Source organism: Pediococcus argentinicus (assembly GCF_001437605.1).
Taxonomy (GTDB): Bacteria; Bacillota; Bacilli; order Lactobacillales; family Lactobacillaceae; genus Pediococcus; species Pediococcus argentinicus.
Genome location: NZ_JQCQ01000005.1, coordinates 1 through 57,671 on the forward strand (window position 1 = coordinate 1; position 57,671 = coordinate 57,671).

General features: G+C 37.1%; 59 protein-coding genes (1 of these 59 running past the window's edge). 21 read left to right on the forward strand and 38 right to left on the reverse strand.

Going from position 1 to position 57,671, the window contains the following annotated elements:
• Positions 1 to 37 precede the first annotated feature (37 nt).
• From IV88_RS01920 to IV88_RS01955, 8 genes are all read right to left on the reverse strand, one after another.
• Entirely contained in the window at positions 38 to 418 is a 381-nt protein-coding gene (locus IV88_RS01920) for a hypothetical protein (RefSeq protein WP_057798161.1), read from the reverse strand.
• An 82-nt stretch (positions 419 to 500) separates the two neighbouring features.
• Entirely contained in the window at positions 501 to 815 is a 315-nt protein-coding gene (locus IV88_RS01925) for a hypothetical protein (protein WP_057798163.1), read from the reverse strand.
• A 198-nt stretch (positions 816 to 1,013) separates the two neighbouring features.
• Positions 1,014 to 2,828: a glutamine--fructose-6-phosphate transaminase (isomerizing) gene (glmS, locus tag IV88_RS01930; RefSeq protein WP_057798165.1), complete on the reverse strand. Its 1,815-nt coding sequence runs from the start codon at positions 2,826 to 2,828 to the stop codon at positions 1,014 to 1,016.
• Between the two features lie 190 nt (positions 2,829 to 3,018).
• Positions 3,019 to 4,380, reverse strand: coding sequence for a phosphoglucosamine mutase (gene glmM / locus IV88_RS01935; RefSeq protein WP_057798167.1), 1,362 nt, complete (start codon positions 4,378 to 4,380; stop codon positions 3,019 to 3,021).
• Positions 4,381 to 4,382: 2 nt separating this feature from the next.
• Positions 4,383 to 5,192: a CdaR family protein gene (locus tag IV88_RS01940; RefSeq protein ID WP_057798170.1), complete on the reverse strand. Its 810-nt coding sequence runs from the start codon at positions 5,190 to 5,192 to the stop codon at positions 4,383 to 4,385.
• Positions 5,189 to 6,037 (reverse strand): diadenylate cyclase CdaA, encoded by an 849-nt coding sequence (gene cdaA, locus IV88_RS01945; RefSeq protein WP_057798172.1) that lies wholly within the window; start codon positions 6,035 to 6,037, stop codon positions 5,189 to 5,191. Before cdaA ends, IV88_RS01940 begins: the two co-directional genes overlap by 4 nt.
• 237 nt (positions 6,038 to 6,274) lie before the next feature.
• A complete protein-coding gene (murB, locus tag IV88_RS01950; RefSeq protein WP_057798174.1) occupies positions 6,275 to 7,177 on the reverse strand; it encodes a UDP-N-acetylmuramate dehydrogenase in 903 nt (300 codons plus the stop codon).
• Between the two features lie 35 nt (positions 7,178 to 7,212).
• Positions 7,213 to 8,136 carry a Gfo/Idh/MocA family protein gene (locus IV88_RS01955; protein ID WP_057798175.1) on the reverse strand — a complete coding sequence of 308 codons (924 nt, stop codon included), beginning with the start codon at positions 8,134 to 8,136 and terminating at the stop codon, positions 7,213 to 7,215.
• 76 nt (positions 8,137 to 8,212) lie between these two features.
• On the opposite strand from IV88_RS01955, the gene IV88_RS01960 reads away from it, so the two are divergent.
• A complete protein-coding gene (locus IV88_RS01960) occupies positions 8,213 to 8,749 on the forward strand; it encodes a 3'-5' exonuclease (protein WP_057798177.1) in 537 nt (178 codons plus the stop codon).
• On the opposite strand, the gene IV88_RS01965 is transcribed toward IV88_RS01960, so the two are convergent.
• The 3 genes from IV88_RS01965 to IV88_RS01975 are packed head-to-tail and all read right to left on the reverse strand — an operon-like array spanning position 8,746 to position 10,383.
• A complete protein-coding gene (locus IV88_RS01965) occupies positions 8,746 to 9,234 on the reverse strand; it encodes a GNAT family N-acetyltransferase (protein WP_057798179.1) in 489 nt (162 codons plus the stop codon). The genes IV88_RS01960 and IV88_RS01965 overlap by 4 nt on opposite strands.
• Positions 9,212 to 9,697, reverse strand: coding sequence for a tRNA (adenosine(37)-N6)-threonylcarbamoyltransferase complex ATPase subunit type 1 TsaE (gene tsaE / locus IV88_RS01970; RefSeq protein WP_057798181.1), 486 nt, complete (start codon positions 9,695 to 9,697; stop codon positions 9,212 to 9,214). Before tsaE ends, IV88_RS01965 begins: the two co-directional genes overlap by 23 nt.
• A gap of 2 nt (positions 9,698 to 9,699) precedes the next feature.
• Positions 9,700 to 10,383: a uracil-DNA glycosylase gene (locus IV88_RS01975; RefSeq protein ID WP_057798183.1), complete on the reverse strand. Its 684-nt coding sequence runs from the start codon at positions 10,381 to 10,383 to the stop codon at positions 9,700 to 9,702.
• A 117-nt stretch (positions 10,384 to 10,500) separates the two neighbouring features.
• On the opposite strand from IV88_RS01975, the gene IV88_RS01980 reads away from it, so the two are divergent.
• The 4 genes from IV88_RS01980 (at position 10,501) to IV88_RS01995 (ending at position 14,189) form a co-directional block, all read left to right on the forward strand.
• Positions 10,501 to 11,373, forward strand: a complete 873-nt coding sequence (locus tag IV88_RS01980; RefSeq protein ID WP_057798185.1) for a Cof-type HAD-IIB family hydrolase — start codon at positions 10,501 to 10,503, stop codon at positions 11,371 to 11,373.
• Between the two features lie 17 nt (positions 11,374 to 11,390).
• Positions 11,391 to 11,963, forward strand: coding sequence for an LURP-one-related/scramblase family protein (locus tag IV88_RS01985; protein ID WP_057798187.1), 573 nt, complete (start codon positions 11,391 to 11,393; stop codon positions 11,961 to 11,963).
• Positions 11,948 to 12,505 (forward strand): GNAT family N-acetyltransferase, encoded by a 558-nt coding sequence (locus tag IV88_RS01990; protein ID WP_057798190.1) that lies wholly within the window; start codon positions 11,948 to 11,950, stop codon positions 12,503 to 12,505. Before IV88_RS01985 ends, IV88_RS01990 begins: the two co-directional genes overlap by 16 nt.
• Before the next feature lie 244 nt (positions 12,506 to 12,749).
• On the forward strand, positions 12,750 to 14,189 hold the full coding sequence (locus tag IV88_RS01995) for an APC family permease (protein ID WP_057798192.1): 1,440 nt from the start codon (positions 12,750 to 12,752) through the stop codon (positions 14,187 to 14,189).
• Between the two features lie 82 nt (positions 14,190 to 14,271).
• On the opposite strand, the gene coaA is transcribed toward IV88_RS01995, so the two are convergent.
• The 4 genes from coaA to helD all read right to left on the reverse strand — a co-directional run bounded on the left by coaA (position 14,272) and on the right by helD (position 20,054).
• Entirely contained in the window at positions 14,272 to 15,195 is a 924-nt protein-coding gene (gene coaA, locus IV88_RS02000; RefSeq protein WP_057798194.1) for a type I pantothenate kinase, read from the reverse strand.
• Between the two features lie 42 nt (positions 15,196 to 15,237).
• Positions 15,238 to 15,945, reverse strand: a complete 708-nt coding sequence (budA, locus tag IV88_RS02005) for an acetolactate decarboxylase (protein WP_057798196.1) — start codon at positions 15,943 to 15,945, stop codon at positions 15,238 to 15,240.
• Positions 15,946 to 15,956: 11 nt separating this feature from the next.
• On the reverse strand, positions 15,957 to 17,633 hold the full coding sequence (alsS, locus tag IV88_RS02010) for an acetolactate synthase AlsS (protein ID WP_057798198.1): 1,677 nt from the start codon (positions 17,631 to 17,633) through the stop codon (positions 15,957 to 15,959).
• 123 nt (positions 17,634 to 17,756) lie between these two features.
• Positions 17,757 to 20,054 carry an RNA polymerase recycling motor HelD gene (gene helD, locus IV88_RS02015; RefSeq protein ID WP_057798200.1) on the reverse strand — a complete coding sequence of 766 codons (2,298 nt, stop codon included), beginning with the start codon at positions 20,052 to 20,054 and terminating at the stop codon, positions 17,757 to 17,759.
• 144 nt (positions 20,055 to 20,198) lie between these two features.
• Between helD and IV88_RS02020 the strand changes: the two genes are divergently transcribed.
• From IV88_RS02020 to IV88_RS02030, 3 genes are read left to right on the forward strand one after another with little or no spacing between them, the layout of a single operon-like run.
• On the forward strand, positions 20,199 to 20,864 hold the full coding sequence (locus IV88_RS02020) for a histidine phosphatase family protein (RefSeq protein ID WP_057798202.1): 666 nt from the start codon (positions 20,199 to 20,201) through the stop codon (positions 20,862 to 20,864).
• An 18-nt stretch (positions 20,865 to 20,882) separates the two neighbouring features.
• Entirely contained in the window at positions 20,883 to 22,523 is a 1,641-nt protein-coding gene (locus tag IV88_RS02025; RefSeq protein WP_057798204.1) for an APC family permease, read from the forward strand.
• Positions 22,524 to 22,539: 16 nt separating this feature from the next.
• Positions 22,540 to 23,202, forward strand: coding sequence for a histidine phosphatase family protein (locus IV88_RS02030; RefSeq protein WP_057798206.1), 663 nt, complete (start codon positions 22,540 to 22,542; stop codon positions 23,200 to 23,202).
• Positions 23,203 to 23,261: 59 nt separating this feature from the next.
• Here the strand turns inward: IV88_RS02030 and IV88_RS02035 are convergent, their stop codons facing one another.
• The 5 genes from IV88_RS02035 to IV88_RS02055 form a co-directional block, all read right to left on the reverse strand.
• Positions 23,262 to 24,215: an ABC transporter ATP-binding protein gene (locus IV88_RS02035; RefSeq protein ID WP_057798208.1), complete on the reverse strand. Its 954-nt coding sequence runs from the start codon at positions 24,213 to 24,215 to the stop codon at positions 23,262 to 23,264.
• A 13-nt stretch (positions 24,216 to 24,228) separates the two neighbouring features.
• Positions 24,229 to 25,356 (reverse strand): ABC transporter ATP-binding protein, encoded by a 1,128-nt coding sequence (locus IV88_RS02040; protein ID WP_057798210.1) that lies wholly within the window; start codon positions 25,354 to 25,356, stop codon positions 24,229 to 24,231.
• A 14-nt stretch (positions 25,357 to 25,370) separates the two neighbouring features.
• On the reverse strand, positions 25,371 to 26,393 hold the full coding sequence (locus IV88_RS02045) for an ABC transporter permease (RefSeq protein ID WP_057798212.1): 1,023 nt from the start codon (positions 26,391 to 26,393) through the stop codon (positions 25,371 to 25,373).
• A 6-nt stretch (positions 26,394 to 26,399) separates the two neighbouring features.
• Entirely contained in the window at positions 26,400 to 27,329 is a 930-nt protein-coding gene (gene opp3b, locus IV88_RS02050; RefSeq protein WP_057798214.1) for an oligopeptide ABC transporter permease, read from the reverse strand.
• Between the two features lie 91 nt (positions 27,330 to 27,420).
• A complete protein-coding gene (locus tag IV88_RS02055; RefSeq protein ID WP_057798217.1) occupies positions 27,421 to 29,043 on the reverse strand; it encodes a peptide ABC transporter substrate-binding protein in 1,623 nt (540 codons plus the stop codon).
• A 248-nt stretch (positions 29,044 to 29,291) separates the two neighbouring features.
• Between IV88_RS02055 and hflX the strand changes: the two genes are divergently transcribed.
• Positions 29,292 to 30,560 (forward strand): GTPase HflX, encoded by a 1,269-nt coding sequence (gene hflX, locus IV88_RS02060; protein ID WP_057798218.1) that lies wholly within the window; start codon positions 29,292 to 29,294, stop codon positions 30,558 to 30,560.
• Positions 30,561 to 30,610: 50 nt separating this feature from the next.
• Here the strand turns inward: hflX and IV88_RS02065 are convergent, their stop codons facing one another.
• From IV88_RS02065 to IV88_RS02100, 8 genes are all read right to left on the reverse strand, one after another.
• A complete protein-coding gene (locus IV88_RS02065; RefSeq protein ID WP_057798220.1) occupies positions 30,611 to 31,264 on the reverse strand; it encodes an amino acid ABC transporter permease in 654 nt (217 codons plus the stop codon).
• On the reverse strand, positions 31,264 to 31,914 hold the full coding sequence (locus IV88_RS02070) for an amino acid ABC transporter permease (RefSeq protein ID WP_057798222.1): 651 nt from the start codon (positions 31,912 to 31,914) through the stop codon (positions 31,264 to 31,266). The genes IV88_RS02065 and IV88_RS02070 overlap by 1 nt, the downstream gene beginning before the upstream one ends.
• A complete protein-coding gene (locus IV88_RS02075; RefSeq protein ID WP_057798224.1) occupies positions 31,911 to 32,744 on the reverse strand; it encodes a glutamate ABC transporter substrate-binding protein in 834 nt (277 codons plus the stop codon). Before IV88_RS02075 ends, IV88_RS02070 begins: the two co-directional genes overlap by 4 nt.
• 20 nt (positions 32,745 to 32,764) lie before the next feature.
• The gene (locus tag IV88_RS02080) at positions 32,765 to 33,505 is read right to left on the reverse strand and encodes an amino acid ABC transporter ATP-binding protein (RefSeq protein ID WP_057798226.1); all 741 of its coding nucleotides are present in this window, start codon (positions 33,503 to 33,505) and stop codon (positions 32,765 to 32,767) included.
• A 276-nt stretch (positions 33,506 to 33,781) separates the two neighbouring features.
• Positions 33,782 to 34,633: a DUF6681 family protein gene (locus IV88_RS02085; RefSeq protein WP_057798228.1), complete on the reverse strand. Its 852-nt coding sequence runs from the start codon at positions 34,631 to 34,633 to the stop codon at positions 33,782 to 33,784.
• An 18-nt stretch (positions 34,634 to 34,651) separates the two neighbouring features.
• Complete coding sequence (locus tag IV88_RS02090; RefSeq protein ID WP_057798230.1) at positions 34,652 to 35,089, reverse strand: hypothetical protein; 438 nt, start codon at positions 35,087 to 35,089, stop codon at positions 34,652 to 34,654.
• Between the two features lie 104 nt (positions 35,090 to 35,193).
• Entirely contained in the window at positions 35,194 to 35,634 is a 441-nt protein-coding gene (locus IV88_RS02095; RefSeq protein WP_057798232.1) for a Fur family transcriptional regulator, read from the reverse strand.
• 65 nt (positions 35,635 to 35,699) lie between these two features.
• On the reverse strand, positions 35,700 to 36,266 hold the full coding sequence (locus tag IV88_RS02100) for an AAA family ATPase (RefSeq protein ID WP_057798234.1): 567 nt from the start codon (positions 36,264 to 36,266) through the stop codon (positions 35,700 to 35,702).
• 138 nt (positions 36,267 to 36,404) lie between these two features.
• Between IV88_RS02100 and IV88_RS09330 the strand changes: the two genes are divergently transcribed.
• Positions 36,405 to 36,581 (forward strand): hypothetical protein, encoded by a 177-nt coding sequence (locus IV88_RS09330; protein ID WP_168388177.1) that lies wholly within the window; start codon positions 36,405 to 36,407, stop codon positions 36,579 to 36,581.
• Between the two features lie 57 nt (positions 36,582 to 36,638).
• On the opposite strand, the gene IV88_RS02105 is transcribed toward IV88_RS09330, so the two are convergent.
• On the reverse strand, positions 36,639 to 37,052 hold the full coding sequence (locus tag IV88_RS02105) for an NUDIX hydrolase (RefSeq protein ID WP_057798236.1): 414 nt from the start codon (positions 37,050 to 37,052) through the stop codon (positions 36,639 to 36,641).
• A 140-nt stretch (positions 37,053 to 37,192) separates the two neighbouring features.
• On the opposite strand from IV88_RS02105, the gene IV88_RS02110 reads away from it, so the two are divergent.
• The gene (locus IV88_RS02110; protein ID WP_057798239.1) at positions 37,193 to 38,584 is read left to right on the forward strand and encodes an APC family permease; all 1,392 of its coding nucleotides are present in this window, start codon (positions 37,193 to 37,195) and stop codon (positions 38,582 to 38,584) included.
• Between the two features lie 97 nt (positions 38,585 to 38,681).
• On the forward strand, positions 38,682 to 41,132 hold the full coding sequence (locus tag IV88_RS02115) for a Xaa-Pro dipeptidyl-peptidase (protein WP_057798241.1): 2,451 nt from the start codon (positions 38,682 to 38,684) through the stop codon (positions 41,130 to 41,132).
• A gap of 59 nt (positions 41,133 to 41,191) precedes the next feature.
• Here IV88_RS02115 and IV88_RS02120 read toward each other — a convergent pair whose 3' ends face one another.
• Positions 41,192 to 41,926, reverse strand: a complete 735-nt coding sequence (locus IV88_RS02120; protein WP_057798242.1) for an SDR family NAD(P)-dependent oxidoreductase — start codon at positions 41,924 to 41,926, stop codon at positions 41,192 to 41,194.
• Positions 41,927 to 42,061: 135 nt separating this feature from the next.
• On the opposite strand from IV88_RS02120, the gene IV88_RS02125 reads away from it, so the two are divergent.
• The 3 genes from IV88_RS02125 (at position 42,062) to IV88_RS02135 (ending at position 44,321) form a co-directional block, all read left to right on the forward strand.
• Positions 42,062 to 42,622: a TetR/AcrR family transcriptional regulator gene (locus IV88_RS02125; protein ID WP_083486820.1), complete on the forward strand. Its 561-nt coding sequence runs from the start codon at positions 42,062 to 42,064 to the stop codon at positions 42,620 to 42,622.
• A gap of 65 nt (positions 42,623 to 42,687) precedes the next feature.
• A complete protein-coding gene (locus IV88_RS02130; protein ID WP_057798246.1) occupies positions 42,688 to 43,404 on the forward strand; it encodes a response regulator transcription factor in 717 nt (238 codons plus the stop codon).
• Positions 43,404 to 44,321 (forward strand): sensor histidine kinase, encoded by a 918-nt coding sequence (locus IV88_RS02135; RefSeq protein ID WP_057798248.1) that lies wholly within the window; start codon positions 43,404 to 43,406, stop codon positions 44,319 to 44,321. The genes IV88_RS02130 and IV88_RS02135 overlap by 1 nt, the downstream gene beginning before the upstream one ends.
• On the opposite strand, the gene IV88_RS02140 is transcribed toward IV88_RS02135, so the two are convergent.
• The 3 genes from IV88_RS02140 to IV88_RS02150 form a co-directional block, all read right to left on the reverse strand.
• Positions 44,290 to 45,051, reverse strand: a complete 762-nt coding sequence (locus tag IV88_RS02140) for an ABC transporter permease (RefSeq protein ID WP_057798250.1) — start codon at positions 45,049 to 45,051, stop codon at positions 44,290 to 44,292. The genes IV88_RS02135 and IV88_RS02140 overlap by 32 nt on opposite strands.
• A 4-nt stretch (positions 45,052 to 45,055) precedes the next feature.
• Positions 45,056 to 45,994 carry an ATP-binding cassette domain-containing protein gene (locus IV88_RS02145; RefSeq protein WP_057798260.1) on the reverse strand — a complete coding sequence of 313 codons (939 nt, stop codon included), beginning with the start codon at positions 45,992 to 45,994 and terminating at the stop codon, positions 45,056 to 45,058.
• A 244-nt stretch (positions 45,995 to 46,238) separates the two neighbouring features.
• Positions 46,239 to 47,003, reverse strand: a complete 765-nt coding sequence (locus IV88_RS02150) for a biotin--[acetyl-CoA-carboxylase] ligase (RefSeq protein WP_057798262.1) — start codon at positions 47,001 to 47,003, stop codon at positions 46,239 to 46,241.
• Between the two features lie 74 nt (positions 47,004 to 47,077).
• Between IV88_RS02150 and IV88_RS02155 the strand changes: the two genes are divergently transcribed.
• The 5 genes from IV88_RS02155 to IV88_RS02175 all read left to right on the forward strand — a co-directional run bounded on the left by IV88_RS02155 (position 47,078) and on the right by IV88_RS02175 (position 50,867).
• Complete coding sequence (locus IV88_RS02155) at positions 47,078 to 47,992, forward strand: proline-specific peptidase family protein (protein ID WP_057798264.1); 915 nt, start codon at positions 47,078 to 47,080, stop codon at positions 47,990 to 47,992.
• Positions 47,993 to 48,120: 128 nt separating this feature from the next.
• Positions 48,121 to 48,972 (forward strand): aldo/keto reductase, encoded by an 852-nt coding sequence (locus IV88_RS02160; RefSeq protein WP_057798266.1) that lies wholly within the window; start codon positions 48,121 to 48,123, stop codon positions 48,970 to 48,972.
• 111 nt (positions 48,973 to 49,083) lie between these two features.
• Positions 49,084 to 49,464 carry a PadR family transcriptional regulator gene (locus tag IV88_RS02165; protein ID WP_083486822.1) on the forward strand — a complete coding sequence of 127 codons (381 nt, stop codon included), beginning with the start codon at positions 49,084 to 49,086 and terminating at the stop codon, positions 49,462 to 49,464.
• Complete coding sequence (locus IV88_RS02170) at positions 49,409 to 50,068, forward strand: DUF1700 domain-containing protein (RefSeq protein ID WP_057798268.1); 660 nt, start codon at positions 49,409 to 49,411, stop codon at positions 50,066 to 50,068. Before IV88_RS02165 ends, IV88_RS02170 begins: the two co-directional genes overlap by 56 nt.
• A complete protein-coding gene (locus IV88_RS02175; protein WP_057798270.1) occupies positions 50,049 to 50,867 on the forward strand; it encodes a DUF4097 family beta strand repeat-containing protein in 819 nt (272 codons plus the stop codon). The genes IV88_RS02170 and IV88_RS02175 overlap by 20 nt, the downstream gene beginning before the upstream one ends.
• Positions 50,868 to 50,912: 45 nt before the next feature.
• On the opposite strand, the gene IV88_RS02180 is transcribed toward IV88_RS02175, so the two are convergent.
• A complete protein-coding gene (locus IV88_RS02180) occupies positions 50,913 to 52,085 on the reverse strand; it encodes an NADH-dependent flavin oxidoreductase (RefSeq protein WP_057798273.1) in 1,173 nt (390 codons plus the stop codon).
• Between the two features lie 111 nt (positions 52,086 to 52,196).
• Positions 52,197 to 53,750, reverse strand: coding sequence for a ribosomal protection-like ABC-F family protein (gene abc-f, locus IV88_RS02185; RefSeq protein WP_057798275.1), 1,554 nt, complete (start codon positions 53,748 to 53,750; stop codon positions 52,197 to 52,199).
• Positions 53,751 to 53,866: 116 nt separating this feature from the next.
• Between abc-f and IV88_RS02190 the strand changes: the two genes are divergently transcribed.
• Positions 53,867 to 54,241, forward strand: coding sequence for a VOC family protein (locus tag IV88_RS02190; RefSeq protein ID WP_057798277.1), 375 nt, complete (start codon positions 53,867 to 53,869; stop codon positions 54,239 to 54,241).
• Between the two features lie 979 nt (positions 54,242 to 55,220).
• Here the strand turns inward: IV88_RS02190 and IV88_RS02195 are convergent.
• The 3 genes from IV88_RS02195 to IV88_RS02205 form a co-directional block, all read right to left on the reverse strand.
• Positions 55,221 to 56,465 (reverse strand): glutamate-5-semialdehyde dehydrogenase, encoded by a 1,245-nt coding sequence (locus tag IV88_RS02195; RefSeq protein ID WP_057798279.1) that lies wholly within the window; start codon positions 56,463 to 56,465, stop codon positions 55,221 to 55,223.
• Between the two features lie 4 nt (positions 56,466 to 56,469).
• On the reverse strand, positions 56,470 to 57,288 hold the full coding sequence (gene proB / locus IV88_RS02200) for a glutamate 5-kinase (RefSeq protein WP_147165222.1): 819 nt from the start codon (positions 57,286 to 57,288) through the stop codon (positions 56,470 to 56,472).
• A gap of 128 nt (positions 57,289 to 57,416) precedes the next feature.
• Positions 57,417 to 57,671: the 3' end of a DegV family protein gene (locus IV88_RS02205; protein ID WP_057798283.1), read on the reverse strand. 618 nt of this gene lie beyond the right edge of the window; only the last 255 of its 873 coding nucleotides appear in the window; its start codon lies off the right edge, out of view; the stop codon is at positions 57,417 to 57,419.

Genomic DNA, 57,671 nt, shown 5'->3' on the forward strand with positions numbered 1-57,671 from the left:
ATTTTAGACTAGTTATTTCCCAGGCTCATTTTACTTTTTAAAAGTCCACCACTCCCCAAGAAACAACGCCTTTTTGAACTTCATCTTCAAAGAGATCGATTGTATGTTGAGCAAACTGAGGATCAACTTCTTTAATATCTTGAATAGCTTTGCACAGTGGGATCGGTCCCGTTAAAACAACGGATTTAGTTGAATGGCTAATGTATCCCTTACTAGCAGCAATAATTGCATGTCCAGCCAGATTAACAAAACAAACTAAGTATAAATCCATTGGTTCAAAAAAAGGCACCGCCCATGTTCTTTCATCAACTTGTTGAACAAGTTCAGGATGCTTAACAAACCTACCTACTTCTTCAATTGTGGGTTTTCTTAACATCATTGCTGAAATTTTCTCAAACTTAACTGGTGTATTTTGCATAATGGGCCTTCTTTCTATATCATTTAATTTATAATTACTATAACGAAAAAGTTAATTACAATCAAACAATATACTCAAGCCACTATTTTTCAGAAATATGATTTTCGTTCAATACCGCATTAAAATCCTTTGTAATCCGGTCATCACGTTCCCATTCTTCCCAATGATCCAACTTATCAGTTGGCATTTCATAGCGTTCGCCAATATATTTTTCATAATTCATTACATGTTGTGAATGTGAAATGTTCAACTGCATAATCCGAACTGATTTAATATAACCTCGCTCGGCTGCTAACTCTGCGCGCCCATTTAACATCATATTACCTAGTTCTAAATATTTTGTTCCATCTAACCTAGTTATTTCTTGAATCAATGTAAATGTTTCTTCACTCTTCATCTGTTGTCGCCTCCGCTCATTAAGTATAGCGATAGTTGATTAACACTGTCAAAACAAAAAAGAACTCAAAATGGAATTACCATCTTCGAGCTCTTTATATAAGAGAGAAAGAGAATTGATTGTAGGTAGGAGATGCGCTGCTACCTTACAAATTAAATGATAGCGCTTTCATAGCTATCTGTCAATCCAATTTTAAAATTATTCTACTGTAACACTCTTAGCTAAATTACGCGGTTGATCCACATTATATCCTCTAAGCAATGTTGCATAGTAAGCCATTAACTGGCCGACAACAACACTAACTAATGGCATCATGATCTCATCAACACTTGGTATGATAATCTGATCGCCGTCTTTAGCTAAGCCTTCACGAACAATATTAATCACATTGGCTCCACGTGATAATACTTCTTGTAAATTACTGCGTGTGTTATCAGCTGTTGCAGCTTGTGTAATAATTCCAATGACTGGTGTACCCTTTTCAATTAAAGCAATTGTTCCATGCTTTAATTCACCAGCTGCAAATCCTTCAGCTTGAATGTATGAGATTTCTTTGAGCTTCAATGAAGCCTCTAGTGCAACATTGTAATCAAGTCCCCGTCCAATATAAAAGGCATTACGGGTTTTAGCTAAATTGTCTTCAGCAATCTTTTGAATTTGATCTTTTTCATCCACAACTACTTGCATTGCATTAGCTGTTTGACTAAATTGTTCATTTAAATCAATCTCTTTAGCAGCTGTAATATCCTTAATTCGACCCACTGCTGTGGCTAAAAGTACTTCCACTGCAATTTGAGCTGTATATGCTTTGGTGGAAGCAACTGCAATTTCAGGACCGGCTTCCAAAGTGACTGCATTATCAGCTTCACGAGCTAATGTTGAATTATCAACATTTGTAATCGTTAGTGTTGGGACTTTCCATTCATTAGTTGCTCGAACCAGAACCTGACGACTGTCAGCCGTCTCACCACTTTGACTCAAGAAAATGAACATTGCACCATCTTCAATAATTGGGTCATCATAAGCGAATTCCGAAGCTACCACCACTTCAGTTGGCGTTTTAGCTAACTTTTCAAATAACTTCTTACCAACTAGTCCAGCATGATAACTTGTGCCAGCTCCCACAATATAAAGCTTTGTGGCGTCTGTTAGTTGTTTGATTAATTTAGCATCAAATTTGGGCTCGTTATTATCAAGATATTTACCCTGGATTCGACGCATTACAGCAGGTTGTTCATCAATTTCTTTCAACATGTAATATGGGTAAGCACCTTTATCAGCAGCTGCTGGATCAATATTAACTTTGAAAGGTTCGCGTGTAATCTGTTCGCCATTTTCATTTTCAATTTTGACATCATTCTTAGTTACAGTGACTACTTCTTTATCATGTAATTCTAGAAATAAATCTGTAACATCTAACATTGCTAGTGCATCACTACATACAACGTTGAAATCTGATCCAAGACCGATCAATAATGGGCTCTTATTCTTAGCCACATATAGAATATCAGGTTGTTCACGATCCATTAAGATAAATGCGTAAGAAGAGTTCTTTAACAAACTAATAGTTTTATGAAAAGCATCTGGTGTGCTTAATCCATCGTTAGAAAACTTATCAATCAATTGAACAACAACTTCTGTATCAGTTTCACTTTCAAAATGAACACCTTTTAAGTATGTTTCTTTTAATTCAAGATAGTTTTCAATTACGCCGTTATGAACTAAATAAAAACGATCATCTTGTGAAAAATGTGGATGGGCATTTTCAACACTTGGTATACCATGCGTAGCCCATCTGGTATGTCCAATTCCTACACTACCTTGAACATTATCTGTAATCTTATTTTCGAGATTAATAATCTTTCCTTGTGCTTTAACAAGATGGTCTTTTCCATTTTGTTCATTCACGTAAATACCGGCAGAATCATATCCACGGTACTCTAATTTTTTCAAACCATTGACCAAGACACTTGTTGCATTATTCAATCCATTTACTCCAACAATTCCACACATATAGAAATTCTCCTTTTTTGGTATATACAATTTTAGTTAATTGGTATTAACTGACAAGTAAGAATATAATGCATTAAAATGGGATTGTCAAGAAAATACTTAAATTTGGTATCGTTAAAATTCAATATAGGTATATGCTACGATCTGTGTACAAAAAAAGAACTCATCTCTGAGTTCTTTTTAATTTTAATTATTCAGCACCAACTTCACTGCGCACAACAGCTGAAATACGGTCAACATATTGATCAACAGTTTCTTGTGTTGGAGCTTCGGCCATAACTCGCAATAAATCTTCTGTTCCTGAAGGACGCACGAGAACTCGACCGTCCCCGTCCATTTCTTCTTCGACCTGTTTAATAATATCTTTAATCGCTTGGTTTTCTAAAGCTAACTTCTTATCTTGAACTCGAATATTTTCAAGCTTTTGTGGATAAGTCGTAACCTCACTAGCTAATTCTGATAATTTCTTACCTGATTGCTTGACGATATACATCAACTGAATGGCTGTTAGCATACCATCGCCAGTTGTATTGTAATCTAAAAATACAACGTGTCCTGATTGTTCTCCACCCAGGTTATAACCATTTTTGAGCATTTCCTCAACAACATAACGGTCTCCAACTTTAGTTTTAACTGATGTTAATTCGTTAGCTTCAAGGGCCTTGTATAGACCTAGGTTACTCATAACTGTTGTAACAACAGTATCTTTCTTCAAACGGCCACGTTCACTGAGATACTTTCCACAGATGAACATAATCTTATCACCGTCAACAATGTCTCCATTTTCATCAACAGCAATACAACGATCTCCGTCACCATCAAAAGCAACACCCATATCAGCATCTTCGTCTAAAACAAATTTAGAAAGGTTCTCTGGATGCGTTGAGCCAACACCATTATTAATATTCAATCCATCTGGTTTAGTTGCTGTAGTACTAAAATCAGCTTTCAAATCAGCAAAAATTTGAGAAACAAAGCCACTGGTTGCACCATTTGCAGCATCAACAGCAATCTTTAAGCCTTCTAAATCATCTGGGATTGTTTGTTCCAAAAATGAAGTGTAGTTTAATGCACCTTCTGGGTAGTCCGTTAAAACACCCAATCCTTCTGCTGAAGGACGTGGTAATTCATCTTTAGGAGCATCGAGTAATACTTCAATTTCTCCTTCTAATTCATCAGATAATTTATAACCATCTGAACCAAAGAATTTAATTCCGTTATCTTGAGCAGGATTGTGTGATGCTGTAATCATTACACCAGCGTCAGCTTCTTGACGACGAACTAAGTAGGCAACACCAGGAGTTGTAACAACACCCATGTCCATTACTTCAATACCGACTGAGAGCAATCCAGAAACTAATGCTTCTTTTAACATTTGACCAGAAATACGTGTATCACGTGATACCAATACCTTAGGTCTCTTTTCACCATCTTTAGCATGTTTTGTTAGGACATAACCACCAGTACGGCCTAATTGAAAAGCCAATTCAGGGGTTAAGGTTTGATTTGCAATTCCACGAACACCATCAGTCCCAAAATATTTCAACTTCATAATTATTCTCCATTCACTTTGCTTTGATTATCTGTACTATTTTGTTTATCAGAAGATGCATTACTTATATCAGCTTTATCATCGTTCTTTTGATCAGTTTTCTTCTCTTTACTAATTGGTAGTGTAACATTTACTGTCTGTGGACTCAAAATGACGTTTACAATATTGCCGTTTGCATCAAGTGCCTGTAGAAGTACCTGGCTGTTTAAATCAGCTTTTGTACCTTTTGGAACACTAATGTCCGCAACAACTTGTGAAATCTTGCTGACGTCCGCAACTGAACCTGTTACTTTGACCGTTGTACTACCTAACTTAGGAGTGCCAATTACATATCCCTTAGCAACCATCGATTTATCAAAACGAGGCTGAATCGCAAATGTTTCGGTCTTTCGATGTGCAATTGTAACATCGGTTTTATCCGGCGTAATTTGATATGAAATATCTTTATTCAATCCTTGTGCTTTAAAGGCGACCCGATGATCACCGGTACTTAAGCTTTGGAGCGGTAGGTAAACCTTAAAGTTCTGGGTATTAACTGTGGTAGTCACCAATGCGCTAGGACCCGTTAATTTAACTTTCACCTTAGCAGGATAACCACTCACGATGTAGTCTGAGTTATTAATATCTAAATCAACTGGCATAGTCATCGTTGCTGTCCGTTCAGACATCAATATAGATGTATCTTGATGTGATGCAATCCCCGACACTCGTGTTGATGCGCCCTTGTCGGTCTTAACATATGCAAATAATAAGACTGCAAAAATTAGTGCTAAGAGGCGATACATCCAGTTTCTAGTGAAGAACTTTCTCATTTGTGGTCACCTCCCCTAAAGAAGGATGCAATGCTGTCTGCCACAAATCCTAATCCTGACTTTTGAACCTCTTCATCGTTAATCAATTGAGCTCTGAAGTAACGAAGGTATGATTCTTGGTCCATACTACGAAGTAATTCGCTATCCTTCATAATCGAAACTTCACCAGTTTCTTCAGAGACAACGATTGTTAAAGCATCAGTTACTTCACTCATCCCAACCGCGGCACGATGTCTAGTACCAAGTTCTTTGGGAATCATATTACTTTGAGATAGAGGTAAATATGCTGCCGCAACGGCGATCTTATTATCCTTAATAATGACCGCCCCATCATGCAGTGGCGTATTTGGAATAAAGATATTAATCAGCAACTCACCCGTTATATCAGCATCTAATGCGATACCAGTTTCAATATATTCTTCCAAACCAGTATCCATTTGAATGGAAATCAACGCCCCAATTCGACGTTTAGACATATATTGAATAGCTTTATCCAACGCTTCAATCATCTTATTGGCGGCGTCATTTTGCGAATGGGTTCTAGCAAATAACGAACCACGTCCTAAATGTTCCAATCCACGTCTGATCTCTGGCTGGAAGATAATAACCATCGCAATTACAATCCAGTTAATAACTTGATCCATCAACCACGAAACGGTTGATAGTCCGAAATACCAACTTACAACACGGATCAAAGCAATCACAACAATTCCTCTGAAAAGTTGAACTGCTTTTGTCCCTCTCAATAACATGATTAATTCATAAAAGACAAACCAAACAACTAGAATATCAATTAAGTTAATCAAGTTACCCCATGTTAAAAATTGGGACCAATCAATTTTCATATGTATGTCCCCCTACTTAAAATTATTATACCATTTACTCTAAAACACGCTGATAATCCTTTAAACCAAAAAAAGGTTGGAAATATACCAAGTATAGCCTCACTTGTTTAAATCGGAAAAATAAGATTAATTCCTCCGCTTAGCTATAAAAGCCAAATAATTCAAACTACGAATCATTCGGCTTTCTTTGCTATGCTCAGAATCAAAACATCTTATTTTTTGCTCTAATTTCAACCCTTATTTCTCATCACCGATAATTCTAACTTCGGTCTCTAGTGCAACGCCAAACTGCTTTTTGACAGTTGCTTGAACATGATGAATTACGTTCATATAATCAGTTGCTGTAGCACCACCGACATTAATAATAAAACCAGCATGCTTCATTGAAACTTGAGCACCACCAGAAGTATATCCTTGAAGTCCGGCTTCGTGAATTAACTTACCAGTAAAATATCCTGTTGGTCGTTTAAATACACTTCCACATGATGGGTATTCCAACGGTTGTTTGGAGGCTCTCAATAAGTTAAGCTCATCCATTCGTGCTCTAATACGTGTGCTATTGCCAGGCTTTAATTTGAAAGTGGCTGATAACACAACATCATCGTAATCTTGGACACTGCTATGACGATAGCCAAAATCTAAATCATGATTATTTAAAATCTTAATTTCGCCATCACGAGTTAATACTTCAACTTCTGATACGACACCACTGATTTCGCCATCGTAAGCACCGGCATTCATGAAAATCGCACCACCAATGGAACCTGGGATTCCAGCAGCAAATTCCAGTCCTGTCAAACCACCCTGATATGCCATCTCAGTCGTTTGAATTAAAGCTGCACCAGCGTCAGCAATAACTTCGTCGCCTTGAACTTGAATCCGGTTCATTTTAGTTAGAATAAGAGTTAGTCCTCTTATTCCGCCATCTCTAACAATTAAATTACTAGCATTACCAATAATAGTTAATGCGGTATCAGTTTCATTTGCCCACATCAAAAGTTGCTTTGTCTGTGCAACTGATTCAGGAAAGACCAACAGGTCGGCTGGTCCACCGGTTTTTGTGTTTGTATATTTTGATAAAGGTTCATTTTTAAAAATCTGCATATCTGGAAATGCATCGTTAATATCTGGAGCCATCATCAAATTCTCCTCTGCTTAAATAAATTGTCTGGTATTTATTTTATCACTTTCGATTCTTCTAATAAACGACTACACAACCAATGACTGGATAAAACTGACTTTTCTGAAACTGGATTATCAGTTTTATTCACAACTGCGTCTAAAAATTCATTTACTAAAGGTTCAAACCCCCGTGTAATTAACAATCTTTGCCAGTCCCCACCACGAGTAATTGTTTCATTTTCAGCATTGGTATGTGTTAATTCTTGGCAATCTTTAGCCTGCAGCACACCTTGATTACTGATTTTTAAAATTGATTCACTATTCACACCAGTTTGCATTCCAATTAGCGCTGTTCCAACACCTTGGGAACCTTGCATGGTTATTTCAGCACTTTTTAGATACTGCTCGTCATCCGTTAATGTAATTAGGCCGCCAACGTATTTTGCTTTATCACTATTTAATTCAAATTGAACTAAATCAACTACGTGGATTAATAAATCATAAACCGCAAACTTTGGTTCCTGTAATTCATTTTGTCTCACTTTAGACGCAAACACTCTGTGTGGCAGTCCAATAGCTTTCATTTCTTTGTGAACTGGAACAAATCTGCGGTTAAAGCCACACGTTAACAACACTTTGTGGTCTCTCGCAATTTGAAAAAGCTCTTCAACTTCTTGATAGTTTTCCGAAATGGGCTTATCTACATAAACATTAATATCAGACTGCAAAAGTTCTTTTACAATTTGATAATGTGACGATGTCGGTGTATGTACAAAAACCGCTAAGGGCCGTTCTTCAATCAATTCCTCAACTGAAGTATGACCATATTTAAATCCGTATCTTTGCTTTAAATGATTGAGCTGTTCTTCATGACGACTGACAATGTGCCATTCGTATTGATCTCGTAATTGTTCATAAACTGGCAAATATGCTTTTTGTGCAATATTACCGATTCCAATAATACCGAGTTTCTTCATAAATCGTTCTTCCTTTACTGTCTGCTTCAGGTTAGTTAAAATACACAGTAGAACTTTTGAAAGCTAGGTGAAATCTTTGAACTTTGTAGCAATTGATTTTGAAACTGCGGCACCCGTTCGTGCAAGCGCCTGTTCATTAGCATTAACTATCGTTAAAAATGATCAAATCACTGATGAACTATATTCCCTGATCAATCCCGAAATGGAATTTAATTGGCGCAATATCCAAGTCCATGGAATTCATGAACAAGATGTTGCTGATGCTCCAACATTCCCAGAACTATGGCCAGCAATTGAACAGTTTTTCACACCTGACCAGTTAGTAATCGCTCATAACAATACATTTGATAACAGTGTCCTCAAGAAAACTTTAGAACGCTACGACTTAAACCGACTTCCATATCAAACATTAGATACTGTGAAGACGTCCAAGAGTTTCTTTCCTAATTATGTTAATCATAAATTAGATACGATGTGCAATAATCTCGGAATTGAACTTCAACATCATCACAATGCTCTTGATGATAGTCGTGCTTGTGCCAACATCTTATTATATGAAGAACAAAACTTTGGTACAGATGCTATTCAGCCATTTATCAAACAATTTAGTTAAAAATCACGATTCATACGAATCAAAGATCTTCCTTGTTCATCTTGGAAGGTCTTTTCTTTTTGGAATCCATTCTGTTGATAAATTTTAACAGCGTACTCATTTGTATTGATAACATCTAACCAAACACGTTTTAAAGCACTGAATTGTTCAGCCCAGTACATTCCTTCATCGACAAGTGCACTCCCGATACCCGCATGCCAGAATTCTTTCTTAACAGCAACCCCAAGCTCTGCACCTTCGTTATGTTCAGAATCAATAATTGTGACAATTCCAATCAGTTCGGGTCCTAAACAAGCTAACAGAATAAAGTTCTGCGGGCTTCGCTGAATTAAATCTAATTGTTGCCCAATTTGATCATCACTCATCCCTTCAAAACTATTATCCACAGTGAAGGTATCACTCTCGTTAGATAGCGTTGCAAAAAGATTAACAATTTCACGAGCATCGGCTGCTTCGGCTTCTCTAAAAGTTACTTCTTCGGTCACTTAATTTATGCTCCAATTCTGAACTAATTTGATTGTAGTGTTCTCCATGCGGTTCAACTGTTGCAAAACGCTTAGTATTATCATGATTGCGTTCTAAGTGAACAGTCAAAAATTCATCTGGTAAAAAGTCCTGAATATATTCCGACCATTCAACCACGGTAATGCCATCACCATTGAAATAGTCCTCAAAGCCTAAATCTTCGGCTCCGCCATCTTCCAAACGATAAGCATCCATGTGAAAGAGTGGCATTTTTCCATCATGATATTCATGAATAATTGTATACGTGGGACTCTTTATATATCTCTTAATTCCTAATGCTTGTGCAATTCCTTTTGTAAGGGTTGTTTTGCCAGCTCCTAAGTCACCGTCCAATAGTACAACGTCATTGGGCTTTAACAGTTGTCCCAACGCATTACCAAATTCGATGGTTTGTGCTTCATCTTCAAGTTGAAATGTATCCATTATTAGTCCACACTTTCCGGCAATTGCCAATCAATTGGTTGTTCACCCATCGCAATCAAGGCTTCATTGGTTTTTGAAAACGGCTTAGAACCAAAGAAACCACGATATGCTGATAAGGGGCTTGGATGAGCCGACTGAATAATTACGTTTCGACTCTGATCAATTAGTGCGATTTTATCACGGGCCGCCTTACCCCACAAAATAAAGACCACTGGCTGTTCTCGATCTGAAAGAGCCTTAATGGCAGAATCAGTTAATCTTTCCCAACCCATTCCTTGATGAGAAAAAGCCACACCGCCTCGAACTGTTAAAACCGAGTTCAACAATAGCACTCCTTGATCAGCCCATTTTTTCAAATAGCCATGTTGCACAGGTTTAACACCTAAATCACTCTCTAATTCTTTATAAATATTAACCAGTGATGGTGGAGTTTTAACCCCTGGCTGAACTGAAAAACTTAAGCCATGCGCTTGGTGTGGTCCATGATATGGATCTTGTCCTAAAATAACGACTTTCACTTTACTAAATGGTGTCCATTTAAACGCCTGAAAAATATGGTACATATCAGGATATATTGTCTGAGTGGCGTATTCTTTTTTTAGATACTGACGAAGTTTTTGGTAGTAATCCTTTTCAAATTCTGGTTCTAGTACTTGCTGCCAATCATTATCAATAATTACTTTCACTTCAAAGACTCCTTTTTAATCCGTTTACTTACTATCTACTATAATAACCGATTTACTAAAAAATTGGTCATGTTCATGTTAGAATTAAAGAAATACGATTGAATGGATGTGGATAGAATGATCTCAATTATTGCTTCAGATATGGACGGTACTCTATTAAACGAACAAATGCAGATTCCACCTAAGAATGCCGAGGCTATTAAACAAGCTCAAGCTGAAGGTGTCCACTTTGTTGTTGCAACTGGACGTCAATATAAAGAGGCTAAGCCTTTAGTCGAAGCCTTTGGTATTTCAGTACCGTTAATCACACTGAATGGGGCTGCAATTTACGATGTTGACGGCAAAATTTTAGACATGGTTCCAATCACACGTACAATGACCCGTTTAATCATGCGTCAGCTTGATTTAGCTGGTTTATATTATGAAATTACTACTTCCGAGGGTGTTGTTTCTAACAGTCGGACTCATCGAATTCAAAACCTTTCTCTCTTACTGGAAGGCTTGAACCCTGACACACCATTTAAACTAGCCGTTGCAATGTCATCGGCTCGAGTCGAATTGATGGATATTCGCTATGTTGACAGCTATCAAGAAATTCTAGATGACACAAAAATTAAGATTCTTAAAATCGTTGCATTTGGTACTGGTGGTCAAAAACAATTACGTCCTATCCAAGAAAAAATTGAAGATCAAGTCGATGTTGCTATCACTTCTTCATTTGAAAACAATATTGAAATTAATAACCCCCGTGCTCAAAAAGGAATCGCTCTACAACATTACGCTGACGGGCTGAACATACCAATGTCACAGGTTATGGCAATTGGCGATAACATCAACGATGCATCTATGTTGAAAGTTGCAGATACGAGTTATGCCATGGGTAATGCCGTTCCTGCTATCAAACAAATCGCAAATCATTTAACCGTTTCAAACAATGAAAATGGTGTTGGAAAAGCCATTTTAGAGCAACTTAAAAATAATCATCAATAAAAAATGGAGATTTCGTTATGGAAAGGTTCTATCTTAAAAGCCAAGGCTTAGAAAACAAGGGAGCCACTGTAATTAGAGATCAAAATCATAACTCAAAGTACCTACTAGTTGGTAAGTGGGGCATTGAGCATGACGCCCTATCCGTTTATGGTGTAAGCGGCCAACTTGAAGCTGAGATAAAACAGCTTTCAGTTGGTAAAACTCCTAAGTTTCAAATACTAATGGATAATCAAGAAGTTGGGACAGTTTCAACTCCAATTGGTTTCATTCGTGGATTTTTATTTGTGAATAAACTGAACTGGTTGATTTCCGGAAATACAACTACCTGTCACTTCAAAGTTCGGAGCGGTATGAAAGTTATTCTAGAAATCAATCGCGTATTAATTAACGGAAGTGCCTATATCGAATTGAACTGTTTTGAAAATGAACACACAGCTGTATTCATTGGACTAGCAGCAATTTTAGATCGTTGGGTACAAAAGCGTCCCCCACTTACGGAGCCGAAATTAAGACGGTCGTGGAACTTTAATTCTGGCAGTGCTTCTTATAACAACTTTACTAAGGAGGAATCACATTGGAACTCAGACTAGCAACAAAAGACGATATGCCTCAAGTCGTTAATTTAATCAAAATCATTTTAGATGATATGGAATTACCAATTTTACTCAATAATCCTGAATCAGAAGTAATGGATTTATTTGTTAAAACCTTTCAGAGCGACACCTACGCTAAATTGGCTGATACAATCGTGGCTGTTCAAGACGGTGAAGTTGCCGGAGTTGCATTTGGATACGATGGCTCCAATGAGGAACCCCTTCTAGCTGAATTCGGTAATCACTTTGATGCAAAACTACCAAAGCAACCAGTCTTCACTGAACCAGAAGCGGTTGAAAAAGAGTGGTATTTGAACTCTATTGCTGTAAATCCTAAATTTCAACGACAAGGGATTGGCTCTAAGTTACTAAATGAAATCCCCCATTACGCTAGTCAAAGAGGACTAACTAAAATCGGGTTACTGGTTGATCTAGCTAATCCAGATGCAGAACGTTTATATCGTCGATCAGGATTTAAAGATTTTAAAACTCAAATGGTCAGTGGTCACGAGTACAAGCATCTTCAAAAAGAAATCTAAACACTGAGACTGAGAAAAAATACTTTCTCAGTCTTTTTTCGTTTTTAATCTTAATAGTCTAAATCGGAGAAAAAAGACTGATTCCTGTGCTTAGCTACGAAAACCAAACGATTCCAAATACGAATCATTCGATTTCCTATGCTATGCTCAGAATCAAACCGCCTTTTTTCTCACTCTTCTTTTATGCCGAGCCTAAATCCAGTATAATGTGAAAGGTTATACTACTTAGACAGGAAGAATGCTTATGAAAAAGACCGGCTTAAAATATATTACCTGGCCTGTTCTCGCGCTAATGGCATTTGTTAATGTAATTGGCTTCGATGACATTATCTATAATTTTAAAAACCAAGGTCTTGGGGTAATTACCTCGTGGATCGTGTTATTTGCCTTATACATTATTCCTTATGGTTTAATGGTCGGTCAGTTGGGATCTACTTTTGATGATGAAGGTGGTGGCTTAACTACCTGGGTTCGCGAAACTAGTGGCGAAACACTCGGTTACTTTACCGCATGGACCTACTGGGTTGCATCAATCCCTTACGTTGTCGATACTGCCAATTCAGTTGTTGTAGCAATTGGCTGGCTGATCCACGGGAATAATTCAATGGAAAAGCATATGAGTAACGTTTTATTTTCCCTGCTGACCTTTATCATTTTTGTAATATTCATTTTAATTCAATCGCACATTCAACATTCGATTCAGGTTTTGAGTATTATCGGCGGTGGTGCAATGTTCTTAATGACAATTCTATTCGTTGTCTTGACTGGCGTTGACTTACTTCAAGGTGGAGCCATTTCCTCAGCGCCAATTACGCCAAGTGTGTTTGTACCGAAATTTAATCTACATTTCCTTTCAACGATTGGACTTCTGATTTACGCAACCAGTGGTTCCGAACTAGTTGCGCCATACGTCACGCGGATGAAAAATCCTAAAAAAGACTTTCCGAAAGCTATTATGTTAATGACTGTAATGGCCGGATTCTTAACCATTTTCGGATCATTATCACTAGGTGTGTTCTTCAATCATTATCACCTACCAGTTGATTTAAAAATGAACGGATCATTCTATGCTTTCCAAATCGTGGGTGAACATTTGGGACTTGGTAAAACAATGCTCTATGCCTTCATCGTCGCTCAACTGCTATATATGTTTGCACTATTGGCCTTACTTTTAGATGCCATGACACGAATCTTAGTATCCGACACTGGTCCAAAGTACATGCCAAGCAAACTATTAAAAGTTAACCGACGTGGAATTCCAATCAACGGTTATATCATGACTTCTTCGTTATGTGCTGGCATTTTATTATTAGGCGTTTTTCTTCCTAATATGAATGAAATCTTCAACTGGTTACTGAACTTAAATGGAATCGTCTCACCATTCGTAACTTGCTGGATCTTCTTTGCTTTCATCCGAGTTCGACAAAAGAAGAATCAATTTCCAGCCTCATACGTATTCATTAAAAATGACCGTTTAGCTATTCTAGTTGGCGGCTGGTGCTTCGCAGTCACATTTATTGCGGCAACGATGGGTGTTTTCCCACAAGATGTGCCATTCGGTTCCGGTCCATACTGGCACGAATTAACTTTAAACATTATTACCCCAATTATCATGGTAGCAATCGGCTGTATCTTACCGTTGATTGCTCGATATGAACAAAATAAGACCCTGGGTAAAAACTAACGTTTTTACTTCAGGGTCTTTTCATTTCCTAACTTTAATAGTCTATGTTCAGAATCAAACCGCCTTATTTCTACTCCGACTTTTAGTATTTCCGAATCATAACCTGATCCATTATATGATGACTAGTTTTGTGTAGGATCACGTCGGCTCGCCATCTGGTTGGTAGGATATATTCTTTTAAGTTTTTAAAATTAATCGTCTGCCAGATTTGCTTAGCAAAGTTAATTGCGTCTACTTCAGTCATTTGTGCGTATTTGAAGTAATAGTTATCTGGATCATTATTAGCTAGGTTTCTCAGTGCCAGGAAGCGATCCAAGAACCATTTTTTAATCAGGTCGGGTGTTGCGTCAACATAAATTGACCAATCAAAGAAATCACTCACGTAAATAGATTGATTAGATGGCAATTGTAATACATTAATACCTTCCACAATCAGAATATCAGGTTGGTCAACAACTTCGTATTCGTCTGGAACAATATCATAAACTTGATGTGAATACATTGGAGCTTTGACATTGCGCTGTCCATCTTTAATCGCGACTAGAAAGTCGATTAAGGCCTGCATGTTGTAACTTTCAGGAAAACCTTTTCGATCAAGAATCCCACGCTTCTGCAGTTCCTTAGTTGGATACAAGAAACCATCCGTCGTAATTAATTGAGTTTTCACCCCAACTAATAAATGACTCAACAACAACTGTAATAGTCGTGCCGTGGTACTCTTCCCTACTGCAACACTACCTGAAATTCCGATGATAAATGGTGACTTAGTTTTATTGATATTCAAAAAATCATTCTTATCACGTTGCCAACGATCATAGTCGATAAACTTCTTCTTCAAAAGCTGAATCAACGGAATATAAACATCCTGAACGTCTTGCAAAGAAATTTGATCATTAAAAGCTTTAACTTCCTTCAACTGTTCTTGTGTTAAAGGCAATTCAATATCTCGAACCAAAGTACTCCAGGTATCCCGGTCAATTTTAAAATAACTATCCGCTTCTGCCAAATTTAATATCCTCGTTTGCTAAATTAGCTACATTTTACCATATTATTCAGCTTGCTTGATATCGGCCTTAACATCATCTAGCGCTGTTGGTTCATATGTCATAAAGTCTTTGTTATCAACTGGTAAATGAAGTTGGAAATCAGAGAAAGCCTGGTAAGCTAATTCACCTGAGACAACTTCAAAATCTAAAACATGTCCACCAAATTGATGATCCTCACTAATAAAGTGTAGATGCAATCCTTTCACACCCATACCTTCGTATAGGCCGGGAGTATAGTATCCTACTAACATCCCTGAAATAGAATTTTTCTGAAAAACGGCCTGTTCAGAAGCAGTTTTAGCCAAAGTTGGATATGGCTTATTCTGCTTTTTGACCGCACGAGTCTTAACCATATCAAACTCACCAGCAACCGTTAATCCAACCATTGTATTGGTTAGATGCTCAGCCTCAATCACACCCATAATATCGGAGGTTGAACACTGATTAAGATCAACTTCAGAAGCTGGGTCCCATTGATGAACATTAGCAAACGGAATTAACGTGTCTTCATCCGGCTGAACCACGGTACCATCAGCTTTGGCTTGATATGCAATTCCATTTAAAATAATCAGTTCACCGTCTAGTCCTTCAGCCGTTCCAATTCCTGTATCACCTTTTTTAAGCAATTCTTTCAGCGTGATGGTTCCATCAAATAAACCATCCGCTAACATTGCTAGTGTTCCATGTTGAAATAAAATTGATTGTGTCATCGTAACTCCTTTTAAAGTTGATCAGGTAAAATTGTAGCTCCAAGTTTAACGTTGTCAGAGTAGTCAACTGGAATATCAACCACCACTGGTCCTTCAGTTGCAAAAGCTTGATCTAAGACTTTGCCTAGATCAGCGGGCTTTTCAACTCGCAATCCAGTTGCGCCAAAACTTTCGGCATATTTAACAAAGTCAACTGGACCAAAGTTAACCCCTGCCGCCTTGCCATACTTCATTTCTTCTTGGAACTTAACCATATCATAGTAACCATCATTCCAAATAATATGGATAATGTTTAATTTTTCACGAACAGCAGTCTCCAACTCTTGTGCAGAGAATAGGAAGCCTCCATCACCAGAAACAGAGATTGATTTACTATTTGGACGAACAAGCGCTGCTGAAATTGCCCATGGAAGAGCCACTCCAAGTGTTTGCATCCCGTTACTGAATAGTAAGTGACGTGGTTCGTAACTTCTGAAATGACGAGCCATCCAAATGTAGTGACTACCTACATCCACTGAAACCGTCATATCATCAGACACCCGATATTGGAGTGCTGAGATGATTGAAAGTGGATGATTCAACTGGCTTTTATCGTCAATCACTGGTGGCAAATCTTGTTTGTTTTGTTTGGTACGCAGTGTTTCTAAATAGTCTTGGCCCTCATTAGTTGGTTGATAACCCAGCAAATAAGGTGTTAAGAAGTTTAATGTTTGTGCAATATCACCAACTAATTCACGTTCGGGTTCAAAGTTATGATCAATTTCTGCTGGAGAATCATCAATTGTAATGATGCGACCTTCAGCTTCAGCATTCCAGTTTCGTGGTTCGTATTCAATCGCATCGTAACCAATTGGAATTACTAAATCACTATGCTTAATCAATTGATCTCCCGGTTGGTTACGGAATAGTCCTACACGACCATAGAAATGTTGTTCCAGGTCATGTGAAATAATTCCAGCACCTTGGAAAGTTTCAACAACTGGAATATTAGCTGTCCGAACTAATTCTCGAACTGCTTTGGTAACCTCTGGAGAAGATGCACGCATTCCTAGTAATAAGACTGGTAATTGAGCATTTTTAATTTCATTGGCTAGTTTTTCAACTTCGACTGGACTAGCAGGGCCCAAGATTGGATCTGGAATCGGCTTGATTGGTCTTGAAGTAACACCGGCATTAACCACATCTTGAGGAATACTGATAAAACTAGCACCTTGTTTAGATGAAACCGCCGCACGATATGCATTAGCTACAACTTCTGAAATATTTTCTGGCTCCTGAACTTCCACACTGTACTTCGTGATGGGTTCAAACAATGCAGCGTTTCGCATACTTTGATGAGTCAGGCGCAATAAGTCATTTCGGGGAACCTGTCCACCAATGGCTAATACTGGATCACCTTCTGCGGTAGCTGTCACAAGTCCAGTTGCCAAGTTACCAACTCCGGGACCAGATGTCACTAATGCTACTCCAGGTTTACCAGTTAAGCGGCCAATTGCTGCGGCCATAAATGCAGCATTTTGTTCATGTCTTGTAATAATTAAACGTGGCTTTTTAGCCCGATTTGAATGTTCTAATTGTTCAAATAGTAGGTCGATTTTAGCACCTGGAATTCCAAAAACGTATGGAATATCATGGTTAATCAAACTATCTAAAATCGAATCCGCTCCTGTATAACTTTTATCAATCACGGTTGTGTCCTCTTTTCATTTCCTCTTAGTATTGCCCCACCATCATACCAGACCACAAAATAAAAAAGCTAAGATTTTTACTTAGCTTTAATAATATATTACGTATTTATCAATAACGTGTAATTACTGAATTGATTGGTATAAATCAGGGTTAATTTTAGCAATCAATGGACTAATTTGTTGCTGTGCAATCACAGTTAAGCGATGCATTGCACGGGAACAAATTGTATAGAGTAATTGTTGATCGTAATCAGCTTCATACTTTTTATCCGATGCATCCCATACAATAACTGAATCAAATTCCAAACCTTTCGCCAAGAATGATGGCACGATGATTGTTCCATCAACTAAGCGCTGATTTTCAGATCTGATAAGTGTTGCTGACTCGCCAGCTTCTTTTAAGAGATCTGCAATTCGTTCACAATCAACACTATCACGACCAATAATAGCTGTCGTTTCATGATCCTGTCGATCTCGAGCCAATTGCCTTTGAGCAGCCTTCAGAAGTGACTTCTCGTCGGCTGTTACTTGAACTGTTGGCAATTCACCAGTTCGGTTAAAGGACTCGATTGATTCACCTTCAGATAAGATTTCCTTAGTGAAATCAGTAATTTGTTGCGTTGAACGATAAGACTTCGATAGTTGAACTACTTCCGTCTTTTCAGGTTTAAACATTTGTGACAACTCTGTCAACAGACTGTGAGTTGTTTCGCCAGCAAAAATAGCCTGATTTAAATCACCCAGCAATGTAAATTTAGCCCGCGGATAATTGAAGCGAATGTATGCTAACTGAAAGGCATTATAATCTTGAATTTCATCAATAAAGACATAACGCATTGAGCGTTCACCTTTTTTTCCAGTCATTAAGTCAAACAGGTATAAGTAGGCAGATGAACCTTGGGCTGAAATATGATGATCTTTCATGTCAGCCATCACTTGTTCAACATGGGCATCCCAGCCAGCTTCAGAAATATTCAACTTATCAAAATCAACAATCTTTGGCATCGAACGCAACATATGAATAAATTGCGCATTGATATTGAAGAAGCGATTTCTAGTAATAGCATTCTTTACTGGCTGTAGTTCTTTAATCACTAATTGACGAGCTAAGAACTTAAACTCTTCATCATTATCCTTGAATTCACGCGGATTATTTTTAAAGAGGTCATGTAATTCCTCTTGGCTTAGATTTTGAACCGCTTCTTCAACCCATTTCGAACGAATCTCAGAGCCGACCTTACGATTCAGCATTCGAATCAACTCGTCCTTGGTTCCTTCTAATCGGTTTCCTAAATTGTAGGTTGAGTTGAATGAATAATAAATTTCTTTCAAACGATCACGGTCTGCAAAATGGTTACCATGGAAAGTAATATTTCTAAATCGCATTCCACTGGTACCCAGATGTTCAGCATATTTAGTAACCGCATTGAAAAATTGCAAACTTCCTTCAAATGATTGAATTCGACGTTCTTCTTCAGTTCGTTGCTTTTCAAATCGTTCTTGTAGATTTTCAATCTCTAAATTGGGAATTCGACGACGTGTAAATTGGTAATAAGTCATTTGAATCATGTTTTGTTCGCCTAATTCAGGCAAAACTTGATCCACATAATCATTAAATAACTGATTAGGAGAAAACATGATAACTTGTCCCGCATTCAACTTACCGCGATAACGATAAAGAAGGAATGCCACTCGTTGCAAAATAGCAGCTGTCTTACCTGATCCAGCTGCTCCTTGTACAAATAACAAGTCTGCATCCGTATTTCGAATAATCTTATTTTGTTCCCGCTGAATAGTTGAAACAATACTCTTCATTTTGACATCGGATTGATTACCCAATGCATTCAATAGCATTTGATCCCCAATCGTTTCATCGGTATCAAAGACGGTCTTTAGTTCAGAATCTTCAATCGTGAATTGGCGTTTAAGTTTTAAATTAACGTGTTGCGTGCCATCAGGTGTTTGATAAGAAACATCCCCCATTTGGCCATCATAGTACACACTGGAGATGGGTGCACGCCAGTCATAAATCAAGAAATGCTCTGGCGAATCAGAGAAGGAGCTCAGCCCAATGTAAATAGCCTCATCAGATTTTTCACCATCTTCATGAAAATCAATTCGAGCGAAATATGGACGTTTCTCTAGCTTCTGTAATGTGTCTAAGCGATCAGTGGCGTGGCGCCAGCTGTTTTCTCGCTCTGATAATAACTGTTGCTGCTGACGCACTGAAATAGCGGTATCCATCATTCCAGAATAGGTACCAGTATTAACGCGGACATCTTTGAAAAAGTTCTTTTCAATTTCAGTCTGATTATTTTTTGCAGTTGTTGCATCAGCCTCTGCCTTTTTGATTGCAGTACCGATTTTATCAACTACTGTACCCAAGTGATGCTTTTCTTGTTCAAATATTTGATCTGCCAAATGCTTCACTCCCACTATTTATTTAGGTAAATATTCTACTCTATTTTGAGGATTTAAACAATTATTCTTCTTATATATGTTGATATTTAGATATGGTAAAATTGAAGCTGTTTGTAAACTTACATTTAGGAAGGATGATAACCCTTGAAAACGATTGAAATTTACTTTGTTCGTCACGGACAAACCATTTTTAATAAGTACAACCGCATGCAAGGTTGGTCTGACTCACCACTTACTGATAAAGGTCTAGCCGATGCCCACAATGCTGGTCAACGTTTAGCTGATTTGTCATTTAATCAGGTCTATGCTTCAGATACGACTCGTGCTATCAATACTGCTCGTGCCATTATTTCTGAAAATAAACAGGAACCTGAATTAGAAGTAAAACCCGAATTTCGTGAAGAATTTTACGGTTACTATGAAGGGGCAGATTCTGCTCAAACCTGGTTCGAAGTTTTAATGCCAATTTCTGGCGAAAAGACATTCCATAACTTTTTGGAAGAACACAAGATTGAAGATTCAAAAGATGCTATGAAGGCCGCTGATCCATTTCACGATGCCGAAAACAACGTTGAATTCTGGGAACGTTTAAACCGTGGATTCTCAGATGTGTTTGAAAAAGCTAACGATGGTGATCGCATTTTAGTTGTTAGCCATGGTACAACCATTCGATCAATTGCCAAGCAATTTCAACCTGACCTTGACGTTACTTGGGGTCCTGCCAACGGAAGCATTAGTAAAGTAACAATGAACGATGATGGTATTCAACTTGATTTCTACAACAATCATGCTGACACACCATTAAACTAAAGACGAGGAGTATGCATAATGGAAAAATCACCACTGGATTCAGATTCAAAAAAGCGATTCATTAGCTGGCCAGTTGTGGCCCTAATGGACTTCGTTACCGTAATTGGTTTCGATGATTTAATTTATAACTTTCATAATCAAGGTTTAGCGATTGTTACAACCTGGATTATTATGATTTTAATGTTTGTTTGGCCATATGAAATGATGGTTGGACAATTAGGTGGCACTTTCAATGAAGATGGTGGTGGATTAGCCTCATGGGTTCGTTCTACTAACGGTGACCTGGCTGGCTATATCGTTGCTTTCTTCTATTGGATTGCCGGATTACCATACGTTGTCGATGTTGCTAACTCAGTAGTTGTTTCAATTAGCTGGTTAGTCAAAGGTAACGGTGATCTTCACAAATACATGTCGACGTTCGTCTTTGCCCTCTTCACAGCGGTTGTTTTCTTACTATTTATTTGGTTCCAGCACTTTTTCAAAAACCGCTCGCTTGAAATTCTTAGTACCATCGGTGGTGGTGCAATGTTCATCATGACGATTTTATTCGTTGTTATGACAGTTGCCGCCCTAATTCATGGTCATCACATTGAAACACAACCATTTAATCTAGGAGCTTTCATTCCTAAAATTGATGGTCATTTTCTTTCAACCTTCGGACTTCTAATCTTCGCCATTAATGGTGCTGAATTAGCTGGCCCTTACGTAAAGGAAATGAAACACGGAAATCGTGATTTTCCAAAGGCTATGATGATGCTTTTAATCATGACGGCATTCCTAACCGTCTTTGGTTCATTTGCCCTTGCTGTATTCTTTGATGCCCATCACTTACCATATGATCTTAAGATGAATGGTTCATACTACGCCTTCCAAGCTTTAGGAAATGAATTTGGAATTGGTAATGTGCTGATGTACATCTTTGCGGCTACTCAAGCTGTTTACATGTTTGCTCAATTGGCCGTTATCTTAGATGCATCAACTCGGATTTTCTTATCCGATGTTGCACTTAAGTACCTACCAAAATCACTTGGTAAATTAACTGATGAAGGTCTTCCAATTAATGGTTACTGGTTAACAACAGCGATTGTTTCACTTGTGTTATTCCTAAGTAATTGGTTACCAAGTATCAATGATATGTTTAACTGGCTCTTAAATATCAACGGAATTGTGTCGCCATTTGTTACTAGTTTTGTGTTCTTTGCCTTTATGCGAATTAGACAAAACAGCAAAAAGTACCCTTCTACTTACGTCTTCATTAAACAAGACTGGTTAGCTTGGTTAGTTGGAACATGGTGTTTTGTAGTCACGATTGCCTTCTCACTTTTGGGTATTCGTCCAACCGATGCTACTCCGGGAACGGTGCTCTACAATAAGGAATTGCTCTTAAATATTGTTGTGCCAATTATCTTTATTGCTCTTTCAGCTGTATTGCCTTACCAAGCATGGGTAGAACGTAAGAAGCTTCAAAAATGGTCTCTATGGTCTCTTCCTGCAGGTATCATCATCTTTATCGGTGGTGCTTTCACAATCGTTTCTAACCACTTAAACAATCAAATTTGGATTGCATTAGCAGCATGGTTAATCAATACCGCCCTAGCTATTGCGGTTTACTGGTTATTCTTCTGGAATCTATCTAAAAAAGATCGACAAACTGCTTAAATAGATTGGAAATAATATGAAATCAATTAATCTTTACTTTGTTCGACATGGTCAAACCCTCTTTAATCGCTATCGTCACCTTCAAGGTTGGTCCGACTCTCCATTAACTGAGAAAGGCTTCAAAGATGCTAAGGAGGCTGGAAAACGGCTCTCAAACGTTCGATTTAATAATGTTTACTGCTCAGATACTATTCGAGCAATCAAAACTGCCAATATTATTAATAAGGAAAATCAGCATCCCGTCACTAACATTGAAGACATTGCTGCTTTCCGAGAACAATACTTCGGCTACTTTGAAGGAGCTAATTCAGTTGAAACTGAATTTAAGCTTTATCAACGACATTCAACGACCGAACCAACCTTAAATGCTATTACCGCAAAACATGGTATTAAAGAAGCTATTAACGTTTGGAAAGAAGTCGATCCATTTCATGATGCTGAAAGCTTCGAAGAAATCCATACCCGTTTGCAACAAGGATTGGATTACGTATTTGAACAAGCCCATGATGGTGATAACGTCTTAGTAGTCAGTCATGGTACTTTAATTAGAGTCTTAACTTCCCTATTCAATCCTGAAATTGATATTTCCCACAGTCCCAAGAATGGTAGCGTAACGAAGCTTCATTTAACGGCAGACGGTGGCAAGATTGAATACTTTGGAAATCTTGAAACAATTTAATATTTGATCCGCAAAAAAAGAGTTCCCATCAATCATGGGAACTCTTTTAATTTACATACTTAAACGAGATCTAAACCTTCATCTTTTGCACGGTTACGATATTCAGCAATTTCACTTTCTGTCGCACGAACAAAATGTCCTGGTGCAATTTCTACCATCGTTCTTGGTTTACCATCGAACTCAGCTGTTGCATCGTAAGGTACTTGAACACGATTACGTTCGAACTCTGGATCTGGTTCTGGAACAGCTGAAACCAAACTTGCAGTATATTTGTGCAAAGGATGGTTATAAACTTCTTCAGCTGGTCCGATTTCTAATAACTTACCATAATGCATAACACCGATTCGATCGCTGATATATTTGACCATTGATAAATCATGGGCAATAAAAAGATAAGTTAATCCACGTTCATGTTGCAGCTCTTTCATCAAGTTAACAACTTGAGCTTGAATGGAAACATCCAAAGCTGAGATAGGTTCGTCAGCAATGATGAATTTAGGTTGAACTGCTAACGCACGGGCAATACCGATACGTTGACGTTGTCCACCTGAAAATTCGTTTGGATAACGACTAGAATGGTCCTTATTCAAACCAACAGTTTCAAGTAAATCTTCAACTTGTTTAGTACGATCAGCATCGTTCTTTGCTAAATGATGAATATCAATTCCTTCAGCAACAATATCTTTAACCTTCATACGAGGGTTTAATGAAGCATAAGGATCTTGGAAGATCATTTGCATTTCACGACGGAAACTCATCAAATCTTTTTTACTTTTAATTGAAGCAACATCGCGTCCTTCAAACATTACTTGTCCATCAGTAGGATCTAGTAAGCGAATAATTCCACGTCCAGTAGTTGTCTTACCAGAACCAGATTCACCAACTAATCCAAATGTTTCGCCTTCATAAATATCGAAGGAAACATCATCAACCGCATGAACTTCATCCTTTTTACCAACATTAAAGTATTGTTTTAAATGTTTTACTTCAAGGATTTTTTTACTTTCATCCATCTATCGTTTCCTCCTATTCGCCAATCGCGTCGTCATCGTCAGCACCAGCGAAAGCCGTATTACCTTTAGAGTGAATATGACCTTGGTTGATTGTACCAGCTGATAAGCGTTCTTGGTAGATTTTTTGACGACGAACCACTTCTGCTGGTGGTTCAACTGCAGGTGCATCTGGATGAAGCAACCATGTTGCAGCGTAATGTGTATCAGAGACCTTAAAGAATGGTGGTTCTTGTTCTTCATCAATCTTCATCGCATAAGGATTACGTGCTGCAAAGGCATCACCAACTGGTGGTTCCAATAAATCAGGTGGAGTACCTGGAATTGGTTCCAATTGACCTTTGGCAGTATCAAGCGTAGGCATTGAATTTAATAATCCCCATGTATATGGATGTTGTGGATTATAGAAAATTTCATCAACTGTTCCGTATTCCACAATTTTACCAGCATACATAACCGCAACACGGTCAGCCATACTTGCAACAACCCCTAAATCATGGGTAATAAAGATGATTGAAGTTGAGATTTTTTCTTGTAATTCTTTCATTAAATCGAGGATTTGAGCTTGGATAGTAACATCCAAAGCTGTAGTTGGTTCATCAGCAATCAAAATTTCTGGGTAACAAACCAAAGCAATCGCAATAACGATACGCTGACGCATACCACCAGAGAATTGATGAGGATAATCATTTACACGTTCCTCAGCATTCGTAATACCAACTAATTTAAGCATTTCAAGAGCTTGCTTTTCAGCTTTTGATTTACTAAAGCCCTTATGAACCATTAAAGGTTCAGCAATTTGGCGACCGATACGCATCGTTGGATCCAATGAAGTCATTGGATCTTGGAAAATTTCAGCAATATCGCGTCCACGAATGGCTTGTAATTCTTTTTCAGACATCTCCAAGATGTCTTTACCATGAAACTTAACAGTTCCCTTAGCTACTTCAGCATTGTTTGCTAAAAGTCCCATGATAGTTTTTGTTGTAACTGTTTTTCCTGAACCTGATTCACCAACAATAGCTAATGTTTCACCTTTTTTAAGATGAAAATTAACATTACGAATAGCTTGAACCGTACCAGCATAGGTATGGAAATTGATGGTTAAATCTTGGACTTCAAGAATATTTTTTTCTGCATCCATTACCAATTTCCTCCCTAATGCCGTGACGTACGAGGATCAAATGCATCTCGTAGTCCATCAGCTAAAATATTAAATGCAATCATGATGATAGCAAGAACAATCGCTGGATACCACATTTGGAATGGTAAGAATTGGAAGTTTCTTTGTCCATCATTGATTAAAGTACCAAGTGAAGCAATCGGAGCTTGAATACCAATTCCGATATAACTTAAGAATGCTTCGAAGAAGATCGCAGCAGGAATTGTAAACATAGTCTGAATAATAATGACACTCGATAAGTTTGGTAGCAAATGTTTCATCGCAATCTTGCCAGATGACTCACCCAAGGTTTGCGCTGCCAACACATATTCTTGGCTCTTCAATTGAAGTGTTTGCGCACGAGTTAGTCGTGCCATCGTAGTCCATTCGTTAATCGCAATAGCTAAGATAATTGGCAAAATTCCACCCTTAATAACAAGTAGTAAAAGCACCATGATAACGATGTTAGGAATTGACTGCATAATTTCGATGATACGTTGCATGACTAGATCGACCACGCCACCCTTCCAGGCGGAGATAATACCATAACCGACCCCAATTAAAAGGTCAATTAAAGTAGCAAATAAACCAATTAATAATGAAATCATTGTTCCATGTAAGATACGTTGACCTAAGCTTCGGCCTAAGTAATCAGTACCTAAAATGAAGTGTTTACTTTCAGGAACATTGTTTGCTTTATATTGATCAACTCGTTGACCACCTTGAATACTAGTACCATTGAATCCGTTAATGTTAACACCGGGAATCTTAGGTGGTAAATTAGCGTAATCTGGATTAGCACTGTTTGGGTTAGGAGCTGTAATTGGAGATGTAAATGCGAATAAAGCAATGATAATTAAAATCCACATACTGATGAATGCGGCCTTATTTTCTTTCAAACGATGCCAGGCATCTTGCAAGAATGTACGAGAAGGGGCAGCAATCTTTTCATCATCTAACTTGTCATCTTTACCAACTGGTTGGAAAGCATCTTCAGGTAATTTAATTTTTTCATCCATTATCTGTTATTCCCCTTTCCCTGAAAGTCGGATTCGTGGATCGATAATTCCGTACACAATATCCGTAATTAGAAGTACTAAACATAGAAGTCCTGAGTAAAGTAATGTGACACCCATGATTGTTGGGTAATCATTAACCAAAATTGATTTAACGAATTGTTCACCAATGCCAGGAATTGAGAAAATATTTTCAACAACCATCGAACCAGTCATAATACCAACTGCTAAAGGTCCAATAACTGTTACAAGTGGAATTAAACTATTTCTAAGTGCGTGATGGAATACAATTCCAAAACGGCTTAGACCTTTTGCACGAGCAAGTTCAATATAATCACTACCCATAACATCAACCATTTCAGTTCGTACAAACCGTGAAGTCGTTGCAAATGGTGATGCTGCTAAAGCAATCGTTGGAAGGATTGTACTTGCAAATCCGCCCCATCCAGCAACTGGGAATAATTGAAGCTTTAAACCAAAGTAGTATTGAAGCAAGATAGCAAACACAAAACTAGGAATTGATAATCCTAAAATTGAAATAATGTTAGCTGTTCCATCAACCCAAGTATTTTTACGAATTGCACTAAGTGAACCGGTACAGATTCCTAGAATAACTCCTAAAATCATTCCTTGAGCACCAATAATAGCTGATGGTCCAATTCGTGAACCGATTAAGTATGAAACTGCTTGGTTACTAAATTGGAATGATGTTCCAAAGTTTCCTTGAACTGCATTAACAATATAAGTGACATATTGTTGCCACAATGGCTTATCTAAACCATATTGTTGATAAATTGTATGAATTTGTGACGCAGTTAGTTTTGCTTGATTATTTAACGGTGTTCCGGGCATTAACTTCATTAAGAAGAAGGTAACGCTGGCAATTAGGAACATGGTTAATATCAAGTAAAAGATTCGTCTCGCTAAATATTTGACCATTTGAATTCCTCACATTCTCTTATCAATAAGCAACAAATGGGCAAGGGCCAAAAGCACCCTTACCCGATTTGTTTGATTAAATTTCCGAAATTTACTTGACTGTCATGTGTGAGTAATCAAAGTTCAAGCCAGCAGAGTTGTAGACAATGCCCTTGATGTTTTGGTTACGCAACATTGATTGAGCTTGTTGATAAAGTGGTGAAATTGCTTGTTCCTTTAGAAGGATTCTTTCAGCCTTCAACATATCGTTCCAACGTTTTTCAGGATTATTAGCGTCTTTATCGCCAGCGTCTTTGATCAATTGATCGAATTCAGCACTCTTCCACTTACCATTATTTAATGAGTTTCCTGTAGTGAATAATTGTAAGAATGAGATTGGATCAGAGAAGTCAGCACCCCAAGCAGTGATAACAGCATCGAACTTACCGTTTTGTGAGTTTGCTAAACGATTCTTAAATGGAATGTTGCTTAGTGAAACCTTCACATTTGGAATCTTTTCCCAAGCTGATTGGATATATTCGGTACTTTGTTTTGCACCAGTTGTATCATCACTCATAAGTTGGAAATTAAGACTCTTCATGCCTTCTTCTTTAAGACCTTCAGCCATTAACTTCTTAGCTTGAGCTAAATCATACTTAGATGCTTCAGGAACATTAACTTCCTTAGCAAAATCTGTACCAGTCTTTGGATCTTTAGCTAATCCTGCTGAAGTTAAACCAGTTGCTGGTTCTGAGCCATCAGCCAAGACCTTCTTTGTAAATTGATCACGATTGATTGCTAATGATAGAGCTTGACGAATCTTTTGGTTCTTGAAGTATTTGTCTTTCTTTTCGTTGAATTCAAGATAGAATGTTGATGAATTCAAGTACTTAACAAAGTTCTTGTCATTCTTGTATTGTTTAACTTGATCACCAGTTAGAGTGTTTTGGTCAAGCTTCTTACTATTGTACATGTTCAAAGCTGTACCAGCATCTTTAACAACTTGATAGTTGATGGTGTCAGTCTTTACTGAACTCTTATTCCAGAAATCTGGATTTTTAACTAACTTCCAGCTAAGGTTTGAGCCCTTCCAACCTTCTTGCTTGAATGGTCCGTTGTAAACTGTCTTAGCAGAAGTTGTTCCGTATGAGCTACCATACTTGTCGACCGCTTTTTCATTTTGAGGGAAGAAGATTGGGAATCCCATCAAAAGTTTAAAGTAAGGTACTGGACGATCTAATGTGACAACTAACTTGTTATCACCATCGGCCTTAACACCCAAAGTTTTGTAGTTAGCTTTGTTTGCAGCAATCTTGTCAGCATTCTTAATACCTGAGAATAAGTAAGCATATTGTGAAGCAGTCTTAGGATTTACTGTACGTTGCCAGCCAAATACAAAGTCTTTAGCTGTAACAGTTTCACCATTACTCCACTTAGCACCCTTACGGATGTTGAATGTATATTCTTTACCACCATCTGATACTTTTGTATCAGTAGCAAGAGCATTTTCAATCTTATTATCTTTACCGATACGGTAGAGACCTTCTTCAGTATTACCAAGTTGTGTTAGTCCAACAACATCAGTAACCTTTGATTGGTCCATGGTTGCAATTTCAGCACTTTCTCTGAAATTAACTGAATTCTTTTTTGCAGAATTGTTTGAACCACAAGCTGCCAAGATGAATGTTGAAGCTAATGCAACAGCACCAAGTTTTCCAACTGTCTTAAATTTCATATTTCCAGCTCCTTTGGATAGTTTCTTTTAATTTATTTGTAAAGCATGTACTGATTATATATTAGAAAAGTATTAAATTCAATTAAAAATCTCATGTTTTGCTCATATTGTGCTTATTTTTCAGACTCATAAACATCTCGAACCGCGTAAGCACCGCGATAGTGCAATTCTAATTTTTCTCATTTTCTATCACATAATAGATACATGATATAATACTAGTAACGCTTTCATGATACAGGAGGAACAATATGGAAACTGAACAGATACTAATCGCTGGGCTAGAACTACCTGGTGTGGATTTAGAATATAACATGGATGAACTTGCTTCTCTTGTTGCTGCTAATAACATGGAAGTGGTTGATACTTTAACTCAAAAATTAGAAAAACCCAATGCTGGAACTTACTTCGGTAAAGGAAAAGTGCAAGAACTTGCTGAAATGGCAACTGCTCATGACGTTTCGACTGTTGTATTAAGTGCAGAGGTAACTCCCAGTCAACTTACTAATCTAGAAAAGGAAACTGGACTACATTTAATCGATCGAACCGGATTAATCTTAGAGATTTTTGCTAATCGTGCTCGCTCTAAAGAAGCTAAACTTCAAGTTGAGCTAGCTAAATCACAATATCAACTTGCTCGTTTAAGAACCAGTTCTAGTCAACGTCTTGATCAGCAATCCGCAGGTGGTGGTTACACTAACCGTGGTACTGGTGAAACTAAGTTGGAATTAAATCGTCGTACAGTTCGTGACAAGATCACTCGCATTAATCGTGAATTAAAGGAAATGTCCACAGCTGCCGATGTCCAACGTAAACAACGTGACGCACGTGATATTCCAAGTGTTGCCCTTGTTGGTTACACTAATACCGGAAAATCAACCACCATGAATGGCCTCGTTCGAATGTTCGGTAGAAGCGATGAAAAACAAGTCTTTGAAAAAGATATGCTGTTTGCCACACTTGATACTAGCGTTCGTAAATTAACTTTTGCGGATCAAAAAGAACTAATCTTAAGTGATACAGTTGGTTTCGTAAGTGACTTGCCTCATCAACTTGTTAAAGCCTTTCGTTCAACTTTAGCAGAAGCTGCCAAAGCAGACTTGCTAGTTCAAGTAATTGATATTTCAGATCCCCACTATCGTGAAATGATGGAGACAACTGAAAAGACTTTATCTGAAATTGGTGTTACTGACATTCCAATGATCTATGCCTTTAATAAAGCTGATCGTGCTGAAATCGCCTATCCAACATTAGACGGTAAAGAAATCACTTATTCAGCCAAACAACTTCAATCACTAGAGTTGCTAACATCACTAATTAAAAAACAAGTCTTCAATAACTACGTTGAAGCAACTTTCTTGATTCCATTCGCTGAAGGACAGGTTGTTGATTTCCTAAATGGTAATGCCAATGTGAAAGAAACTACCTATACGGAAAATGGAACTGTAATTACTGCTGAGTTAAAAGATAAAGACTACAATCGTTTAGAACGTTATGTTCAAACTCCAAAAGCTAAATAAATTAAAAAAGATTGTTACGGATGAATGAAAATCATCGTAACAATCTTTTTTTAGTTGACTCGTTTTTCAATATAACGTGATAGTAATGACAAAGCATAACAAACAACAAAGTACATTGCAGCTAATGCTAAGAACATTGGAATAATATAATTACTATTTTGTCCATAAATGATTTGAGCGTGGTACATCAATTCTGGCAACATGATGATAGTTGCTAATGACGTATCCTTAATTAGTGAGATGAACTGACTAACTAAAGCTGGAATCATCTTAACTTGAGCTTGAGGCAAAATAATATAACGAAGTGTCTGCCAGTACGTCATACCATTTGCTCGAGCACCTTCCATTTGTCCCTTATCAACAGAAACAATTCCGGCACGAATAATTTCAGCTAACATAGCTGATTCAAAAATTGTAAGAGCAAGAATAGCTGATGCTGGAATACTTAGACGAACTCCCATATTTGGTAGTCCAAAGTACGTAAAGAAGAAAATCAACAGTAATGGCAAATTACGAATCAAATCGATGATAAATCCAACAATTGCTGACAAGTACTTAACTTCAATATAACGAACTAATCCAAGAATCGCTCCAATGATGTAACTCAAAATAATTGAAGCTACTGAGACCTCGATTGTTAACCAAAGTCCCTTTAACAGGAATGCAATGTTAACCCATGAATATGCATCAATAAATGTTTGCATTAGTTAACACCTCGATTCGATTTCTTTTCAAGATAACGCATGTAATAACTAAGTGGCATAGTGATAATCAAGTACAATACTCCGACTACCAGATACGAGTTAATCGTATCAAAAGTTGTTGAAGCAATTGTGTTACCTTCGTACATTAAATCAAAACCAGCAACGAAAGCTAAAACTGAAGAATTCTTAACCAAGTTAATAAATTGATTTCCTAATGGTGGAATCACAATCTTAAAGGCCTGTGGCAAAACAATATAACGCATTGCTTGCCAGTAAGTCATCCCGTTGGCACGAGATCCTTCCATCTGCCCTGTATCAACAGATTGAATACCTGCACGAACTGTTTCAGCGATAAATGCTGAGGTATAAATTGTTAAACCAATTGTTCCGGCAGCAAAACCGCTAATTTGGAAGAAGAACTTTGGAATAACAATGTAGAAAAACATCGTAACAACAAGTAGTGGAATATTTCTGAATAATTCCACGTATGCCCGACCAATTGTGTGGGCAATTTTATTTGGTAGAACTTCCATAATGGCAAAAAGTGATCCAATCACCAAACTGAAGAACAAAGCTAAAATACTACATAATAAGGTTTGTCCCAATCCGTAAAGGAGTGTTTGCCAATGATTGCTTATAATATTAATCATCTTTCGACCTCCTTATAATTGAATCCAGAAACATTTCCGAACCATTTTTTAATAATTTGGTTATATTCCCCACTCTTAACAATTTCTTTCAAAGCTTTATTAACATGAGACTTCATATCTGTTTGACCCTTGTTAATCGCAATTCCGTAAGGTTCCTTGGTGAAGGTTCCTCCGACAACTTGATAACCTGGGTTTTCAACAGCCATACCGAATAAAATACCATTATCAGTTGTTAAGGCTGCTCCCTGATTTGATTTCAAAGCCGTTAATGCTTGAGCATAATCTTGAAGTTCCAAAACTTTAGCCTTCGGAGCAAACTTCTTAATGTTTTCCACAGAGTTAGCACCGACAACCCCAATCACTTTTGTACCTGGTTTGTTTAAATCACGCACATTTTTGATTGGACTACCTTTTTTAACCAACAATGACTGACCAGCATCGAAATATGAATCAGAGAAATCAACAATCTTAGCTCGATCAGGAGTAATGGTCATTGTTGCAATAATCGCATCAATATTTCCGTTCTTTAATAATGGGATACGTGTTTGGCTAGATACTTGAACGAAGTTAGCTTTAGCATCTTTGCCTAACATCTGTCTGGTTAATGCACGGGCAATATCAGCATCAAAACCTTTGATCTTAGAATCTTTAACATCCATCAAACCAAATAGTTTTGTATCAGCTTTAACACCCCATGTGATTGACTTAGTCTTTTCAGCATTCTGCCAAACACTAGCATTAGACGTATCACGAGTTCCACAACTAGTTAGAATCAAGCCCAACCCTAACATTGTAAAAAGGACGGTTAAGTTTCTGAATAATTTTTTCATACTAACCTACCTCCTATTTTCTAATGTTTAATAATCTTGCTTAAGAATTGGCGAGCACGTTCGTTAGTTGGTTCACCATCAAAGAATTTTTCTTTTGTATCATCTTCTAGAATCTGTCCATCGGCCATGAAAATTACTCGATCACCCACTTCACGAGCAAAGCCCATTTCATGAGTAACCACAAGCATTGTCATACTTGAGTCACGAGCAATATCCTTCATAACGTTCAAAACATCATCAATCATTTCAGGATCCAAAGCTGATGTTGGTTCATCAAATAAAATACACTTAGGCTGCATTGCAAGGCTTCGAGCGATGGCAATACGTTGTGCCTGACCACCGGATAACATTGCTGGCATACTTTCAGCCTTATCTGCTAAACCGACTTTTTCAAGCAATTCCATTGCAAGTTTCTTATTTTCGGCTTCATCGCGTCCCAAAACTAGACGAGGTGCTAACATGATATTTTCCAAAACCGTCTTGTTATTGTACAAATTGAAATGTTGGAAAACCATCCCAACGTTCTTACGAGTCTTGTTCATATCGGTCTTCTTATCAGCGATATCACGACCGTTAACGATTAACTTTCCACTATTAATTCGTTCCAAACCATTTACAGTACGAATCAATGTACTTTTACCTGAACCAGATGGGCCGATTAAAACAACCGTTTCACCAGCTTCGATTTTTAAATTAATATCTTTTAGAGCATGAAAGTCACCGTAATACTTTTCAACATCTTGAAATTCAATCATTGACATTTCTATTCCTCCACTCTTATTCAAGTTTATATGTAACTCACTTAACTACTATTCTACAACACGATGTAAAGCAACTAGAGGATTCAATCCGTCAAAATAAACTATTTCAACTTGAAACTATAAGCAAATAATAATTTCCAGAACAGGACTAAAGTGTCCCTAAACCACGTCATACCATAGTTGATTGCATGTTTACATAATTAATCTTATTAAATAATAATAGTGGACAAAAAAAAATCTGTCAAAGCACACACTCTAACAGATTCCTCATTTTAATTATTTCAAATCCTCAGGAAGTGAGGTTTGACGACGTTTGTACGCCATTTGAATTTTTCCTTTATAAGCTGAATTTTCTGTAAAAAGACCTGAGCGACCTTTTACTTTTCGTTCGCCACCGATTAAGGCTGCATCAGCTAAGTACAGATGATACTCGCGCTTGGCACTCTTATAGTCTGAAAGGCCAACCCGAGTGACTTCACCAATTGGTAAGCTATCCATCTGGTTCATTCCAGCATAGATAAGTGGGTGACCACTTTCCATTTTCAAAATAAAGTATGGAAAGTTAACTCCCTCACCAATGGCATAGAACTCAGTCGATTCATCATCCATCTGAGCCATTAATTGATCATCAGTCTGCCCACCATAATCTGAAAGTAACAATCCTTCTTGCTGCATTTTATCAGCGATTTGATTGATGTTACGTAACTGAGCTGGTGTGGAACTAATTCTGGCCGGTAATAGAACTTCATCATTGAAAACACCATTAGAACCGGTATTTGTCTGGCTTTGGCGTTCTACTCGAGATAAACGACGCTTTAGTTCTTCTTGTTCAGCCACTTCTTCTGGTTTACCAATCAACTTTTCAATCTTAGGTGAAACATCAAATGGAGCTTGTTTTGATGTGAAGAAGTAGTAAATATTCATAACGGTGAAATATAGGAAAACAATAAAAATAGCCAATAGACCTAATCCACGTAGGTAGCGACCATTTTGTAGAAAACGAAACGCAATATACAACAGATACCAGTTACCAACAAAGGCCACTGCAGTATAGATTTGATTTTTCAATCGACTTTTAACGTTAATCATACCCATGTAATGACTAACCATGGTTAAAAATGCAAACATTACTGAAGCTCCCTCCTATTAGTTACTCTTTTCAGTTGTATCTGGTTGCGTTGCTTGTTTTGGTTGTGATGCTTTTGAAGCCTTACCCTCATTGTTTTGGACATTATTTCCGTCATTAGACTTGTCTTGATTATTGGTACCGTTTTGCTCTTTATTTGTTGCGTTAGAACTTGAACTAGCTTGTTCATTCTTGCTTTCAGCGTTGGTATTCTGATCATTCTTCTCAGAAGATGAGCTTTCACTAGCCGAACTTGAACTTTCCTTACTACTATCTGAACTGGCTGAAGAAGAGTTCGATTCAGAACTCGACTGTGAACTGCTAACAGCACTCTTTTGAACTGGTGCACCTTCTTGAGAATTGGTGGCTGTATTAACAATAACGTTTGTTGCACCAAGAGCAATGATCATTGTCAAAATTGCAATCGGTGTTAAAAATGGTGGCGTACGATAAGCCATCACGATTCCCCCTTAAAATGATTGATACTTATAGCATACCAAAGCCGAGTTAAAAATAAACCATATATAGACAACCTTTACTAAAAAGTTACTGATTTATTGCTTTAAGCTGTCACACCTTTTGCTACACAATCTGCACAAATTCCATATAGCTCAAATCGGTGTCCGGTAATTTGATTACCGGGTAATTGATCTGAGAAAAAGTCGAGCGGACACATTTCAAATTCTTGAACTTTGCCGCAATTGTTACAAACAAAGTGATGATGATGTTGATGCTTGTTATCACATTGGAATTTGATTTCTGTTTTATCAGCAATCTTCTGTTCTTCTACTAAACCAATATCTTGGAATTCTTTCACATTTCGATAAATCGTATTGTGACTCATCTTGGGATACTGTTTGCGCATTAGCTGATCGAGCTTAGTAATTTCAATATACTTATCTTCGTGTTCAGCCAAAATTTGTAATAGACTGTGGCGTTGTTTGGTTAACTTATAGTTGTTGCTTTGTAAGACCTCTAAGGCGTTTTTTAAATTAGTTGTCATTATTATCCACCTATCCTAAATCGTAATTATTACTCTTTAGCAGAATAGCACATTTAAGTAACCATTTAAACTAATTGTTCTTGTAGCTTTCCAACTAATAAATCCACCTGCTTTTTAGTTTGAGACCAACTCTCACTGGGAATTACTTGAGCTGTTTGTTGCAATTGTTCTGGTAGAACAAGATCACGACGATATTCAGAACTTTGCATCCGGCGGTCAATCGATTCAATCTTGTCACCACGATGAATTAATCGTTCACGAAGTACTCGTTCGTCGCTTACCTTTAAAAACCAGATTTCAACCTCATTAGTCAATTTTTCAGCATATGTAATAGCACCTTGAGTATCTAAAACAATGCTCGCAATTGGATTAACTTTCCAGGCTTTGCGTAATCCTTCATATGAAGAACCGTATTGATAGTTAGAATACTTCACACGTTCTAAATAATGGTTATCCTCAAAAGATTGATCATTTTCAAAATAGTAGTCCACACCATTTTCTTCGTTAAAGCGTGGTGGTCTGGTGGTATGTGTAATAACTGGCACAATCTTATATTTTTCTTTTAAATAGTCGCTAACCGTTGTTTTACCGGTTCCTGTAGCGCCTGTAATTACAATTAATCTATTTGTCATTGGAATCCCCTAGTTGAATTTAGTTGAATTTAGTTGCATTTTAAATTTTAATGTTGTAAATTAGAGTATCGACATTTATGAAAGCGCTATTTTAAGTTTTCATAAAGCGACAATCATTTATAAAGGAGGTTTATCATTATGCAATTTAAGAAGTTTAGTACTGCTTGGTACAGTATTGCCCTAGACACAGAGAAGCAGGTCTTTATCGCAAATGACAAAACCCGCCCTGAATTCGAAGCAACAGGTATTACAATCGAAGATGCGGTGCATAATTTAGAAACACTTGAAAACTCTCAAATGTCAAAATTAGCATAGATACCATTAATAGAATAAAGTGCGGTAAAAGAGTGTCCATTAAGTTGGAGGCTCTTTTTATTTATTACTACCAATATGATTAACCGCATCATGCAAAACTTCTTTAAGATTCAAAAATGTTAAATGTTCTTTGGTGGATACTTCGTCGAACCATGCCAAAGCACTGTATTTAGCATTTGATAGTTGATACTTAGCCCCTGCTTGCGCTTCAGCTAGATAAAAAGTTACCTGTTTCGTATCGTCGTCATGCTGATATTCAATCACATGATTAAAGTAACTATCTAAATCTAGTTGTGAATGAATGCCTTTTAAAATTGCCTGATTAGCAGCTTCAACTAAAGTCTCATTTGCATCTTTATTATCCTTTAGAAATTCCCATGCTTGGCTCTTTGCGTTTTGTACCAAAAGAAAAAAAGGTTTTCCATCCCTTAACTGATATACAACTGCTCCACCATATACCTTTAGTTCCAATCTAATCCCCACTCCCAATTTGTTTAAGTTTAATTATATCAGTTTCAAAACCTAAGCCACAATTTATCTTGGTAGTTATTGACTTTCGGAAAACAATTAGGCTATTCTTAAAATTAAATTAGAAAGCGGAGCAAACATCAATGAGTCTAAAAGACACTATTTTTCGTAAAGAACCTCTGAATCATTATTTCAAACAAGATCAACATTTTATTAAGACTTTAACAGCGGTTGATTTGTTGGCATTAGGAATTGGAGCCGTGATTGGAACAGGAATCTTTATTCTTCCGGGAACGGTCGCTGCATTAAAAGCTGGTCCCTCCATTATCCTATCGTTTATCATTGCCGCTTTCGTCTGTGCCTTGGCTGGTATGTGCTACGCTGAGTTTGCATCTTCACTGCCCATCGCCGGAAGTGCCTATTCTTATGGGAACATCGTCTTTGGGGAATTACCAGGTTGGTTATTAGGTTGGGCTTTAATTTTGGAGTATGTCTTAGCAGTCGCAGCGGTTTCAACCGGATGGTCTGCATACTTCAGTTCTTTTATGAAAGGGTTTGGGATTACAATTCCTCAAGCAATTTCCGGTCCATTTAATCCATCGCACGGTACATATATTAATTTAGTGGCGATTATTATCGTTTGCTTAATTGCCTTTTTCCTTGCTCGTGGTTTAGAATCATCAATTCGGATTAATAATATTATGGTAATCGTTAAAATTGCGATCATTATTATCTTTATTCTAGTTGGAATGTTCTATGTTAAACCAGCTAACTGGCAACCATTTATGCCATTTGGACTGCATGGAACATTTGCTGGTGCTTCAACTGTTTTCTTTGCTTATTTAGGATTCGATGCTGTATCTTCTTCAGCGGCTGAAGTTAAGGATCCCGATAAAAATATGCCGATTGGAATCATTGGTACTTTGATTGTCGCAACTATTTTCTACGTTGCTGTTTCAGTAGTTTTAACTGGAATGGTTCCTTACACGCAACTAAACGTAGCTGATCCAGTGGCATTTGCACTGTACGCCGTTCATCAAAATTGGGTTGCTGGATTACTTTCACTAGGAGCAATCGCTGGTATGACTACCATGATGATCACGATGATTTACAGTAGTTCACGCTTAGTCTATGCCACTGGTCGTGACGGATTACTTCCTAAACAACTGGGAAAATTGACTAAAACTAATTCATCCCCTAAAAATGCGATGATTGCTGTAACAATCGTAATTGCCATACTTGGCGGGCTCGTTCCATTGGATCAATTAACTAATCTAGTTAACATTGGTACATTAGTTGCTTTTGCGGTTGTCTCATTTGGTATTATTCCATTACGTAAACGCACCGACATCGTTAATCATGGATTCAAAGTTCCAGGATATCCTGTTGTTCCAATCATTGCCGGATTATCCTGCTTATATCTAATGTCCACACTTTCCTTGGAAACTTGGATTGGATCAGGAATCTGGTTCTTAATTGGACTAGTCATTTACTTTACGTATGGGATTCACCATAGTAAATTAGCTACAAAATAAAAAAGCGTTACCAACCAAACTACCGCGCCTAGTTTGGTTTTTTTTAAACCTAAATTAGCGGTATAATACTAGCTAAATATATTTGAGGAGTAACATTATGAAAATCAACCAATTTGGTCGCATTAAAACTGATTTAAAAACCGAGTTAAAAGAACTAACAGACATTCGTTTTATCAGTAGTAACCCTGTAGAAAATGCTAAAAAACAATTTAAAGACTTCTTGCGTATGGCAACTTTAGAAGCTCACAGTGATACTATCTTCAATCAAAAAATGGGTAACTTACTTGCTACACCTAATAGTACTGTCGCTGACTTTTTAGAAAATGATGAACCTATCACTGACTCAGTGTTTTATTTAATTGCGTTACAACTACTTCAATTCCAAGTAGATATTGATTTTGACCCAGAAAAACCGGTTCAATCATTCAAGAAAATGAAGTTACCAGTTGTTGTACAATCAGAACTCGAAACTGGCGAGGACGTTGCCCACGCTTGGTATGTACTACTAACTACTCATACAAAGAATGGTGAAACATACTTAGATCAATTAGCTCAACAGGGATACTTCGTTCCATTTTATAAAGATACAACAAAGCCGTTAATTTTTAATGGTAAGACACAACCCGTTTTCGATCCCCATCAAACTATTCGTGAAGTTGTGTACGTTGAAGCTCCTCTTGATACAGATGAAGACGGTAAACGTGATTTAATCAAGGCCGAAATCTTACGTCCTGCCCAAACTAAAGATGGATATAATGCTCCTGTTCTTTATACATCAAGTCCTTACAATCAAGGAATTAACGATGAAATGGGAGAAAAAGCTACTCACAATGCTGATGTACCTTTGGTAGAAAAGGAACCTAATAATTTAACTAAAGAAGCTGTAACTGCAGAACCTTTTGCACCAGTTCTTCCAGCAGAACGACCTGTTAAAAATTATGTAAAGGAAGCTGAACAATCATTTGCCAAAGAACAATCATATACATTGAATAATTACTTCTTAGCTCGTGGATTTGCGATTGTCTATTCTGCAGGAATTGGAACACGCGATTCTGAAGGTATTCGTGATACAGGTTCAGTTGAAGAAACTGTTTCAACCGTCGCCATCATTGAATGGTTGGCTGGTAATCGCACTGCTTTTACAAATAAAACTGATAACATCGCCATCGATGCATGGTGGTCCAATAAGAAAATTGCTATGACGGGTCGTTCATACCTAGGGACTTTAGCAACTGCCGCAGCTACTACAGGTGTTAAAGGACTAGAAACGATTGTTTCAGAAGCTGCCATTTCAAGTTGGTATGATTACTATCGCGATGGCGGACTAGTTGCTGCTCCAGATACTTTCCAAGGTGAAGATATGGATGTCCTAGCTATGGAAGTATTCAGTAGAATGCAAGATGCTGGCGATTATTTAGGCATTAAAGATTACTTTAATAAAGTAATGGAACGCCTTGGCCGTGATCAAGATCGAACAACTGGAAATTATTCTAAATTCTGGGATAGCCGTAATTACTTGAACAATGCCAAAAATATTAAGGCTGACATGATTATGGTGCATGGATTAAATGACTGGAATGTTAAGCCACGTAACGTAGGTAACCTATGGAATGCTATCCGTGATTTACCAATTAATAAAAAAGTAGTCTTACATCAAGGTCAACATATCTATATCAATGCTTTCCGTTCAATTGACTTCACAGATATGCTTAATCTTTGGTTCTCTTACAAACTATTGGATGTCCAAAATGACGCTGATAAAGTTCTACCAAACGTTATTATTCAAGATAATGTCGAAGCTGAAACTTGGAATACCTACCCTGACTGGCAAGATACTTCTGATACTGATAAAACGTTCACCTTGCAACCTAAGTTCTTAATTGAAAGCAATTTAGAAACAAAACCAGCCGCTGCTTCATTTAAAGACTACTTAGACGATGATATCTTTGATAATTACAAATCAAATCTCAGCCAATGGCACACAGATCTATTTAACACTGAACACGCCACAAACGGTAAGAACAATATGCGTAACAACCGTTTGATTTTCAAATCAGTTCAGTTGGATGAAGACTGGTTCATTGATGGCGTTCCAGAAGTTAAGGTGAGCGTTGCAGCTAACCAGCCATTTGGTATGTTGAGTTTCCAACTAGTGGACTATGGTAGTGCAAAACGTTTAACAACTACACCTACTATTTTGAATGCTAAATCACTCAGTGGTAGCTACGACTGGCGAACTGACGATCTTCGTGAATTTACACTTCAAAAACAAAGCACCCCTTGGAAGATGATTTCCAAAGGGCACATTAATTTACAAAATCGTACTAACAACTACAAAGTCGATGAAGTAAAACCTAATGAATTCTACGATGTATCAGTTAAATTACAACCTACCTTCTATCACCTAGTTAAGGGACATCAACTAGGATTAGTAATTTATGCCACTGACTTTGAAACTACTATTCGTGGTAACCAGAGGTTGCAGTACTCACTTCAATTGAATGATAGTGAATTGACGGTGCATTTGAATAATCATCACAAGGGCTAATCACTTAGTATATGAATAAAAAGCGTCTCAACTAAAATCTCAGTTGGGACGCTTTTTGATTATAAATACTTATTTAAAGCTTTTCTCGCTTTTTTCACACTATATTTTCTTTCATTTAACGGAATCAATTGACCATAATTATCAAAGAACTGGCCGGTGACAGATGTTTTACTATCCATAATATTTTTAATAGCGACAACATCTTCATTCGTGACTTTTTGAGTCCATTTCATTAGTTCAGATTTAACTTCACCCGGAAAGACTGCATTGACTTTAATATTATCAGCAGCCAACTCGTTCGCCATTAAAGTTACCAATAATGTTTTATGGGTTAACAACCAGACACCTTTAAATAACGCATTAAACTGCCATTCATTGATTGGTCCGTATTTAACAATTTGTGGAGCGCCAGTAATCAAAAATACGTTTGGATTCTCAGACTTTTTCAATAAGCTAACTAGGTTATGCGTGAGCCAGTAATGACTTTGAATATTCTTAGTAATGTTATCTTGCGCCGTCTTAGGTATTACACCAGCACTATTAACTAAAACATCTAGCACATCATGATCTTGAACATACTCTTCAGCTACTTTTTTATTTTCAGATTCAACAGCTAAATCACCTAAGGGATAATCGATATTCTGATTACCAGTTAAGTCTTTTAGATCATTAACCGCTTTTTGTGCTCGATCTTCATTTCGACCGAGTAATGTGATGTTGTTATCTCCAAATGCAAAACTCTTTGCGACCGCCTTACCAACACCTGATGTTCCACCTGAAATTAAAATATTCATAATTACTAGACTCCTTGAAATAAAAGTTAGACATCTGTCCAAGAATTAGATTACAATGTTTTTGTATTCATGCCTATCATCAAAATATTGATGTAGTGCAAGGTTGAACAAATCTATAGAAATGTCCAAGTAAAAATGAGAATAGAAACTAAAAAATCACAATCCAGAAATAAGAAACGAACCCTATTGGCTTTTTCAGCAGCCCTATTTAACTTGGTCCAAAAACAATCTTTTGAAAAGGTTACTGTGAACCAAATTCGCGAAATCGCTGATTATCCCCGATCAACTTTTTACAACTACTTTGAGGATAAATTCGATTTATTAGATTACTGCTGGTCAGTTCTTTTAGACCAAATTAATGTACCAAATACTGATTCAATCAATAATCAAACAGCCATTACCGTTTATTTTGACCGTGAATATGATCTTATCAAAGATAATATGGATACTTTTGAAAAAATCCTACGTAACAATCCCAGTAACTTCCTTTCCGCAAGCCTCAATAATTATATTGTTAGTGGCGGAGGAAAAATGTTTGAACATATCTTTACTGATGAAACAGATATGCCAAAAGAACTTTTACTCAACCACTGCTTTGCAACAATAACGATTGTTCTAGACTGGATTTTTATTAAGCATCATGACCTATCAAAAGAGCAAGCCCATGTTTATTTAGCTAATTTGTATGGGATTTAGTAAATATTGCATGATGATATTTCTGTCTGTAAAATTAGCTTATTAAACAACAATGGAGAATTATTATGACAACAGAGAAACTAAGTATTCTGATCATTGAAGATAACCAGGATTTAGATAATCTACTTGAAGAAACATTGACACCTAAATATGATGTTCACTATGAAAAAGACGGTGCTAGTGGTGTTTCAGCTCTAAAATCCCAAAGTCCTGATTTAATCATCTTGGATTTAATGCTGCCTACTTTAAGTGGAGAAAGTGTACTTTCTCTTATCCGCCAAACTAGTCAGATTCCTGTGATCATCTTAACTGCTGTTCAACAAAAGTCTAAGGTAGTAGAACTACTACAAAAAGGGGCAGATGATTATCTTACTAAACCATTTGATTTAGATGAATTAATGGCAAGAATTGAAGTTCAACTGCGCAAATTCCACTCTGACACCAACTCTCAACATGACCAGCCAAATTCAAATATAATCAATTTTAAAGACGTTAATTTAAATAACCAAACGTTTACCGTGACTAGAGGAAATACTAATGTTAATTTGTCTCGGAAAGAATTTGAAATACTAGAACTACTACTTCAACATCCCTACCAAGTGTTTAGTAAGGCTAATCTATATGAATCTGTGTGGAACGAGCCCTTCTTCGGGGACGAGAACACTATTACTGTACATTTAAGCAATCTGCGCCATAAGCTTAATTTACCAAATACCAAGCCTTACATTGAGACCGTTTGGGGTATAGGCGTTCGTTTTACAAAAAAGGAGTCTGACGAGTAATGTTAATTATTTTTCTAATTATCCTTATAATAATTTTGCTTGTGATTCTTTGGCAACTAATTAGCGGGATTCGTCATATCATTTCAGATTTAAACTATATAAACAATCATTCCACAAACGCAAGTGTGACAATCAATAATTCGAATAAATTATTGAATCGTTTGGTTATATCAATTAATCAACAAATTGACTTCTCACGTGAAATGAATCAAAAAAGGCTTAGCGATGATGAACAAATCAGAAATACAATGACCAATCTAACTCATGATATTAAGACACCTCTGGCAGTTGCATCTGGATATACCCAATTACTGGAACAGTCCGCAACAAAAGATCAAAAAACCAAGTTAGATCGAATATCGATTAACTTAACATCAATCGATAAATACTTGGCAACTATGATGGATTTTAATATTTTGAATGAACGTCGAATTAATTTCACACCAACTGATACCAATATTTCTGAGTTATTAACAAATTCATTATTGAGTTTCTATGATACTTTTGAAAACTCACAAATTACACCAGTGATTAATATTGCTGAAAACCAATATTTATTAACCGATGCAACACTACTGACTCGGGTTTTTCAGAATTTGTTTGGTAATGTTGCAAAATATGGCAGTAAAACAGTATACGTTCTACTTGAATCAGAAACTAAGGACTCCGTTAAAATCATTTTAAAGAATCGGGTTTCTGACCCCTCAATAGCTATGAAAATGACAACTTTGATGGATCGTTACAAAACAACAAAACCCCAAACCAGTCAAGGTTTAGGGCTTCAAATAACAAGTTCAATTTTAAAACAACTTAATAGTTCAATTTCTACAAAATGGCTATCATCGTCAAATGAGTTTGAGGTAGTTTTGAATCTACAATCAGTAACTAGAGTTCCTGATGATTCATTGCAAAAATAGTAAGCAACCACGTCGCTAGAATGGTCAATACACTGACGACTAAGTAAGGCGCTATCTTATCAATCGTTAATTCACCCAGAGCTAATCGATTTGAAATCGTAAAGAAATCAAAGTATTTTACCCAATCCCATCGCGAAAAAACAGCAACTATAGTCATAATCATTGGCCAAGCTACGATAAAGATGCTTGAGATAATTAGGCTTTTAGATATTACTAGAACAACCACCGCTAAACTGAAAATAACACAAATAGCCAATGTCTGACTAAAAACGCAAGTTATTAACACATTCCAAAAATGATGTACTGTTCCACCAATGACCGAATGCTTAAACAAACCGGTAATAATAGCTACTCCAAAATAACTAAAAATCATTATGAACACGATAACTAGCAGCGCAATGAATTTGTTTACAATAAACTGTAGACGACTAATTCCACTGGTTAGCGTGTTTTTATATGTCTTTTGACTAAACTCATATCCAACCGTCATTACAAATACTGCGATTAGAATATACATAACTACTGAAGTCGATAATGATACGCGCGTAGCTATCTCAACCAAAGACCATTGTGCATCAGTGTACTTTGGTGCGCTTTCGGTACCAACCATAACTCCTCCAACAGATTGCGAGTTAGTAATGGCTCCAGCAATAATCATAATTGCTGCCCACGCTATATAAATACCACGCGTGCGGACAAGTCGATAAATATCTGCAGTAAATAATCGCATAGTCTTATTTCACCTCCACTTTTGCTTGCTCGGCATTACTAATTAACCGAGTGTAATAATCTTCAAGTGAACCTTCACGTTCTTCAATACTAGAAACCGTTACATCAGCATTAATTAGCGTTTTATTAATTTGGGCTGTATCAATGTCAGTATTGTAAATAATTAAATTATTTGTTGAAAGAACTTGAAATTTATTGATGTGAAGTTGGTCTAATACTTGTGCAGCTCGATCAGTATTATCAACTGTTATTACAAGTCCTGACTGATTACGACGGTCCAATTCTGCCTTACTAATTTCTTCAATTACTTCTCCCCCATGTATGAATCCAAATGTCGTTGCAACTTGATACAACTCACTCAGAATATGACTTGAAATTAAGATTGTAGTTTGACGATTATGGTTCAAATCTTGTAATAACTTACGGAACTCAATAATTCCTGAAGGATCAAGTCCATTGATTGGCTCGTCTAAAATCAGAAAATCAGGATTTCCTAATAATGCAATGCCCAGACCAAGTCGCTGCCTTTGCCCTAGTGAGAGTGAACTACTTTTGCTCTTGTACTTAGCAGTTAAGCCCACAAAATTTATAACCTCTTCTACTTCTTTTTTTGCATTTACTAAGCCTTTTTGCTTAGCTATTACCATTAAATTTTGTTTAACTGACAAATTTTTATAAAAGGTTGGTGATTCAATAATAGAACCCGTTCTGCGCAAAGATTGTTGATAATTATTTCCTAATTTCTGACCCAATAGCGTAATTTCTCCAACTTTTGTTGGCGACAAACCTGTCACCATCCGCATAATGGTACTTTTACCTGCACCATTAGCCCCAATCAATCCATATATTTCACCTTTTTTTACAGTTAAATTAACTCCCTTTAGAACTTTTGAACGACCAAATTGTTTCTCAACATCTCTTAAAGTTAAGGCATTCTCAACCATATTTATCCCTCCCTACTGATTTGAAGTATGAACTTTGAATATTAATTAACATATTAATTGAATATTAAAAAAGTATTAATTGTGTTGCAGAACAATCAATACATTAAATTTCACATTTTATTAAAAAAAGATACGAACAATACAAAAATTGACGCACAATCTAACAGAGTCATAGGTAAAGTGCGTCAATTTTTGCATTTGTCGTATAGTAAAAGACATAGTACATCAAAAGGAGCCAGTCTAATTATTTCTCATGAAAACTCACCGTCCCAGCCAAAATTGGCACAACGTTCTCAGACGTTTTCAAAACCAGTGCTCCATCATCTCTAAAATCAGCCACTCGACCGACTAAATGCTGATCATTCAAATCGACTTCAACCATTTGTTGATACATCGTTGATAATTCTTTATAGTCATTTAACCAGCTATCATTCTGTTCTGAATGGTAGCTTTTTTTAATTCCATCTAAAACTTGCGTTATGAATTTTTGATTATTATCAGCCGAAACATTTTCAGATAGATTAATTGCAATGGATTCCAACTCTGCAGGAACAGATTGTTTAGAGATATTAATACCAAAACCAATCACTAACCCGATAATTTGATTGTTGAGATTTGTAACAAGTTCACACAGAATTCCACCAAGTTTTTTCCGATTTAAAATTAGATCATTGACCCACTTTAATTTCACATCACTTTGATAAACTTCGTTCAAAGTCTGAGCGATAACTGTCGCGGTTTGCATCGTGATTGCTCCGGGGTTAATCGGTACCATATTAGAGATTGGAAAAATAATCGAACAGTACAAACCACTCTGATCACCACTCCATTTTCGAGCATGTGACCCATAGCCACCGGTCTGTTGATCAGCGATCAAAACTGCATTTTTCTCGACTTTGCCATCTTCCAACCACTGCTTAGCGGTTTTATTGGTTGATTCAATTTCATCAAAAAAATAAAAGTCAAAGCTTGGTAGTGCCCTTTGTAGCTGCTCTTGATTGAACTCCATTCGTGATTCCTCCATTGAGAACGCTTTATATTTCTGCTATCATAGACCTAATTTAAAGAAACTAGGTGGCTATATTGAAACAAGGTACAACTATTTTAACATTAGATAACGGTTACCATCTTTGGTCTCATACAGATGGCGATGAAAGCTCAATTCATTTGCTCGCATTGCACGGTGGCCCTGGTGGCACACATGAATACTGGGAAAACTTCCATGATGAACTTTTGAAACAAGGCTTGAACGTTCAAGTTCATTATTATGACCAACTTGGTTCATGGTATTCTGATCAACCAGATTACTCTGATCCAAAGATTGCTGACAAGTACCTCACTTACGATTACTTTCTTGATGAAGTTGAAGAAGTTCGTCAAAAATTAGGAATTGATCATTTCTACTTAATCGGCCAATCATGGGGTGGCGCTTTAACAATGCTCTATGCTCTTAAGTATGGTGCACATTTGAAGGGTGCTATCATTTCATCAATGGTCGATAACATCGATGAATACCTTGAACATCAAGACGCAATCCGTGATGAAGCATTGGCTCCTGAAGATGCTAAATTCATGCGTGACTGTGAAAAGACTGGTGAATGGAACAACGAACGTTACCAAAAATTAGTTGATGAACTAAATGCTGGTTACGTTGATCGTAAACAACCACTCGCTATTCAACATCTTGTTTCAACAATGGCAACTGATGTTTATAACGTATTCCAAGGCGATAACGAATTCGTTGTTACTGGAAAACTAAAGGATTGGGACGTTCGTGACCAAATCCACAACATCAAAGTTCCTACCCTTTTGACATTCGGTGAACATGAAACAATGCCACTTAAGTCAGCACGTCGTATGGAACAAGATATTCCAAATGCTAAGTTAGTTACAACTCCAGATGGCGGACATCATCATATGATTGATAATGCTCCAGTTTACTTCAAACATTTGGCAGACTACCTTCGTCAAGTTGAAGATGGTACTTTTAATAAATAATCAATTTAGAGGACTGAACAACACTTTGTTGTTCGGTTCTTTTTAATAGCATTTCTAAAAGTTATTATATTAGCAATATCTCTAATTTATAGTTATTATTATCTATAATAAATCAAGGAGGCTTCACAATGGAAAAACTTACAGATACTTATACACTAAATAACGGCGTTAAAATTCCGGTAGTTGGATTTGGTACTTGGCAATCTGCTGATGGTGACGAAGCTTATAACTCAGTTAAAGCTGCTTTGGAAGCTGGCTATCGTCATATCGATACAGCCGCTGCTTATGGTAATGAAGACAGTGTTGGAAAAGCTATTAAAGACAGTGGTATTCCTCGTCAAGACATCTTCTTAACTTCAAAATTATGGAACGTTGATCATGGTTACGAAGAAGCTAAGAAAGCTTTAGATGCTTCTTTAGATAAATTAGGCGTAGAATATTTGGACTTATACTTAATCCATTGGCCAAACCCAGTTAAGTTCCGCGATGATTGGCAAAAACGTAACGCTGACTCATGGCGTGCAATGGAAGAAGCTTTAGATACTGGTAAAGTTCGAGCAATCGGTGTTTCTAACTTCCGTGAAAAGCATTTGGATGAATTGCTCAAGACCGCTAAAGTTGTTCCAGCAGTTAACCAAATCTTCCTTAACCCTAGTGACATGGAAGAAGGATTAGTGGAATACAACAATAACCACGATATCCTTTCAGAAGCTTACAGCCCACTTGGCACTGGTAAGATCTTCCAAATCAAGGAACTCAAGGATATTGCTGACAAGTACAACAAGAGCGTTGCCCAAGTAGTACTTCGTTGGTCACTTCAAAATGGTTTCTTGCCATTACCAAAATCCGTTCATGCTGATCGTATCAAACAAAATACTGAAATCTTTGATTTTGAGCTTTCAGAAGCTGACATGAAAACGATTGATGGTTTCCATGGCGTTGCTGGTTTAGCTCAAAACCCTGACGAAACAACTTTCTAAAATAAATAATCAAACTAAAGCCATAGCTCACATTGAGTTATGGTTTTTATTGACTCTTATACTATACGTCGTATAATATGAATTGTTAAATAATATTAGGAGGAGAAAGGTATGAATATTCAATTAACCAGTGAAGTCCTCGATGGTTTAGTTTTATCACTCCTTACCCATCAGGATTACTACGGATATGCAATCACCCAAGAAATTCAGAAGAAGTTTCAAATTTCTGAATCAACCTTGTATCCTGTCCTACGGCGTTTAAAAGCTAAAAAATGGCTAACAACCTATGACCAACCATTTCAAGGACGAAATCGGCGATACTACAAGATTACTAAAAGTGGTTATCAACAATTTCAAGCAATTCTAGAAGCTTGGAAAAAATACGATCAAAATATCAACGAGATTTTTAACAATACCGAAAGTGAGGCAAAAGAAAATGATCAAGCAGGACTACATCAACGAACTCAAAACCAATCTCCATGGACTGAGTAATGGTGAAATTAATGAAGCAGCTGAATTTTATTTAGAATATATGGAGGATGGTCACCTAGATTCACGTGCTGCAATTGTTGACAAGCTGGGCACTCCTAAACAATTAGCACGTAAAATTATGGCAGATTATTCTATCAAATCAGATGTTTCAGAAACAAGTACCCAGAATAACCATCAAGAAAAAACTCCTAAGTCACCAAAAACTAATTCAGCAACTATTTGGATTATTATTTTAGCTTTACTCTCTACGCCCGTAACGATTCCACTCGCTATCATGGTTGCTGTATTTGTCTTTGTTGCAATTTTATTAGGCGGTGTTGCGGTTGTAGTAATTTGCGCTTTATATTTCTCAGCGGTCATGGTTGGATTAAAGTTCATTCAGATAAGTTCAGCCCTCCTAGTCACTAAAATGTTTGCCGGACTATTTTATTTGGGAACAGGTCTGATTATTCTTGGAATTGCTATCTTAATTATCCCAGTTGTTTACACCGTCATTAGTTGGGTTATCCAAGAGCTTACAGTCTTTATCAAATTTATTTATCGTAAGATTTCACGCAAGTCAAACCAAAACGGAGGTCCCCACTATGAAGAAAATAACCATTAGAATCAGTGTAATCATCTTAACAATAGGCTGCATTCTAGCTCTAATTGGCTGGTTTAAAGGTGGCAGACAGAAACTATTACACATGGGCGGCGATCCCAGCTTAGCTCAAAATAAGAAAACTGAGCATAACTTGAACTCATTTAATAAAATCAATGCCACATTGAGTACTTATAGCTTAAAAATAAGATCTGGCAATGAATTTAAAATTCAGACTAAAGGTATTGACCCAAAGCGGTTAAAATATTCCGTTAATGATAACCAACTGGAGTTAAAACAAAGTGAGACGAAAAGCTCTTTCATATTCGATAGAATATCTATTTTTGACACTAATCAAACGGTTACTATTACCGTCCCCAAAAATACTAAGTTAAAATCAGGATCAATAAATACTGAAAGTGGTGACTTTTCAATAGATCAAATGAACTTTGATGCACTCAAAGTTCAATTATCCGATGGAAACTTTCATAGTAAAAACAGTTCATTAAATAATGCTGTTTTGCATTCTAGTGATGACGGAGATATTAATTTTACTGATACAGCATTAAATAACTTCAAAGCAACCTTAAATGATGGCGATTTTTCAATGAAAAAAGGATCATTTAAGAATAATAATTCCATTTCATCTAACGATGGTGGTATTACTATTTATAATATTCCAGACGCCGAATATCATTTAACAAATGACGATGGTGCAAACTACCTTTTTGGTAAGTCTAAAGATCATTACATTTCCAGTAAAAATACCAATGCTAACAAGGTCTTCATTAATAACAATGATGGCGACAATACCGTCAAGTAACTAAAAAAACGGCACAGACTTACTGTCTGAGTCGTTTTTTCACATCTAGAACTTTTCCCATGGAGCAACTGAATCCATAAAGTTTGCTGCTGGATCTTTTTCGGTTGATAATCCAGCGATTGGACGGAAGACCGTTGTTAGGAAATCCCAGAGTGGTGATGGAATTGCTAATTCTTCTACATCACTTGGTGACAACTTGTAACGGATACTCCCTTCATCATCTGAAAGAATTTTTTCAACCCACTTTGGTTCACGAATTAATTCACGGCCAATGGCAGTGAACTCAAATTCATCAGTTGATTTGCTGGCATCGGCTGGAGTTTCAACTCCACCAACAACCATCAAAGGAATCTTGCCATTCAAGGCTGCTTTAATCTTTTGGTTGATTGGTTCTTGATCATCTTTATTATTCAATGAAGTCCGCCAAACATTACCCATTGAAACATGAAGATAGTGAATACCTGAATCTGCCAGTTTAGGAACAAATTGTAAAGTATCCTCTAAATGGATTCCAGGATTTTCAATTTCTTCAGGTGAAATACGGTAGCCAATAATAAAGTCTTTTTTACCGCTATTTTTAACGACACGTTGTAATTCTTTGATGATTGCAAGTGGAAAACGCATCCGATTCTCTAAACTCCCACCCCATTCATCAGTACGTTGGTTTGAATTAGGTGAGAAGAACTGTTGGATTAAGTACGTATTAGCACCATGGATTTCAACACCATCAAAACCTGCTTGAATAGCACGTTTGGTTGCACTACCAAAGTCTGAAATCACTTGATTAATTTCTTCCACAGTCATTTCTTGTGGTATTTCTAAACCTGGACGTTCGGCTCTAATTGCGCTTGCACTACGTGGTTGTTCCCCGCGTAAAATTTTAGAAGTTGTCATACGACCAGCATTGAATATTTGTAAAACTGCTTTAGTACCATTTGATTTCATAGCTTGAGCTAATTTTGAAAGTTGTGGTAAGACAGCATCTTTGCTAGCTGACAATTCACCTTCAAAACCTTTACCTAAGTCAGATACGTTGGCACAACCAGTGATTTCCATCCCGATTCCACCTGAACGTAAACGGTAGTACTCGATTTCATCATTCGTTACAATTCCGTTCTCAAACGAACTCATTTCTGTCATTGGAGCCATCACAATCCGATTCTTGATGGTTACTCCGTTATTTAATGTAAATGGTGTTAAAAAATTATATTTTGCCATTTGATCATCTCCTCATTTGTTAATCCTATCACAAGCCAATTTATTTTTGGGGATTTGAGGTACCCAAAAAGAGTGAGCATTCTATTATGAACACTCACTCTTATTTGATGTTTATTTAGCGCGATCCAATCGCAATTTTTCAACGTTAATTTCTTTATCAATCCAAGTACTATAGAAACTATCCTCATGAGATACAACAATTAAGTTACCCTTGAAGCGTTGTAATGCTTCGCCAAGAGCACGCTTTGTTTCGTCATCCAAATGATTAGTAGGTTCATCCATGATTAGGAAATTAGATTCAATCAACTCTAGTAAAGCTAGTTTGACCTTCGTTTGTTCCCCACCACTTAATAAATGCATGGGCTTGATTGTATCAGCTGCATTAATTCCACATTTAGCTAACTTAGTGCGGATTGTTTTAGGTAGCATAGTTGGATATTTAGCTTGAATCGTTTCCAGTGGCGTTAACTTTGGATTATCCCAAGTTAATTCTTGACTGAAGTAGTTGACCTTAGCTGAAGGTGAAAAACTTGCTGAACCGTCTAAAGCAGGAATCAAACCTAAAATACTTTTAATCAAAGTTGATTTACCCGCACCGTTAAATCCAGAAAATGCGACTTTTTCGCCCGCCGTCATACTGAATGTAACGGGTTCAAGTAATTGTTTCTTACCATAACCAACTGCCAACTTAGTAACTGCAACAGCATTCTGTGAACCAGTTTCCAAGTATGGAAAATCAAAGTGACCCTGAATATTTTCACTAGGTGGATCAATCTTTTCCATCCGGTTCAACATCTTTTCACGAGACTTAGCCATTGTAGAACGTTGACCAGCCTTATTCTTACGGATAAAGTTTTCAGCTTTTTCAATTACAACTTGTTGTTTTTCAAAGGCTTTTAACTGAGTCTCTTTACGAGCATCCTTTTGACGCATAGCTGATTGGAAATCACCACGATATTTAGTAATTTGGTTAAATGCCACATCACAAATACAGTTAGTAACCTTCTGTAAAAAGTCGTAATCATGGGAAATAACCATGAAGGCACCTTCAAAACCATTTAGATAATCAGCCAACCATGAAATGTGAGCTGTATCCAAATAGTTAGTTGGTTCATCCAAAATTAAAACGTCTGGGTTTTGTAAAAGTAATTTAGCCAAAATAATCTTTGAACGTTGGCCACCACTCATTTCACTAACAATATGATCTTTACCAATATCGTCTAAACCTAATCCGGTCATAACCCGATTAATTTCCGTATCGATATCGTAAAAGTTATTCGCATCTAGATTTTCTTGGAGACGACCAGCCTTTTCAAGTAACTTATCGTCCAAATTTTCAGCATACTTGGCATAGTATTCTTCCATTAAGTCACGTTGCTTGAATAATTCAGCGTAAGCCGTTGTTAGAAACTCGTATAGCGTATCGTTCTTTGGAATATCAGCGTACTGATCCAAATAACCGTAAGTTACTTTATTTTGCCAAATGACACGTCCTTTATCTGGTAAAGTTGCTCCGGTTAAAATCTTAATCAACGTACTTTTTCCAGCACCATTTTGGCCCACAATTCCCATGTGGTCTTCTCTATTCAGTTCAAAGTTCGCATCTTCATACAATTGCTTATCAGCAAAACTATGACTCAGATGCTCTACAGATAGTAAACTCATCTTAAATCTCTTTTCATTACATAAATTGTCTAATAACCACCCTACCATGCTGAACACCAACGCGTCAAACAAATCATGTGCTATACTAATTTGGAAGATTTAGAGGAGGATTTAACATGAATATTCGTGACATTGATCATATTACTATCACCGTTTCAGACGTTGCTCGTAGCGAGCGCTTCTACCATGAAGTTTTTGATATGCCAATTTTGGAAGATACTGAACACCCAGGTGTAATGGCCGGCAAGCAAAGAATCTACTTTGTACTGTCAGATAATCAACCAAAGTTCCACGCTGACAAACCAACTACTGGTGCCATCGACCTTTGTGTCATCGCTAAAGATCCCATGGAAAGCATTGTAAATCACCTCAAAAGCTATTTCGTACCTATTTTAGAAGGCCCTTCTAAAAAAGAAGCCGCTCATGGGGAAGTAACTTCAATTATTATTCAGGATCCAGATAAGAATTTGATTGAGGTGGCAAATTACTAGAGAGTGAGACATCCCGGGTTACTTTTGAGCAATAACAGCTAATTAGCGAATATTCATGCTTTTCGAATATTTGATAATTTGTAGTTATGCGCAGAAAGTTGGGATGGCGAGCTCGTTTTCGATTAGAGAGTGAAACAAACCGGGAGGTTTCGAGTATAGCATAGGACTGGAAGTATTCCCCGAATTTGGGAATGGTTTCAGTTCGTAGCTAAACGGAGAAAGCTGGTTTGTGGAGCTCGTTTTCGATTAGAGAGTGAGACATCCCGGGTAGCTTTTGAGTAATAACAGCGAATTAGCGAATATTCATGCTTCACGAATATTTGATGATTTGTAGTTATACGCAGAAAGTTGGGATGGAGAACTCGTTTTATAACAAAATAGTGTAAAAAAAGACCCCAACTACCGCAAATAGTTGGGGTCTTGATGTATATGTTTGCAGCTCTTATCTCGCCACTTCTTATAGCTTTAAATAGCCCATTGTTTAACTACTGGTTGAATAATAGAAAAAATAAGAAGTAATAAAGATTAAGGCAACATCAACCCATACATAAATATTAACACGTCCAGCCCTATCTTGCCACGGCTTTTGAGGGATAAGATATACGCAAAAACACTCTATTTTATTTTTCATTTAACAAAATTTAATAATATAAATGACCTGTAAATATTGATACAATAGGAAAGTTGCCTTGCCTCAGTTGTAAGAATCATACAACGGATAGGAGGGATGTATATGTTTGCGGCGATAATCGCTCCACTTTTTGTGGCTTTAATTAGCTCATTGTTTAATTATTGGTTGAATAATAAACACAACAAAAAGCGGTAATACAAGGTAATACTCAACCCATCCGCTAATAAAATTAGTTAAAAAAAGACCCCAGCTATCTTCAGTAGCTGGGGTCTTGATGTATATGTTTGCTTTGTATCTTTATGATAACACGACTTACAAATCTTGTCACAGTTTTTAAAAGCTCAACGTTTATTTTCTAGCTTGTCCCTCGCCCCGAACAATATACTTCGTTGAGGTCAGTTCATTCAAGCCCATTGGGCCACGAGCGTGAAGCTTCTGTGTGCTAATACCAATTTCAGCACCAAAGCCAAACTTAAATCCATCCGTAAATCTAGTTGAGGCATTGACGTAAACAACAGCTGCATCGATTTCTTTCGTGAATTTCTGACTTGCGTCGTAACTCTTCGTAATAATGGCTTCACTGTGCTTTGTGTTGTATTTATTGATGTGAGAAATAGCTTCATCCAACGTATCAACAACCTTGATTGCCATAATAAAGTCGTTATATTCGGTAGACCAGTCTTCTTCTGTAGCTAGTTTAATATCAGGCAAAACTTCTTTTGTAGCTGCATCACCACGAAGTTCGACATTGTAAGCATGTAGCGCTTCTTCAACCATTGGTAAAAATTTATCCGCAATACTTCTTTGCACAACCAATTTTTCCATTGCATTACATACTGATGGACGTTGCGTTTTAGCATTCACAATAATATCAACGGCTTGTTTTAAGTCAGCTGTTTCATCAACGTAGATATGACAGTTACCAGCTCCGGTTTCAATAACTGGTACTGTCGAGTTTTTAACAACCATTTGAATAAACTTCGCACTACCACGAGGAATTAGCACATCAATATACTCTGTTAAGTTCATCAACTGATTAGCAATCGCATGATCCGGATTATCAATCATCTGAACGGCGTCGACTGGAAAATCATTCTCTTTCAATGCTGTTCTTAAAACTTTTGCTAATTCAATATTAGAATGTAACGCTTCTTTCCCACCGCGTAAAATAACAGCATTACCAGATTTAAAAGCTAATCCAGCAGCATCGACTGTCACGTTAGGACGAGCTTCAAAAATCATTCCTAGAACACCAAGTGGCACTCGAACTTGTGAAATATTCAAACCGTCTTCGGTAACCCAGCCTTTAATTTCTTCACCAATTGGATCAGCCAAACTACTTACCTGACGAAGACCATCAGCCATCGCATCAATTATTTCATTATCCAACTTAAGGCGATCCAGCATCACACCTTCAATACCATTTTCTTCAGCACTATCAATATCAATCTTATTAGCAGCTAAAATTTCACTAGCTTTGTTCTGTAATTCATCAGCCATCAAGTTTAAAGCTCGATTTTTTTCAATTGTTGAAAGCTGTCCTAAAACTGTAGCAGCAGATTTGGCTGCCTGTCCCATTTGATTTAAATCCATCGCTTTAACCTTCCATTTCAGTTGATTCAGTATTCGTAAACCACGTGCCGATATCCTGACCTTTTAAAATATCAAAAATAATATCTGGGTCAGATCCGTTGGCTAAAATCATTTGTTGGTTATTATCAAGGATTCGTTTAGCCGCCTTGAGTTTTGTAACCATGCCACCCGTGCCAAATTTAGTCCCCTTACCGCCAGCGGCATTAATCAAACTATGATCAACCCGACTAACTTTAGAGAATAATTTTGCATTCTCATCTTCATTTGGATTAGCACTATAAAATCCATCAATATCAGACAACATGATTAATAAATCAGCATCAATCACTTTAGCAACAATAGCTGAAAGCTGATCATTATCACCAAACTTGGTTTCATGATCCAATTCATCGACGGACACCGTATCATTTTCATTTACGATTGGAATCACATTCATTTGAAGCAATTCCTGAAAAGCATTTGATACATTCTTTTTGCTTTGGGGAAATAATAGAACATCCCTGGTTAACAACAATTGTGCCACGCTAATTTGATATTTCGCAAAAAAGCGTTCATAAATTCCAATCAGTTCACCTTGTCCAACTGCTGCAACGGCCTGTTGTCCAGAAATCGTTGTTGGTCGATCCTTCAAGCCAACTCGTCCCATTCCAACACCAATCGCACCAGAGGATACTAGCACAACTTCCTTACCTTGCATCTTTAACTCACACAAAACATCTGATAACTTTTGAATTGAATCACGATTGAGAGAACCATCCGGATTGATTAAGGAACTCGTTCCAATTTTAATTACGATTCGATTGCCCTTAATATTTCGTTCCATCAGTTTCACCCCACATTTTCTGTAATAAATTATATTGCTCATTATAACGGATTTAAGATTTCGTTCAAATATCTATGCTGAACAAAAAAGAGTTAGCTCAGTAATTCAACTGAATCTAACTCTGACAATTAATTGATGATAATTTGTTCAGACCACACTAATCCGACTGATTTACCACCGGTATAAGTTCCCATATAAGGGCCAATTTCTCCTGATTCTAAAATCAAATCTGGAAAACGTTCTGCTAAATGAGTCTGCCATTGCATGTTGCGATCACGGTCATTAGCATCAATCACAGTCACTAATAATGGTGTTTTGGCATCTCTCACCGCTTCAGCAAGTTTCTCTTCAATTGCATCCATTGCCTTGGCAATCTGGTGTTC

Coding starts and splice junctions, on each gene's coding strand:
- IV88_RS01920 (WP_057798161.1), bottom strand. CDS start 418: ATGCAAAATACACCAGTTAAGTTTGAGAAAATTTCAGCAATGATGTTA.
- IV88_RS01925 (WP_057798163.1), bottom strand. CDS start 815: ATGAAGAGTGAAGAAACATTTACATTGATTCAAGAAATAACTAGGTTA.
- glmS (WP_057798165.1), bottom strand. CDS start 2,828: ATGTGTGGAATTGTTGGAGTAAATGGATTGAATAATGCAACAAGTGTC.
- glmM (WP_057798167.1), bottom strand. CDS start 4,380: ATGAAGTTGAAATATTTTGGGACTGATGGTGTTCGTGGAATTGCAAAT.
- IV88_RS01940 (WP_057798170.1), bottom strand. CDS start 5,192: ATGAGAAAGTTCTTCACTAGAAACTGGATGTATCGCCTCTTAGCACTA.
- cdaA (WP_057798172.1), bottom strand. CDS start 6,037: ATGAAAATTGATTGGTCCCAATTTTTAACATGGGGTAACTTGATTAAC.
- murB (WP_057798174.1), bottom strand. CDS start 7,177: ATGATGGCTCCAGATATTAACGATGCATTTCCAGATATGCAGATTTTT.
- IV88_RS01955 (WP_057798175.1), bottom strand. CDS start 8,136: ATGAAGAAACTCGGTATTATTGGAATCGGTAATATTGCACAAAAAGCA.
- tsaE (WP_057798181.1), bottom strand. CDS start 9,697: ATGGATACATTTCAACTTGAAGATGAAGCACAAACCATCGAATTTGGT.
- IV88_RS01980 (WP_057798185.1), top strand. CDS start 10,501: ATGATCTCAATTATTGCTTCAGATATGGACGGTACTCTATTAAACGAA.
- IV88_RS01985 (WP_057798187.1), top strand. CDS start 11,391: ATGGAAAGGTTCTATCTTAAAAGCCAAGGCTTAGAAAACAAGGGAGCC.
- IV88_RS01995 (WP_057798192.1), top strand. CDS start 12,750: ATGAAAAAGACCGGCTTAAAATATATTACCTGGCCTGTTCTCGCGCTA.
- budA (WP_057798196.1), bottom strand. CDS start 15,945: ATGACACAATCAATTTTATTTCAACATGGAACACTAGCAATGTTAGCG.
- IV88_RS02025 (WP_057798204.1), top strand. CDS start 20,883: ATGGAAAAATCACCACTGGATTCAGATTCAAAAAAGCGATTCATTAGC.
- IV88_RS02030 (WP_057798206.1), top strand. CDS start 22,540: ATGAAATCAATTAATCTTTACTTTGTTCGACATGGTCAAACCCTCTTT.
- IV88_RS02035 (WP_057798208.1), bottom strand. CDS start 24,215: ATGGATGAAAGTAAAAAAATCCTTGAAGTAAAACATTTAAAACAATAC.
- IV88_RS02040 (WP_057798210.1), bottom strand. CDS start 25,356: ATGGATGCAGAAAAAAATATTCTTGAAGTCCAAGATTTAACCATCAAT.
- IV88_RS02045 (WP_057798212.1), bottom strand. CDS start 26,393: ATGGATGAAAAAATTAAATTACCTGAAGATGCTTTCCAACCAGTTGGT.
- opp3b (WP_057798214.1), bottom strand. CDS start 27,329: ATGGTCAAATATTTAGCGAGACGAATCTTTTACTTGATATTAACCATG.
- IV88_RS02055 (WP_057798217.1), bottom strand. CDS start 29,043: ATGAAATTTAAGACAGTTGGAAAACTTGGTGCTGTTGCATTAGCTTCA.
- hflX (WP_057798218.1), top strand. CDS start 29,292: ATGGAAACTGAACAGATACTAATCGCTGGGCTAGAACTACCTGGTGTG.
- IV88_RS02065 (WP_057798220.1), bottom strand. CDS start 31,264: ATGCAAACATTTATTGATGCATATTCATGGGTTAACATTGCATTCCTG.
- IV88_RS02070 (WP_057798222.1), bottom strand. CDS start 31,914: ATGATTAATATTATAAGCAATCATTGGCAAACACTCCTTTACGGATTG.
- IV88_RS02075 (WP_057798224.1), bottom strand. CDS start 32,744: ATGAAAAAATTATTCAGAAACTTAACCGTCCTTTTTACAATGTTAGGG.
- IV88_RS02080 (WP_057798226.1), bottom strand. CDS start 33,505: ATGTCAATGATTGAATTTCAAGATGTTGAAAAGTATTACGGTGACTTT.
- IV88_RS02085 (WP_057798228.1), bottom strand. CDS start 34,633: ATGTTTGCATTTTTAACCATGGTTAGTCATTACATGGGTATGATTAAC.
- IV88_RS02090 (WP_057798230.1), bottom strand. CDS start 35,089: ATGGCTTATCGTACGCCACCATTTTTAACACCGATTGCAATTTTGACA.
- IV88_RS02095 (WP_057798232.1), bottom strand. CDS start 35,634: ATGACAACTAATTTAAAAAACGCCTTAGAGGTCTTACAAAGCAACAAC.
- IV88_RS02100 (WP_057798234.1), bottom strand. CDS start 36,266: ATGACAAATAGATTAATTGTAATTACAGGCGCTACAGGAACCGGTAAA.
- IV88_RS09330 (WP_168388177.1), top strand. CDS start 36,405: ATGCAATTTAAGAAGTTTAGTACTGCTTGGTACAGTATTGCCCTAGAC.
- IV88_RS02110 (WP_057798239.1), top strand. CDS start 37,193: ATGAGTCTAAAAGACACTATTTTTCGTAAAGAACCTCTGAATCATTAT.
- IV88_RS02115 (WP_057798241.1), top strand. CDS start 38,682: ATGAAAATCAACCAATTTGGTCGCATTAAAACTGATTTAAAAACCGAG.
- IV88_RS02120 (WP_057798242.1), bottom strand. CDS start 41,926: ATGAATATTTTAATTTCAGGTGGAACATCAGGTGTTGGTAAGGCGGTC.
- IV88_RS02125 (WP_083486820.1), top strand. CDS start 42,062: ATGAGAATAGAAACTAAAAAATCACAATCCAGAAATAAGAAACGAACC.
- IV88_RS02130 (WP_057798246.1), top strand. CDS start 42,688: ATGACAACAGAGAAACTAAGTATTCTGATCATTGAAGATAACCAGGAT.
- IV88_RS02135 (WP_057798248.1), top strand. CDS start 43,404: ATGTTAATTATTTTTCTAATTATCCTTATAATAATTTTGCTTGTGATT.
- IV88_RS02140 (WP_057798250.1), bottom strand. CDS start 45,051: ATGCGATTATTTACTGCAGATATTTATCGACTTGTCCGCACGCGTGGT.
- IV88_RS02145 (WP_057798260.1), bottom strand. CDS start 45,994: ATGGTTGAGAATGCCTTAACTTTAAGAGATGTTGAGAAACAATTTGGT.
- IV88_RS02150 (WP_057798262.1), bottom strand. CDS start 47,003: ATGGAGTTCAATCAAGAGCAGCTACAAAGGGCACTACCAAGCTTTGAC.
- IV88_RS02160 (WP_057798266.1), top strand. CDS start 48,121: ATGGAAAAACTTACAGATACTTATACACTAAATAACGGCGTTAAAATT.
- IV88_RS02165 (WP_083486822.1), top strand. CDS start 49,084: ATGAATATTCAATTAACCAGTGAAGTCCTCGATGGTTTAGTTTTATCA.
- IV88_RS02170 (WP_057798268.1), top strand. CDS start 49,409: ATGATCAAGCAGGACTACATCAACGAACTCAAAACCAATCTCCATGGA.
- IV88_RS02175 (WP_057798270.1), top strand. CDS start 50,049: ATGAAGAAAATAACCATTAGAATCAGTGTAATCATCTTAACAATAGGC.
- IV88_RS02180 (WP_057798273.1), bottom strand. CDS start 52,085: ATGGCAAAATATAATTTTTTAACACCATTTACATTAAATAACGGAGTA.
- abc-f (WP_057798275.1), bottom strand. CDS start 53,750: ATGAGTTTACTATCTGTAGAGCATCTGAGTCATAGTTTTGCTGATAAG.
- IV88_RS02190 (WP_057798277.1), top strand. CDS start 53,867: ATGAATATTCGTGACATTGATCATATTACTATCACCGTTTCAGACGTT.
- IV88_RS02195 (WP_057798279.1), bottom strand. CDS start 56,465: ATGGATTTAAATCAAATGGGACAGGCAGCCAAATCTGCTGCTACAGTT.
- proB (WP_147165222.1), bottom strand. CDS start 57,288: ATGGAACGAAATATTAAGGGCAATCGAATCGTAATTAAAATTGGAACG.